This window comes from Polaromonas sp. YR568 (assembly GCF_943369415.1).
Lineage (GTDB): Bacteria > Pseudomonadota > Gammaproteobacteria > Burkholderiales > Burkholderiaceae_C > Polaromonas.
Window position 1 is genome coordinate 1 of the sequence record NZ_CALRNF020000008.1, and the last position, 54,544, is coordinate 54,544.

At 66.2% G+C, this 54,544-nt stretch carries 55 protein-coding genes and 1 pseudogene (1 of these 56 cut by a window edge); 35 read left to right on the forward strand and 21 right to left on the reverse strand.

The window, feature by feature from the left end; genetic code table 11:
• Positions 1-215, forward strand: a pseudogene (locus tag ACLV74_RS07170) (hypothetical protein); the annotation flags it as partial.
• Here ACLV74_RS07170 and ACLV74_RS07175 read toward each other — a convergent pair.
• Together ACLV74_RS07175 and ACLV74_RS07180 are read right to left on the reverse strand one after the other, a co-directional pair.
• Positions 212-820, reverse strand: coding sequence for a hypothetical protein (locus tag ACLV74_RS07175; RefSeq protein ID WP_411878688.1), 609 nt, complete (start codon positions 818-820; stop codon positions 212-214). The pseudogene ACLV74_RS07170 and the gene ACLV74_RS07175 sit on opposite strands and share 4 nt — an antisense overlap.
• Positions 821-1,104: 284 nt before the next feature.
• Positions 1,105-1,674, reverse strand: coding sequence for a hemerythrin domain-containing protein (locus ACLV74_RS07180; protein WP_411878689.1), 570 nt, complete (start codon positions 1,672-1,674; stop codon positions 1,105-1,107).
• A gap of 243 nt (positions 1,675-1,917) precedes the next feature.
• Between ACLV74_RS07180 and ACLV74_RS07185 the strand changes: the two genes are divergently transcribed.
• Positions 1,918-2,355: a universal stress protein gene (locus ACLV74_RS07185; RefSeq protein WP_411878690.1), complete on the forward strand. Its 438-nt coding sequence runs from the start codon at positions 1,918-1,920 to the stop codon at positions 2,353-2,355.
• A 28-nt stretch (positions 2,356-2,383) separates the two neighbouring features.
• Positions 2,384-2,584, forward strand: a complete 201-nt coding sequence (locus ACLV74_RS07190) for a DUF2892 domain-containing protein (RefSeq protein ID WP_411878691.1) — start codon at positions 2,384-2,386, stop codon at positions 2,582-2,584.
• Between the two features lie 21 nt (positions 2,585-2,605).
• Here ACLV74_RS07190 and ylqF read toward each other — a convergent pair whose 3' ends face one another.
• Positions 2,606-3,592 (reverse strand): ribosome biogenesis GTPase YlqF, encoded by a 987-nt coding sequence (gene ylqF, locus ACLV74_RS07195; protein ID WP_411878816.1) that lies wholly within the window; start codon positions 3,590-3,592, stop codon positions 2,606-2,608.
• 313 nt (positions 3,593-3,905) lie between these two features.
• Here ylqF and ACLV74_RS07200 point away from each other — a divergent pair, with 313 nt between their 5' ends.
• Entirely contained in the window at positions 3,906-4,571 is a 666-nt protein-coding gene (locus tag ACLV74_RS07200) for a response regulator transcription factor (RefSeq protein WP_411878692.1), read from the forward strand.
• Entirely contained in the window at positions 4,568-5,998 is a 1,431-nt protein-coding gene (locus ACLV74_RS07205; RefSeq protein WP_411878693.1) for an ATP-binding protein, read from the forward strand. Before ACLV74_RS07200 ends, ACLV74_RS07205 begins: the two co-directional genes overlap by 4 nt.
• A gap of 153 nt (positions 5,999-6,151) precedes the next feature.
• Here ACLV74_RS07205 and ACLV74_RS07210 read toward each other — a convergent pair whose 3' ends face one another.
• Positions 6,152-7,012, reverse strand: a complete 861-nt coding sequence (locus tag ACLV74_RS07210) for a MipA/OmpV family protein (RefSeq protein WP_411878694.1) — start codon at positions 7,010-7,012, stop codon at positions 6,152-6,154.
• Positions 7,013-7,074: 62 nt separating this feature from the next.
• Positions 7,075-8,025, reverse strand: a complete 951-nt coding sequence (locus ACLV74_RS07215) for an alpha/beta hydrolase family esterase (protein WP_411878695.1) — start codon at positions 8,023-8,025, stop codon at positions 7,075-7,077.
• A gap of 351 nt (positions 8,026-8,376) precedes the next feature.
• Between ACLV74_RS07215 and ACLV74_RS07220 the strand changes: the two genes are divergently transcribed.
• Together ACLV74_RS07220 and ACLV74_RS07225 are read left to right on the forward strand one after the other, a co-directional pair.
• A complete protein-coding gene (locus tag ACLV74_RS07220) occupies positions 8,377-8,652 on the forward strand; it encodes a hypothetical protein (RefSeq protein WP_411878696.1) in 276 nt (91 codons plus the stop codon).
• Between the two features lie 21 nt (positions 8,653-8,673).
• A complete protein-coding gene (locus ACLV74_RS07225; protein ID WP_411878697.1) occupies positions 8,674-8,880 on the forward strand; it encodes an oxidoreductase-like domain-containing protein in 207 nt (68 codons plus the stop codon).
• Here ACLV74_RS07225 and ACLV74_RS07230 read toward each other — a convergent pair.
• Positions 8,877-9,458 (reverse strand): chalcone isomerase family protein, encoded by a 582-nt coding sequence (locus tag ACLV74_RS07230; protein WP_411878698.1) that lies wholly within the window; start codon positions 9,456-9,458, stop codon positions 8,877-8,879. The genes ACLV74_RS07225 and ACLV74_RS07230 overlap by 4 nt on opposite strands.
• A gap of 226 nt (positions 9,459-9,684) precedes the next feature.
• Entirely contained in the window at positions 9,685-11,256 is a 1,572-nt protein-coding gene (gene gshA, locus ACLV74_RS07235) for a glutamate--cysteine ligase (RefSeq protein WP_411878699.1), read from the reverse strand.
• A 368-nt stretch (positions 11,257-11,624) separates the two neighbouring features.
• On the opposite strand from gshA, the gene ACLV74_RS07240 reads away from it, so the two are divergent.
• The 8 genes from ACLV74_RS07240 to ACLV74_RS07275 all read left to right on the forward strand — a co-directional run bounded on the left by ACLV74_RS07240 (position 11,625) and on the right by ACLV74_RS07275 (position 17,724).
• A complete protein-coding gene (locus ACLV74_RS07240) occupies positions 11,625-12,479 on the forward strand; it encodes a hypothetical protein (protein WP_411878700.1) in 855 nt (284 codons plus the stop codon).
• Between the two features lie 307 nt (positions 12,480-12,786).
• Positions 12,787-13,425, forward strand: coding sequence for a GspH/FimT family pseudopilin (locus tag ACLV74_RS07245; RefSeq protein ID WP_411878701.1), 639 nt, complete (start codon positions 12,787-12,789; stop codon positions 13,423-13,425).
• Positions 13,426-13,448: 23 nt separating this feature from the next.
• The gene (gene pilV / locus ACLV74_RS07250; RefSeq protein WP_411878702.1) at positions 13,449-13,997 is read left to right on the forward strand and encodes a type IV pilus modification protein PilV; all 549 of its coding nucleotides are present in this window, start codon (positions 13,449-13,451) and stop codon (positions 13,995-13,997) included.
• The gene (locus ACLV74_RS07255; RefSeq protein ID WP_411878703.1) at positions 13,994-14,920 is read left to right on the forward strand and encodes a PilW family protein; all 927 of its coding nucleotides are present in this window, start codon (positions 13,994-13,996) and stop codon (positions 14,918-14,920) included. Before pilV ends, ACLV74_RS07255 begins: the two co-directional genes overlap by 4 nt.
• Positions 14,917-15,438: a hypothetical protein gene (locus tag ACLV74_RS07260; RefSeq protein ID WP_411878704.1), complete on the forward strand. Its 522-nt coding sequence runs from the start codon at positions 14,917-14,919 to the stop codon at positions 15,436-15,438. Before ACLV74_RS07255 ends, ACLV74_RS07260 begins: the two co-directional genes overlap by 4 nt.
• The gene (locus tag ACLV74_RS07265) at positions 15,408-15,824 is read left to right on the forward strand and encodes a hypothetical protein (RefSeq protein WP_411878705.1); all 417 of its coding nucleotides are present in this window, start codon (positions 15,408-15,410) and stop codon (positions 15,822-15,824) included. The genes ACLV74_RS07260 and ACLV74_RS07265 overlap by 31 nt, the downstream gene beginning before the upstream one ends.
• A gap of 37 nt (positions 15,825-15,861) precedes the next feature.
• Entirely contained in the window at positions 15,862-16,344 is a 483-nt protein-coding gene (locus ACLV74_RS07270; protein WP_411878706.1) for a type IV pilin protein, read from the forward strand.
• A 90-nt stretch (positions 16,345-16,434) separates the two neighbouring features.
• The gene (locus tag ACLV74_RS07275) at positions 16,435-17,724 is read left to right on the forward strand and encodes an MFS transporter (protein ID WP_411878707.1); all 1,290 of its coding nucleotides are present in this window, start codon (positions 16,435-16,437) and stop codon (positions 17,722-17,724) included.
• Positions 17,725-17,745: 21 nt separating this feature from the next.
• On the opposite strand, the gene ACLV74_RS07280 is transcribed toward ACLV74_RS07275, so the two are convergent.
• From ACLV74_RS07280 to ACLV74_RS07290, 3 genes are all read right to left on the reverse strand, one after another.
• On the reverse strand, positions 17,746-18,408 hold the full coding sequence (locus ACLV74_RS07280) for an alpha/beta hydrolase (RefSeq protein WP_411878708.1): 663 nt from the start codon (positions 18,406-18,408) through the stop codon (positions 17,746-17,748).
• 108 nt (positions 18,409-18,516) lie between these two features.
• Positions 18,517-19,263, reverse strand: a complete 747-nt coding sequence (locus ACLV74_RS07285) for a GDSL-type esterase/lipase family protein (protein WP_411878709.1) — start codon at positions 19,261-19,263, stop codon at positions 18,517-18,519.
• 6 nt (positions 19,264-19,269) lie between these two features.
• Entirely contained in the window at positions 19,270-19,674 is a 405-nt protein-coding gene (locus ACLV74_RS07290; RefSeq protein ID WP_411878710.1) for a TspO/MBR family protein, read from the reverse strand.
• Positions 19,675-19,798: 124 nt separating this feature from the next.
• On the opposite strand from ACLV74_RS07290, the gene ACLV74_RS07295 reads away from it, so the two are divergent.
• From ACLV74_RS07295 to ACLV74_RS07310, 4 genes are all read left to right on the forward strand, one after another.
• Positions 19,799-20,680 (forward strand): PhzF family phenazine biosynthesis protein, encoded by an 882-nt coding sequence (locus tag ACLV74_RS07295; RefSeq protein ID WP_411878711.1) that lies wholly within the window; start codon positions 19,799-19,801, stop codon positions 20,678-20,680.
• Between the two features lie 35 nt (positions 20,681-20,715).
• Complete coding sequence (locus ACLV74_RS07300; protein WP_411878712.1) at positions 20,716-21,180, forward strand: DUF4864 domain-containing protein; 465 nt, start codon at positions 20,716-20,718, stop codon at positions 21,178-21,180.
• Between the two features lie 245 nt (positions 21,181-21,425).
• Positions 21,426-22,463: a class I SAM-dependent methyltransferase gene (locus ACLV74_RS07305; RefSeq protein ID WP_411878713.1), complete on the forward strand. Its 1,038-nt coding sequence runs from the start codon at positions 21,426-21,428 to the stop codon at positions 22,461-22,463.
• 447 nt (positions 22,464-22,910) lie between these two features.
• Positions 22,911-23,372 (forward strand): hypothetical protein, encoded by a 462-nt coding sequence (locus ACLV74_RS07310; RefSeq protein WP_411878714.1) that lies wholly within the window; start codon positions 22,911-22,913, stop codon positions 23,370-23,372.
• Positions 23,373-23,422: 50 nt separating this feature from the next.
• Here the strand turns inward: ACLV74_RS07310 and ACLV74_RS07315 are convergent, their stop codons facing one another.
• Positions 23,423-23,932: a DUF1993 family protein gene (locus tag ACLV74_RS07315; RefSeq protein WP_411878715.1), complete on the reverse strand. Its 510-nt coding sequence runs from the start codon at positions 23,930-23,932 to the stop codon at positions 23,423-23,425.
• 191 nt (positions 23,933-24,123) lie between these two features.
• Here ACLV74_RS07315 and argE point away from each other — a divergent pair, with 191 nt between their 5' ends.
• Positions 24,124-25,344: an acetylornithine deacetylase gene (argE, locus tag ACLV74_RS07320; RefSeq protein ID WP_411878716.1), complete on the forward strand. Its 1,221-nt coding sequence runs from the start codon at positions 24,124-24,126 to the stop codon at positions 25,342-25,344.
• A gap of 45 nt (positions 25,345-25,389) precedes the next feature.
• Complete coding sequence (locus ACLV74_RS07325) at positions 25,390-26,349, forward strand: tripartite tricarboxylate transporter substrate binding protein (protein WP_411878717.1); 960 nt, start codon at positions 25,390-25,392, stop codon at positions 26,347-26,349.
• A gap of 13 nt (positions 26,350-26,362) precedes the next feature.
• On the opposite strand, the gene ACLV74_RS07330 is transcribed toward ACLV74_RS07325, so the two are convergent.
• Positions 26,363-27,283: a LysR substrate-binding domain-containing protein gene (locus ACLV74_RS07330; RefSeq protein ID WP_411878718.1), complete on the reverse strand. Its 921-nt coding sequence runs from the start codon at positions 27,281-27,283 to the stop codon at positions 26,363-26,365.
• A gap of 183 nt (positions 27,284-27,466) precedes the next feature.
• Here ACLV74_RS07330 and ACLV74_RS07335 point away from each other — a divergent pair, with 183 nt between their 5' ends.
• From ACLV74_RS07335 to ACLV74_RS07375, 9 genes are all read left to right on the forward strand, one after another.
• Entirely contained in the window at positions 27,467-28,222 is a 756-nt protein-coding gene (locus ACLV74_RS07335; protein WP_411878719.1) for an SDR family NAD(P)-dependent oxidoreductase, read from the forward strand.
• A gap of 51 nt (positions 28,223-28,273) precedes the next feature.
• Complete coding sequence (locus ACLV74_RS07340; protein WP_411878720.1) at positions 28,274-28,510, forward strand: 2-hydroxymuconate tautomerase family protein; 237 nt, start codon at positions 28,274-28,276, stop codon at positions 28,508-28,510.
• Positions 28,511-28,729: 219 nt separating this feature from the next.
• A complete protein-coding gene (locus ACLV74_RS07345) occupies positions 28,730-29,449 on the forward strand; it encodes a DUF1028 domain-containing protein (protein WP_411878721.1) in 720 nt (239 codons plus the stop codon).
• Positions 29,446-30,474, forward strand: a complete 1,029-nt coding sequence (locus ACLV74_RS07350) for an ABC transporter ATP-binding protein (RefSeq protein WP_411878722.1) — start codon at positions 29,446-29,448, stop codon at positions 30,472-30,474. The genes ACLV74_RS07345 and ACLV74_RS07350 overlap by 4 nt, the downstream gene beginning before the upstream one ends.
• The gene (locus ACLV74_RS07355; RefSeq protein ID WP_411878723.1) at positions 30,471-31,520 is read left to right on the forward strand and encodes an ABC transporter ATP-binding protein; all 1,050 of its coding nucleotides are present in this window, start codon (positions 30,471-30,473) and stop codon (positions 31,518-31,520) included. Before ACLV74_RS07350 ends, ACLV74_RS07355 begins: the two co-directional genes overlap by 4 nt.
• A 98-nt stretch (positions 31,521-31,618) precedes the next feature.
• On the forward strand, positions 31,619-33,118 hold the full coding sequence (locus tag ACLV74_RS07360) for an ABC transporter substrate-binding protein (RefSeq protein ID WP_411878724.1): 1,500 nt from the start codon (positions 31,619-31,621) through the stop codon (positions 33,116-33,118).
• A 22-nt stretch (positions 33,119-33,140) separates the two neighbouring features.
• Positions 33,141-34,082 (forward strand): ABC transporter permease, encoded by a 942-nt coding sequence (locus ACLV74_RS07365; RefSeq protein WP_411878725.1) that lies wholly within the window; start codon positions 33,141-33,143, stop codon positions 34,080-34,082.
• A gap of 3 nt (positions 34,083-34,085) precedes the next feature.
• The gene (locus ACLV74_RS07370; protein ID WP_411878726.1) at positions 34,086-34,958 is read left to right on the forward strand and encodes an ABC transporter permease; all 873 of its coding nucleotides are present in this window, start codon (positions 34,086-34,088) and stop codon (positions 34,956-34,958) included.
• Positions 34,959-35,030: 72 nt separating this feature from the next.
• Positions 35,031-36,638, forward strand: a complete 1,608-nt coding sequence (locus ACLV74_RS07375; protein ID WP_411878727.1) for a gamma-glutamyltransferase family protein — start codon at positions 35,031-35,033, stop codon at positions 36,636-36,638.
• A gap of 12 nt (positions 36,639-36,650) precedes the next feature.
• Here ACLV74_RS07375 and ACLV74_RS07380 read toward each other — a convergent pair whose 3' ends face one another.
• Positions 36,651-39,074 (reverse strand): cellulase family glycosylhydrolase, encoded by a 2,424-nt coding sequence (locus ACLV74_RS07380; RefSeq protein WP_411878728.1) that lies wholly within the window; start codon positions 39,072-39,074, stop codon positions 36,651-36,653.
• Between the two features lie 263 nt (positions 39,075-39,337).
• On the opposite strand from ACLV74_RS07380, the gene ACLV74_RS07385 reads away from it, so the two are divergent.
• Entirely contained in the window at positions 39,338-40,540 is a 1,203-nt protein-coding gene (locus ACLV74_RS07385) for a multidrug effflux MFS transporter (protein WP_411878729.1), read from the forward strand.
• Here the strand turns inward: ACLV74_RS07385 and ACLV74_RS07390 are convergent.
• The 4 genes from ACLV74_RS07390 to ACLV74_RS07405 all read right to left on the reverse strand — a co-directional run bounded on the left by ACLV74_RS07390 (position 40,537) and on the right by ACLV74_RS07405 (position 44,311).
• A complete protein-coding gene (locus tag ACLV74_RS07390; protein WP_411878730.1) occupies positions 40,537-41,391 on the reverse strand; it encodes a PA4780 family RIO1-like protein kinase in 855 nt (284 codons plus the stop codon). The two genes, ACLV74_RS07385 and ACLV74_RS07390, sit on opposite strands and share 4 nt — an antisense overlap.
• Before the next feature lie 82 nt (positions 41,392-41,473).
• Complete coding sequence (locus ACLV74_RS07395; RefSeq protein WP_411878731.1) at positions 41,474-41,893, reverse strand: RcnB family protein; 420 nt, start codon at positions 41,891-41,893, stop codon at positions 41,474-41,476.
• 120 nt (positions 41,894-42,013) lie between these two features.
• Positions 42,014-43,030, reverse strand: coding sequence for a tRNA dihydrouridine synthase (locus ACLV74_RS07400; protein WP_411878732.1), 1,017 nt, complete (start codon positions 43,028-43,030; stop codon positions 42,014-42,016).
• Between the two features lie 24 nt (positions 43,031-43,054).
• On the reverse strand, positions 43,055-44,311 hold the full coding sequence (locus ACLV74_RS07405) for a methyltransferase (protein WP_411878733.1): 1,257 nt from the start codon (positions 44,309-44,311) through the stop codon (positions 43,055-43,057).
• A 401-nt stretch (positions 44,312-44,712) separates the two neighbouring features.
• Here ACLV74_RS07405 and ACLV74_RS07410 point away from each other — a divergent pair, with 401 nt between their 5' ends.
• Positions 44,713-45,231 (forward strand): hypothetical protein, encoded by a 519-nt coding sequence (locus tag ACLV74_RS07410; RefSeq protein ID WP_411878734.1) that lies wholly within the window; start codon positions 44,713-44,715, stop codon positions 45,229-45,231.
• Positions 45,232-45,258: 27 nt separating this feature from the next.
• On the forward strand, positions 45,259-45,648 hold the full coding sequence (locus ACLV74_RS07415) for a hypothetical protein (protein WP_411878735.1): 390 nt from the start codon (positions 45,259-45,261) through the stop codon (positions 45,646-45,648).
• 148 nt (positions 45,649-45,796) lie between these two features.
• On the opposite strand, the gene ACLV74_RS07420 is transcribed toward ACLV74_RS07415, so the two are convergent.
• The 4 genes from ACLV74_RS07420 to ACLV74_RS07435 form a co-directional block, all read right to left on the reverse strand.
• Positions 45,797-47,206 carry an efflux transporter outer membrane subunit gene (locus ACLV74_RS07420; protein ID WP_411878736.1) on the reverse strand — a complete coding sequence of 470 codons (1,410 nt, stop codon included), beginning with the start codon at positions 47,204-47,206 and terminating at the stop codon, positions 45,797-45,799.
• A gap of 29 nt (positions 47,207-47,235) precedes the next feature.
• Complete coding sequence (locus ACLV74_RS07425; protein ID WP_411878737.1) at positions 47,236-50,469, reverse strand: efflux RND transporter permease subunit; 3,234 nt, start codon at positions 50,467-50,469, stop codon at positions 47,236-47,238.
• A 33-nt stretch (positions 50,470-50,502) separates the two neighbouring features.
• A complete protein-coding gene (locus ACLV74_RS07430) occupies positions 50,503-51,732 on the reverse strand; it encodes an efflux RND transporter periplasmic adaptor subunit (RefSeq protein ID WP_411878738.1) in 1,230 nt (409 codons plus the stop codon).
• 234 nt (positions 51,733-51,966) lie between these two features.
• Positions 51,967-52,839, reverse strand: a complete 873-nt coding sequence (locus ACLV74_RS07435; RefSeq protein ID WP_411878817.1) for an alpha/beta hydrolase — start codon at positions 52,837-52,839, stop codon at positions 51,967-51,969.
• A 490-nt stretch (positions 52,840-53,329) separates the two neighbouring features.
• Here ACLV74_RS07435 and ACLV74_RS07440 point away from each other — a divergent pair, with 490 nt between their 5' ends.
• Positions 53,330-54,301: a LysR substrate-binding domain-containing protein gene (locus ACLV74_RS07440; RefSeq protein ID WP_411878739.1), complete on the forward strand. Its 972-nt coding sequence runs from the start codon at positions 53,330-53,332 to the stop codon at positions 54,299-54,301.
• Between the two features lie 179 nt (positions 54,302-54,480).
• Positions 54,481-54,544: the start of a hypothetical protein gene (locus tag ACLV74_RS07445; protein ID WP_411878740.1), read on the forward strand. Its footprint extends 143 nt past the window's final position; only the first 64 of its 207 coding nucleotides appear in the window; its start codon is at positions 54,481-54,483; the stop codon falls past the right edge of the window.

The window sequence follows — 54,544 nt, forward strand, 5'->3', positions numbered from 1 at the left end:
TTGTTTTTGACCCCGGCTGGACCGAGCACCGCAGGTTGCCCCGGAGCGAAGCGCAGGGGACGCAGCAACCAGGGTCGCCTTTCTTTTGCTTACTTTTCTTTGGCGAAGCAAAGAAAAGTGAGTTGCCGCCGGGCAACCCCGGCCAGCAAGCCTATGCAAAGGCCACAGGCGCGCAAGCCGGAGCAAGACCCGGTGCTGACCGCAACAACCCCTAGCTGCGCGCGCGGCGATCGTTCCGCATCATCCGCTCAACCTGGTCGCGCAAGGAAGCCACTTCCTTGTTCAGCTGCCGGCGCTCCTGCTTGGTCACCACGCCGTCGGACTTGTAGCTGGCCTCATGGCGGTCAATCGTGCGTTGGCGGCTGCGCAGGTTGCGGGCTTCGCGTTCGGTGATGTGCCCGGTGCGGACACCTTCATCGATGCGCTGGCCGATCTTGTATTCCTGGTTGTCGATGCCGGGGGTGCTGCCGGGGCCGCCCGGCTGGCCGGCGACAACGTTGTTGGCGATCGCGCGTTCGACTTCGGCCTTCAGGCCGTCCAGGTCGGCGCGCAGCTGCTGGCGCTCCTGGGGCGTGGCGTTGCCGTCGGCCTTGTAGCGGCTCTCGCGCATGGAAATGTCGCGGTCGCGCGCGTAAAGCGCCTGCGCTTCGGACGGCGTGATGCGGCCGGCCTGCAGGCCTTGCTGGATGCGCGCGCTGATGGCCTGCTGGCTGCTGTCGATGCCGGGGGTGCTGGTGCCCTGCGCCATGGCCGGGGACATGCCGAGGCCCGCAAACAAGGCCGCAGCCAACAAAGAGGTGGTAAAGAGTTTCGATGTCATGGGGGTGCTCCTGCGTTCTGGATGGAATGACCGGCAACCTGGCGGGCTGCTTGCGGCGGCCGAAGTGCCATCCCGGGTCGGGCAAGCGGCCCCTTGGGCTGCTCCGCTGAATCGCGGCCCTTTGAAGGCTGTTGTGAGTCAGTGCATGGAGTGTTCGCCCGCGCGGGAGTTCGCCGTGTAAGGCAATCGAACATTTAACCGGTACGGAACTCGCGTCCGTGAGCCCGTGGGTGTACTGAAGGCGCCGCGCCATGTGCGCTGGCGCACGCAAGCGCCTGCCGGCTTCAGGCGTCGCCCAGCCCGATGGGCGCGGGCGCCTCCATGACGATGCGCGTGAACAGGCGGTCATACACCGGGTCGGCGGCGTGCTTGCCGGTGAGCGGGTCGCGGTTTTGCCGGAAGGCCGCATCCAGCGCCTGCCAGTCGGCATCGGTCAGCACCCTTTCGGCCTCCGGCAGGATGATGGTTTCTTCCAGCCGCATGTGCTCCAGGTAGAACTGGACGTAACGCTGGCACTGCGCCTCGAATTCGGGTTTGCGCTGGTCGCCCAGCAGTTCCCAGGCCAGCAGCAGGTGCTGCAGTTCGCGCACGGCCTTCTCGCCGCTCATGTGGTCGCGCTCGAGTTGCTCTACCGTGGCCATGACCGACGGCGCGGAACGCACGACGCGCGGAAACAGCAGGTCGGACTCCTTCGGGTGGTGCAGGCGTTCGGGGAACTCGTCGATGTAAAACAGCATGGCCCGCAGGACGTCGAAGAACTGCTGCGCGCGGTCGCCGGGGCCGCGCGCCACCATCATCTGCATGGAGCGCAGCATCGCGGAAAGGGAGGCGTGTTCATCGAGGATGATTTGCACGCTGGCATGTTTGTGAATGGCGGCCTCCGGCGGGTGATGGGTACTGCCGCAAGAATGCCAGCAGGCGCGGCCCGCGGCCTTGACGAATGTCAAGGCTTGGCGCATCCGCCCGCGGCTCGGGCGTTTGAGGCGCTGGCTTGACGTACATCAAGCCGCGGGGCGGCCGCAAACCTAGACTGGAAGCACTTCACGGCGAAGGCCGCCGCCCGGCGGCGAACCGCCCGGGACCCCAAGGAGATTTCCATGTTCAAACATATCCTGCTACCCACCGACGGCTCGCCCGCGTCGGAACGCGCGATCGCGCAGGCCGTGGCTTTCGCCAGGGATGCCAAGGCCAGGATCACGGGCCTGCACGTGATGCAGGAGTACCGCCTGCTGACCTACCAGTTGCAGATGCTGGAAGACGCGCGGGAACAATTCGCCAGGGAGTGCCAGGCGCAGGCCGATACCTTCCTGGCCGCGCTGAAAGACGCCGCCGACAAGGCGGGCGTGCCTTGCGAAACCGTTTGCGTCACCGGCGACCAGCCCTACGAGGCCATCGTCCGCATGGCGGAGGGCAAGGTGTGCGACCTCATCGTGATGGCATCCCACGGCCACAAGGGCGTCGCCGGTTTCCTGCTGGGCAGCGAAACGCAGAAGGTGCTGTCGCACAGCAACAAGCCGGTGCTGGTGCTGCACTAGAAACCCATTTTTTCAGAGGAGCATCTTCATGGACAAAAACGCAGGCACCGCCGACCGCGCGGTGCGCATCCTGGCGGGAATCGCCATCCTGGGCCTGTATTTTGTGGCGGAGCCCGCCTACCGCTGGTGGGCGCTGCTGGGGCTTGTGCCGCTGGCGACGGGCTTGATCGGCTGGTGTCCGGCGTACACGTTGCTGGGCATACGCACCTGTAAAACCGGCCTCAAGTAAACCCGCGCACCGGGACGGGTTTCAGGACTCGCCGGGCTCGCCCGGCTTGTCTGATTTGTCCGACCTTGCCGGCCGGGGAATTTTTTTGAACTTGATCAGCCGGTTGGTTTCGATCTTGTCTTTTTTGACCTGGCGCTCGGCGTCCAGCAACTGCCCGGCCGCCAGCCAGCCGGCGAACTCTTCGGGAGTCTCCAGCGTGATGCGGCCCAGCGTGGCGCCGCGGAATTCGTAGATCACGATCTCGGCGGCTTTTTGCAGGTTGACGCGGCCCTTGGTGAGCACCGCGCCGCGCTTGCGGCCAATTTCTTCGAGCAGCTGCTCGTCAGTGATGCCGGGCGTGACCTCGACCTTGTAGCGCGCCTCCAGCATGGCCGGGTAGTGCTGGATCAGGTAGTTCAGCAACTCCAGCGCGACTTCTTCCTCATCAAAGGCGTTGCGGCCTATCGCGCCGCTGGCGGCGAGGTTGTAGCCGCTTTTGGCGACGATGATGCGCGGCCACAGCATGCCGGGCGTGTCCCACAAATAAAAACCGTCGGCCAGCACCAGGCGCTGCTCGACCTTGGTGATGCCGGCCTCGTCGCCGGTCTTGGTGGCGCGCTTGCCGGTCAGGGTGTTGATGAGCGTGGACTTGCCGACGTTGGGGATGCCGCAGATCAGCACGCGCATGGGTTTGACCATGGTGCCGCGCGTGGGCGCCAGCGCGTGGCAGGCGTCGATGAGGCGGCGCGCGGGCATGGCCTCGCTGGCGTCCAGCTCGATGGCGCGGGTGTTGGGCAGGCTGTTGTAGTGGTCCAGCCACAGCGGCGTGCGCGTGGCGTCGGCCAGGTCGCGCTTGTTGAGCACCTTGAGCGCGGGCTTGCCGCTGGTCAGTTCGGCCAGCATGGGGTTGGCGCTGGAGCCGGGCAGGCGCGCGTCCAGCAGCTCGATGACGACATCAATTTCCTTGATGCGCTCGCTGATGGCTTTTTTGGTCAGGTGCATGTGACCGGGAAACCACTGGATGGCCATCTGGATCTTTTCTTTCTTGGGGTTCGGGGGTGGGGGCATGAGCCCCGCGGCAATGGCCATATTGTCGCCGCTGCCGCCGCTATGCCGGAAAATACCCTCCTGCCGGTTTAAGACTTAGGCTGGCAAAATCAGTGGGGGCCGCGGAACCGGCTTTGCCGGGCCGCAGGCGCCGCCCCCTCAAGGGGGGAACAGGCTACACGCAGTGAGCCTGGACGGGGGTGTATCTTGCTTGTTAATAAGCGCTTAATCAGTTCCCGGCACGATCAGTGCCTAGGCGCCCGCCGTTTCCCCGCGACCCGACAGAGGATTTCCCGTGCATTTGCTGCTGGTAGAAGACGACGCGATGCTGGCCGAGGCGGTGTGCGATGCCGCGCGCCAGGTGGCCTGGACGGTGGACCACGTCGGCGACGCCGCTTCCGCCAGGCTGGCGCTGGTCGACCACGTCTACGAAGCCGTGCTGCTGGACCTGGGCCTGCCGGGCGACTCGGGCCTGGCGGTGCTGCGGACCCTGCGCAGCCGCTACGACGTGACGCCGGTGCTGATCCTGACGGCGCGCGGCCAGCTCAGCGAACGCATCCTGGGCCTGGACGCGGGCGCCGACGATTACCTCGTCAAACCCTTCCAGCTCGATGAACTCTGGGCGCGGGTGCGCGCCGTGATACGCCGCAGCCAGGGCAAGGTGGTGCCGGTGCACACCTACGGCGACATCAGCCTGGACCGCAGCAAGCGCGCGGTGACCCGCGCCGGCGCGCGCGTGGCGCTGAGCGCGCACGAATACCGCACGCTGCTGGCGCTGCTGGAGCGGCCCGGCCACGTGGTCACGCGCGACCACCTGGAAGACGTGGTCTACGGCAGCACCTCGGCGATTGAAAGCAACACGATCGCGGTGTTCATCCACCAGCTGCGCCGCAAGCTGGGCGAGCACCTGATCACCACGGTGCACGGCCAGGGCTACATGATCGGCGAGGCCAAGCCGTGAAGTGCCGCTTCGTGAGGTCGCTCAAGGGCCGCGTGCTGGCGGTGCTGGGTGCGACCATTCTGCTGTGCTGGGCCGGCGCTCTCACGGTTCTGGTGGTGTACACCTTGCGCGGCCAGAGCAGCCACTGGGACAGCAAGCTGCAGGCCATAGGCACCAAGATTTTGATGTCGATACCCAGCGGCAGGCACCTGAAGCCCTCCTTCGGCCACAGCCTGCAACTGCGCGACGATTCGATTCCGCGCGACGTGAACCTGACCTTCCAGGTGTGGACGGAGCGAAAAAACCTGATCGTGCGCGCGCCGGATTCACCGCCCACGCCGCTGTTGCCGGCCTTCAACGATGGTTTTACCAGCGCCACCATAGGCGGCGAGCGCTGGCGCGTCTTCGCGGTGTCCGACAGCACCGGCGAGGTCAGCGTGCAGGTGGCCATGCGCCACAGCGTGATCGACGAGGAAATACGGCACAAGACTTTTGGCGCACTGGGCTTTGTGACCGCCTTGCTGGGTGTCGCCGGCCTGCTGATGTGGTTTGCGATGGGCAAGTCGCTGCAGCCCCTGACGGCCATCCAGGCCGCGGTGCGCCGGCGGCGCAAGTTCGACCTCACGCCGCTGCCGGTGGCGCAGCTGCCCAGCGAAATCCGGCCACTGGTCGAGTCCTTCAACCACCTGCTGGACCAGCTGGACCAGGCCATGCAGGGCGAGCGGCGTTTCATCGGCGACGCGGCGCATGAGTTGCGCACGCCGCTGTCGGCACTGCAGGCGCAGGCCCAGGTGGCCTTGCGTGCCACGACGCTGGAGGGCAAGGACGCCGCCCTCGTCAAGCTGCTGGCCGTGGCCGAGCGCAGCACGCGGCTGTCGGACCAGCTGCTGGACCTGGCGCGCATGGATGCGGGTGTGCACGCGCCGCAAAAAAACGCGGCCGACCTCAGCGAGCTCATCATGCACGTGAGCCAGGAGTTCGACATGCAGGCGCAGCAGCAGCGCCGCAGCATCATCCTGGCGCTCACGCCCTGCCCGATTGAATGCGACGTTGACGAGATCGGCATCCTCTTGCGCAACCTGCTGGACAACGCGCTGCGCTACACGCCTGAGGGCGGGCGCGTGAAGATCAGTTGCGCTTACCGGGAAGAAGGGGGCCAGCGCCGCGTCTGCCTGGAGGTGGCCGACGACGGCCCGGGCGTGCCCGAAGCCGAGCAGCAGGCCATCTTCCGCCGCTTTCACCGCATCGCGGGCAACGGCGGGCGCGGCAGCGGCATAGGCCTGTCGCTGGTGGCCGGCATCGCGCAGTTGCATGAGGCCGCCATCCAGACCGGGGCCGGGCTGGATGGCAGGGGCTTCAGCGTTCGCGTCCTGTTCCCGATGCCCGCGGCGACAGGCGCCGGGCCTGCGTCAGATGGGCAGGATGTGACGCCTGCGCAACCAGCTTAAAGAACGTATCCAGCTGCGCCAGATGATTTTTTTGGTCACGTAGGCCAGATCGCTTGCTTCGGTTTGCATCTTCATGACTCCTTCAGATTGCGGGCCGCCAGGGATTGAAATGCAGGACCGCGGCCCGGTGTGGGCCCTGCAGCATCGCGGCTCTTAAAAGCGGTAGAGGTAACCCACGCGCACGCCTGTCTGGCTGGACCGGTCGACCAGCGGGCTGTCCTTGATGCTGGAGCCCAGGCTGGTGGTGCTCACGTCCAGGAAGATGCTTTGCCGCGGTGCCAGCGCATAGCCCACGCGCACCCCGGCCTCCAGGTTGACGGCCGAGCCGCCCTGGTAGAAGGGCCGGCCGGCGCGCACTTCGGCGGCGTTCACGCCGTAGTAGTACGAGACGTATTTGTCGTCCAGCCGCGTGGCGGCCAGGCGCGGCGTGATGTCGAAGCTGCCCGCCTGGAAGCGGCGGTCCAGCGTGAGCTTGAACTTGCTGCCCTTGCTGTTGCCCGAGGCGTCGCCCAGCAGCTCGGCCGACAGGTTGGCGATGTCGTTGCGCCAGACCACCGCGCCGCCCAGCCAGAGGCCGTCCTTGCGCTCGTCCATGCCGGCGAGGAAGTCCGAGTCCGAAGCCTCGTAGCCGTCCAGCGAATAGCGGGCGCGCAGGCGGAAGGACAGCGGGCCGGCCGAGGGGAGCTTCACATCGGCGGAAAGGCCGGCGATGCTGAACCACTGGTTTTCATAGCTGAGCAGCGGAATGCCCACCGTCTTGTTCTTGATGCCGCGGTAAGGCTGGTGCTCCACGCCGACGGCCACGCCCAGGCCCCAGGGGGTGGCCGTCTCGCCCTGCGCGGGCTGCTGCTGCGCAGCGGCCGGCTGCGCGAAGGCCGCCATCAGGAACAGAGAAAACAAGGGCAGCGAGGCTTTGGCGGCGCCTGCGCCGGCACGGCCGGCCGCCTGGGGGGCGGCGGACTTGGGGGCGCGCGAGGCCGGCTTGGCGGCGGGTTGCGAGGTGCGGGATGTCATCTTCAGGTTCTCCAGGTTAAAAAAAGGAATGGCATGGTCTTGAATGGCGGCTTGGCTTGCCCTCAAAGCCCGAAAAATTCGCAGGCCGCCTTGGGGGCGTCCAGCGCGGTGGTCTTGCGCCCCAGCAGCCGCGCACTGCGGCCGTGGGGCTGGGGAATGACATGGCCGCCGCGGCGCACCGAATACAGCACCACGCGAGCCTGGCGGCCTGCCGTCCAGGTCTGCTTGACCACGCGCGTGGGGTCGGCCGGCTCGCCGGGTGCGAGCTCCACGGTCTGCGCCAGGTGGGCGCCGTTGAGCCGCGCAAAGTAGTCGGCCGAGGCGCGCGAGGACTGCACCTCACCGCGGTCGCCGAAACCGAACAGCGTGACGCTCCCGCCGTCATAGGGGTTGATGGGGTCGTCGGTGCCGTTCACGATCATGGCGGGCACGGCTTGGCCCAGGGGCTCGATGATGGAGTTGCCCGGCGTCGGGATGTTGGCGGCGACCACGGCAATGGCCGCGATTTGCCCGGGCATCTCCTGCGCCAGCCGGAAGGCCATATGGCCGCCGCCGGAATAGCCGAAGACAAAGACACGCGAAGTGTCTATGCCCCGCCCGGCCGCCATGTCGTCGATGAGGGCCGCGATGAAGGCCTTGTCGTCTATGCCCTGCGCGCGGGCCGGATGGGAGGCCGTCTTTCGCCCGTCGTTCCAGTTTTTACCGAAGGCATTGGGATAGACCAGCGCGAAGCGCCGCTGGCCCGCCAGGCGCTCAAAGGCGAACCCCGTGCGCTTTTGCATGGCCGCGGCCGTCTGGCCCGAGCCGTGCAGCACGATCACCAGCGGTGATTGCGGCTGCAGGTATTGCGGCGCATGGACCAGGTAGGAGCGCTCATGCCCGCCGACCCGCAGGGTGCGCGTGCTGGTGTCGAACACCGCATCAAGCGGCGCGCCCACAGGCACATACAGCCAGAAAATCGCCAGGCTGCCGGCCAGCAGAAGGAGAAGTGCCATCGACAGGACGGCCAGCATTTGAATTCCCGGCAACATCAGCGCACCGCAGCCGGGAGCAAGCCCGGCGTAAAAACCTGTTCACGATCCAGCATCAACGCCCTCTCAGCGGATTTGCCAACAGCGAAGACGTTTCGCCATGGACTGGAGCGAATGGTGACGATGTGAATTTAAGGACTTGTTAGCGGTATTAAGGAATCGTTAACCGGGGCCTTTCCGCTCCAAGCCACCTGCGGCGGCAGGGCCATGGGCCGGCCCTGCCCCGGCCCGGCGCAATGGAGGACAATCGGGGGATCGCGGCGCCAGACCTGCCGCAACGCCAACAGGGCCGCCACCGGCCGCCCCGCAACCCACCCACACATCGAGCCCTTCATGCCCCTGCCCGCCGCCCCCGACCAAAAACCCGTGATTCCCGCCCGCCGCCTGGCCGCCTCGGCCCTCAAGGCCAACAACGAATTGATGATCAAAGGCATCCTCTGCGTGCTGATAGGCCTGGGCGTGCTGGTCTCGCCCTACTTCATCACCTCGCCCGGCATGCAGGGCATCGTCGCCAAGTCGGCCCTGGTGGGCTGGTTCGCGCTGGTGCTGGGCTGCGCTTTTGTCGGGCTGTATGTGCGCCGGCGCATGGCGACGCCCGTCAAGGCCTGATACCGCACCTTCCGCTGGCCCATGCCGGACAACAGCGACCGTGACGCCGCGCTGGCGATGTTTGCGTCTTTGCAGCAACGCGCGGCCAAGGCCGGCGTCACGCTGCGGCAACCCCCTTCGGAGCCCGACACCTGCTGCGGCCGCGGCTGCAACGGCTGCGTGTGGGAGGGCTGGTATGAGGCGGTGGACTATTGGCGCGAAGAGGCCTTGCTGAAGCTGGGCGACTAAACCGCCCGTCCGAGCAAGGCGTTCTTCAAGGCCCCATCGGCGGGCTGCGGCCCCAGCCACATGCGCAACATCACGTTGAACAGTTCGGGCTGGCTGAAGCGTTCGCCCTGCGGCCGGCCGTTGACGCTGACGGCCGTGCCCAGGCCGGGCTGCCAGTCGATCTGGAAGCTGTCGCCGGCCGCCAGCTTTTTCTGCTCGCCGAACATCTCGCCCAGGCGAAACATTGCGGGCGCCAGGCGCACAAGCTCCTCGTCGCTTGCATTGGCCACCATGGCGGCGGCCAGCAACTCGCCCATCTGGCCGGCGCTCGCTTCGCGCAGCATGACGACCTTCAATTGTTTGGCGCCGGTGTAGCCCAGCACCGCTTCGGGCGTGCCCTGCTTGTGCTCAAGATAGAGGCCGGCCGTGTAGAGCCCATTCGCGCCCTGCATGCGCAGGCCCGCGCCGTTGAGTTGCAAGATGCCCGAGGCGGTTTGCAGCGTGGGCTGCCACGCGCCAGGCGGGTCCGCGGCATGGACGGGCCCGAAAGCGGACAAGGCGCACGACAGGACCAGCGTGGTGAGAGTGGAATTTTTCATACGGGCCTTTGAGATGCAGAGCAGGAGCGCTCTGAAGAAAGGCTAACCGCGGGCACACCCTTAAATTAGGGTGTGCACTCTGTCATCACGGTTTCACGCGAAGGGACGCGTAAGAACGGCGTCAGGCCTTGCACCAATGACACTCGCCGCAGGCCTGTGATGCCGGTAAAAGCGTTGGCCGCGCACCGGCGCCGCGCGCTTTCACGCTGCGGCGCACCGAAAAGAATCAGATCGCCACGGCCTCGCGGCCCGGCATGCCCAGGCGCTCGGCCGAGACATACTGTTGCCGGTACACCTCAAACGGCATGGTGTCCGAGGCTTCGATCTTCTTTTGCTCCTGGATGGAGGTTTGCGTCAAGGCGGCAAAGTGCGCGAGTTCGTCGGCACTCAAGGGCTGGGCTTGCAGGGCGGCCTGTGTTTTCAGGGACTGCGCGCGGGCAAACCTGACGAAGGAGTTGTCATGCTCGCGGGCCATGGCCGCCAGCACGCGGGCCGAAGGCAGGGTCGAGGGATCGAGCAAGGCCGCGCTGGCTGCCGTCAGCGTATCGCTGTACTGCGTGCCGCCGTGGGCTGCGTCCAGCGCGGCGGCGATGGGCGCGCACTGGGCCAGCACCTCGGCACCCCAGCCGGTCAGCGTGACTTCCTGCCCGCCGCGCTTGAGCTTGAGGCCCGGTTCGCGGCCGCGCGCGGCGGTCTGGTGCTGGTTGTGCTTGAGCTCGGCGATTTCCTGCGGCGTGTCGTTCGGGCTGTCGCTGAGCAGGCAGTGCAGCAAAAACACATCGAGGAAACGCATGGTCTGCGCATTGATGCCGACCGGCTCGAAGGGGTCGAGGTCCATCAGGCGCACTTCGATGTATTCGACGCCGCGCTCGCGCAGCGCATGCAGCGGGCGCTCGCCGGGGTAGATGACGCGCTTGGGGCGTATGGTGCCGTAGAACTCGTTTTCAATCTGCAACAGCGTGGTGGCCAGCTGGTTGTAGTCGCCGCCCGGGTTGCGGATGCCGACGGCCTCGTAAGCGGGGTAAGGCCGGGTCAACGCGTCCTGCAGCGAGGCGCCGTAACCGTCCAGGCTGTTGTAGCTGACGGCCAGCGAGGCCTGCGCATCGCTCTGGTAGCCCAGGCGCCCCATGCGCAGCGAAGTGCCGTGCGGCATGTACATGGTGCTGTCGCTGAGCGTCTGCAGCTCGTGCTGGCGGCCGGCGACGAAAGTCGAACACACGGCGGGCGAGGCGCCGAACAGGTAGAGCAGCAAAAACGCCTGGCGGCGGAAGTTGCGGATCAGCGCGAAGTACTGCTCGCTGGTGACTTCGGGCAGCGACCAGTTGTAGTGGATGCCGGAAATCGTCTGCATGCGCCGGCCGTAGCGGTGAGACAGGCCCATGCGGTAGACGCTTTTGGCGCGCCCGACGTTGGACGAGCCGAAACGCGCGATCGGGATGGTTTCGTCGGTCGGCAGGCCGCAGGGCATGCTGGAGACCCAGAGCATCTCGTCGCCCAGGGCCTTCATGGTGCTGTAGGTGAACTGGTGCAGCTGCGTGAGCTCCCGCAGCGCGGCCTCGGGGCTTTTGTGCGCGCCCGTGACCAGTTCCACCTGCGACTCGCTGAAATCGGTGGTGATGGTCGGGTGCGTGAGGGCCGAACCCATGGCGGCGGGATGCGGCGTGAGCGCCAGGCCGCCGCCGGGCTGGGCGCGCAGGCTTTCTTTCTCAATGCCGCGGCGCATGCCCTGGAGCCGGGCCGGGGTAAGCGCTGTCAGGCGGCCCTGTAGCGCGCCCGCAGGCGCCTGCAACTTGGTCATATCGTCATTCCCCCAGATTCTTGAATTGGCGTGGAAGTTATCACAGCCCGCCGCTTTACGCTGGCGCGAGCGGCCTTGCCAGCACAGACCGGGTGGGGTCTGTCGCCCCAGCCGGCACGGCAGCCGGATTTGGGCCAAGGAATGCCCGGTTCCGCCGTTTCAGGCACAAATACACACTTTAGCGATTTCGATGTGGAAAGCGAACGACGTCCGCGAGCCAGCTTGGTGAAACTTCCTTGACTTGTCAGACAAGCTGAACGACGATAAAAAAACATTCAGTAACACCTCAGTTCCTCCTCGCCACCCGCTCGAATCCACCGGTTCGCACCGGGGCCGCAGTCGGGGGCTGGCGACGAGCCCGGACCAAAATGAAAAATTTGATAAGCAGCCTGTTTGGCCGGTCGCATCATGCGGCGGCGCCCAAACGCACGCCCGCTTCCGCACGGGACAACCCGCTCACCATTGAAGACGGCTCGGACAATGCCACGCGCCGCCAGCTGGTGCAGGTGCTGCTGCGCGATGCGCTGCGCAAATACGGCATCCCGCCGCGCTGGATCGACTGCCAGATGCTGCTGGTGGACAGCCGCAGCAAGGGCCCCGGCATGTACGTGCGGCTGGTGGTGCGGCAATGGGATGACCGCCTGATGAACTACGCCTTCGCTTTCCAGAACGCGCTGATGGTGGAGATCACCCGCTTTGAGCCCCAAGCCACCCAGTGGCTGCACGGCATTTCGTGGCAGCTGGACGTGGCCGAGACCTGCCCGCACCGCGAACTGCCCGATAAATCGTTCTGGGCTGAACCCGCCCCCGCCAAGCCGGCGGCCCCCGCGGGCCGGCCGGTGCCGCCGCTGCGCGCCAGCCGGCCCGTCGCCCCTCCAGCCGCTGCAACCGCGGCAACCGATCCACCCGCTGCGCAACCTCTCGCCCAGCCCCTGGCACAGGTCGCAACCGCCCCCATGAGCGCAACCACCGCCGGCGCCCTTGCAGCCCCCATACTCGCCTCGCTGGACAAGCTCCAGCAGCCGCACGCCCCACAGGCCGAGAGCCTCGCACCCGCCGCGCCGGACGCGCCCGCACCCCGCCGTGCATCCACGGGCCCCGACAGCGAAGCGATGAAAGACCTGGAACGCCTGTTCCGCATCCGCGACCAGGAACTCGGCATGCAGGCCGACAGCAATCCGGTGCCGGTCGGTTACGAGCCCACGCGGCCGTCGCCGCTCTAGGCTGCAGTTGACGACCTGAACGGGGCCGCTCGCCGCCCCGTCCGCGCGGCCGGCTCGGCACAGGCCGGCAACTTCCCCTCTCCCGACGCACCGCCAGGCCCGCGCGCAGGCTTGGCGTAGCCTTGGCATAGCTATTGCGCCTGAGCAACGCTCCGCACGGCCCGCCCACTATTTATAGCGATCAAAGTCCGGCTCCGGACAATTGGCCGGCGTAGCCGCGGCTGCCTCCGGTACGGTCGGATGTTCAAAAATAATTCTGGGAGAAGCCATGAATTTGCGATATCCAGCCGGGGCATACGCCGCGGTGATGAGGGGACCCAGACACCGGCAGACAACACCCGCGGCGACAGGAACCCACTCAACCCGCCCACGCGGATTCACGCTGACGGAATTGCTGGTGATCATGGCCATCATCGCCATTTTTGCCAGCTTCGCGATTCCCTCTTTTCGGGGACTGACCGCCAGCACCTCGGTCTCCAGCGCCGTCAACGCATTTGTCTCGGACACCCGCTATGCCCGCGGCGAAGCCATGCGGCGCGGCAAGAGTGTCACGATTTGCAGAAGCGCCAATGCGGCGGCGATTCCGCCCAGATGCTCGGGGGCCAGCGAGCCCACCGTGGGCAGCTGGATGGAAGGCTGGGTGGTTTTTGTGGACGAAAACGGCAACGGCGCGTTCAACGCCACAAGCGATACCGTGCTGCGTGTGCAGCAAGCCCTCCCGGGAATAGGCGGCTTTCTGGCGGTCAACACCGGCGGCACTGCCGCCAATGACCGCAACTACATCGTCTATCAGGCCACCGGCCGCGCCGTCGGCTTGCTGAGCCGGTGGCTGGTACGGCCGCCGGGCGCGGCAAGTGCCGCCAACACCCGCTACACACGCACCTTGTGCATGAACTTTGTCGGCAGGGTCAGAACGCTGTCAGGGGAAGTCCCATGCCCGGCCTGAGTTCAGCCCCCGCGCCCTCGTGCATGCCCCACAGGCAAAGCGGCGCGACGCTGCTGGAAGTGCTGGTCTCGGTGCTGCTCATGTCGTTCGGCGTGCTGGCATTGGCCGGCATGCAGGCCTACGCTGTCGTCGCGCAGAAAAATGCGGCCAACCGCGCCAGCGCCGGTGCGCTGGCCGCCGAACTGGCGGAACTGGTCAGGCTCAACCCGCTTGCACTTGCCCAGGGAAACTATGACGTGGCGCTGATGCCCACCGCGAGCCTGCCCATAGTCCCGGCCCCACTGTGCAACTTTCCCGGCTGCACGCCGGAGTCACTGGCCGCCAGGGACCTTGCAAGCTTCCAGAGCCGCGTCCGCGCGCTGCTGCCCCGGGGTGGGGTCGAACTGGCCCGTCCCCCGGAAAGCAAAGCGCAGGCGGACATCTGGATACTTTGGGAGGAGCCCGCCATGTTTGCCGGCCAGCAAGCCGATGGCACGGCCCGGCTCGCCGAACTCCAGTCCGACAACTGCCCGGCAAACGCAAAAAAACAGCCCTCGCCACCCCGCTGTTTCTACATGGCGGTGCAGTTGTGACGCCGCCCGGCAAGCGTGCCGCCGCGCGACGGCCGCAGGCCGGCTTCAGCCTGGTTGAGTTGCTGGTCTCCATGACGCTGGGGCTGGTGGTCACCGGCGCGCTGACGGTCATGTACCTCTCCGGCGGCCAGGCCGCCCGCAACGTGGAGGCCCACGGCCGGATGAATGACGACGCCCAGATGGCACTGGCCGCCATCACCCATGAACTGCGCCAGGCAGGCTACAACCCTGTGCGCGACGCGTCGGGCAAGAAGAACGACCTGGGGCAAAAAGGCTGGAGCCTGTTCGCCTGCGATACGGGATTTACGGGCACGACCGCTGCGAAGCGTGACATCGACACCTTGCGCTGCGATACAGCCGGCGCAAACCTTTCTGTGGCCGTGGTCTATGAAGCCGATCTCAACACCGGCAGAAACACCGCAACGACCGGCCTGCCCATGGATTGTGTCGGCAACGGCGTGAAGGCCTCGCCTGCGGATGCTCACTTCTACACTCTGCAGGCACGCTTCTATGTGGAAGACAACGCCTTGATGTGCCGCGGCAGCGGCGGCGGCGACAGCGGCAATCTGGGAACGGCACAGGCACTCGCCGAAAACATCGAAAGCATGACGGCGAGCTTCGCGGTCTCCAACCCCGCCGACGCAACCAACCAGGACGTCCGCGGCTACCTGACGGCATCCGGAATCAACAATCCCGCCTATCCCGGCCTTGCGGCCCTCGCCCCGCGTGATCGCTGGAACAAAGTGGTCGCGGTGCACATCTGCGTCGTGGCCAGGAGCGAAAGCCCGGTGCTGCGCGACCTGGGCACGGCGGCGAGCTACCAGGATTGCCATGGCAACGACGTCCGCATCAGCGACGGCAAGCTGCGCCGCGCTTACCGCAGCACCGTGCTGCTGCGCAACCACGGCGTGGGTTATTCATGAGGCTGCGGACCCAGCAAGGCATCGTGCTGGCCGTGGCGCTCGTCATGCTGGCGCTGCTGTCCATCCTGGCCGGGATCTCGATTCGCGGCGCATCGTCCACCGAGCAGGTCGCCAACCAGGGCCGCCTGAAGGCGCTGGCCCGGCAAACGGCGGAAGCGGCACTGCGCTTCTGTGAGCAACAGGTGCAGGCCAACGCCGCAGACCCCGTCCTCGGATTCACGCCTGAGGACGAACCCGCCGCCGCAGCCGGTTACACCTGGGAGCTTATGGACCAGTGGGACAGGCAGCCTTCTTCACACCTGAGGACGGTTCCGGTCAAGGCAGCCGGCGATACGGAGGCAGCCGCGTATTTCATGCGCCCCGCCGAATGCATGTCGCAATACCTGAATTCCGGGCACAAGGTTGTTGTGACCACGGCGCGAGGCTTCGGGCCGGAAGTCCCCGCCAGAAAAGACAAGGACAAAAACCCACCGAAAGGCACTGAAATATGGTTTCAATCCATCGTCACGCTGGAGTGACGCACGGCCTGCGCGCAAAGCAAGGCCTGGCCTCTCTTTTTGTTTTGGGGTGCGCGCTTGCGGGCTGCGCGGCCGCGCTCACTGCCGCGAGCGGCGCCCCGGCGCGGACGGATGAATGCCGCCCCATAGGCGCTCCGGACATCACCACCGGGGGAAATGACGCCGGCGCTGCGATCGTCTGCTCCGACGGCCGCAACACTATTTCCAACGTCTTCGAAACCCCTGCCGGGAATACCGCCCGGGACCACACCGGCGCGAATGCCACAGCGGATACGGGCAGGGCCGTCGAGCCGGGCGGCACCGTCGTGGAGGGCTTGCCCGCAAAGCCGCAGCGCGCGGCCATCCTGAGCAGGTCCTGGCGCCAGATATTCCCGCGCGCCAATTAACCCAAAGCATCCCTTGCAGGAAAAACCACGGATGGCGATGTCCACCCCCACAAAACCGCGCGGCCGCGCGGGCTTCACCCTCATTGAGCTGCTGATCGTGCTCGCCATCCTGGCCCTGCTCGCCGCGATCGCGCTGCCGTCGTATTGGGCCTATGCCGCACGCGCGCACCGTGCCGCCGCGCGGGTGCAGCTTCTGCAGGCGGCGCAGTACATGCAACGCTTCTACGCGGCAAACGACCGTTATGACGCCGACCGCACGGGCACCCAGAGCGTCTGGGCCGTGATGCCGCCCGGCTTGCAAAGGTCGCCCGCCGACGGCACGCAGCTGTATGCCCTGGCCACCACCGGCGCCAACGCCAGCACGGCCGGCACCAGCGCTTTCATGCTGGTCATGCTTCCGCTGGCGGGCCGGGCCATGGACAATGACAGGTGCGGCGGCTTCACGATCACGCAGGCCGGCGCCAAAGGCCTGACCACCGCGTCACCCGGCGCCGCCTTGCTCGCGGAATGCTGGCGTTGAAGCCAAGGCTTTGGACGCCCACCGGGGCATAAGGGAAAGCCCGGCCCGGCCGCACTGCAACACAGCGGTGACTGGTGTACGCTAGCACCGATGAGCCCCCTCCCCGCCTCCACCAATCCCGGCACCGCTTCCTCACAGGACCCCGCCTCCCTCGTCGATTCGCGCTACGCCGTGATGCGCCTCATGGTCACGCTGGCCCTGATGACGGTGGGCGCCTGCGGCATGTATGTGGTGGCCGTGGTGCTGCCGGCGGTGCAGGCCGAGTTCGGCGTTTCGCGGGCCGACGCGTCCATTCCCTACACCTTGCTGATGATCGGCTTCGGCGTGGGCGGCATCATGATGGGCCGGCTGGCCGACCGCTTCGGCGTGATGGTGCCGCTGCTGATAGGCGCGGTGGGACTGGGCCTGGGTTTTGCATTGGCGTCCATGGCCGGCAATGTGTGGATGTTCTCGCTCGCGCACGGCCTGCTGATCGGCTTCATGGGCTCGGCCGCCACCTTTGCGCCGCTGCTGGCCGACACCTCTTTGTGGTTCGCGCGCCGGCGCGGCTTCGCGGTGGCGGTGTGCGCCAGCGGCAATTACCTGGGCGGCGCGATCTGGCCGCCCATCGTGCAGCACTTTGTGGAGACCGTGGGCTGGCGCCAGACTTACCTGGGCCTGGGCATTTTCAGTTTTGTGACGATGACCGCGCTGGCCCTGCTGATGCGCAAGCGCCCGCCGGTGGCCGTTGCTTCCACGGTGGGCAACAGCGGCCTGGCCGCCACCGCCAGCGACAGGCCTTTCGGCCTGACGCCGGGCGCGGCGCAGACACTGCTGTGCGTGGCGAGCGTCGCCTGCTGCGTGGCCATGGCCATGCCGCAGGTGCACATCGTGTCCTACTGCACCGACCTGGGCTACGGCGCGGCGCGCGGCGCCGAAATGCTGTCGCTGATGCTGGCCTGCGGCGTGGTGAGCCGCCTGGTGTCGGGCGTGATCTGCGACCGCATCGGCGGGCTGCGCACGCTGATGCTGGGCTCGGTGCTGCAGGGCATCGCGCTGCTGCTGTTCTTGCCCTTCGACGGGCTGGTGTCGCTTTACGTCATTGCCGCGCTGTTCGGCCTGTTCCAGGGCGGGCTTGTGCCGGCCTACGCCATCATCGTGCGCGAATACTTCGAGCCCGCCGAAGCCGGCGCACGCGTGGGCACGGTCATCATGGCGAGCTTGCTGGGGATGGCGCTGGGCGGCTGGATGTCAGGCAAGGTGTTCGACCTGACCGGTTCCTACCACGCGGCTTTCCTCAACGGCGTGGCCTGGAACCTGCTGAACTTCAGCATCGCGTTCTTCCTGCTGTGGCGCGTGCGGCGCATGACGCGGGATGCGCGGACCGCCCAGCCGGCCTGAGCGTTCGCCTCGTTGCGGTCCTTATGCCAGGACTCGCAGCAGCCACTTCTCGAGATCGACGATTTCCTGCGGGCACACCGAGTGCTCCATCGGATAGTCATGCCATTCGACGGGATAACCCAAGGCGATGAGCGCGTCGCGCGTGGCGGTGGCGCGCGGCAGCACGACCACGCCGTCGCGCGTGCCGTGGGCCAGGAAAATGGGCACGTCCTGGTTGGCGGCGCTGCGCTCGGCGGCGGTCTTGTCGGCCAGCGGCAGGTAGCCCGAGAGCCCCGCGATGCCGGCCAGGCGCTCGCCGTGGCGCAGCCCGGTCATCAGCGCCATGGCGCAGCCTTGCGAGAAGCCCGCGACCACGATGCGATGGGCCGGAATGCCGCGCGCTGTTTCATGGGCGATCAGCGCCTCGATGTCGGCCTGCGACTTGCGCAGCCCGGCTTCGTCCTGCCGGCTCACCAGGTCGGCGCCCAGCAGGTCGTACCAGGCGGGCATGACGTAGCCGCCGTTGATGGTGACGGGAATCGACGGCGCGCTTGGAAACAGGTAGCGCACCGGTCCCACGCTGGAGAGATCGAGCTGTTCGGCGATCGGCACAAAATCGCGCCCGTCCGCCCCCAGGCCGTGCATGATGAGGATGGTGGCGGTGGGGTTGTCGCCCGTCTGGGCTTCAAGGACTTCGAGGGACATGCGTGGGCCTGATGAGGATTGAAAGAGGGAAGTGTCTGGATGGCCGGAAGCGCCGGGCCTTGCAAACCGGGATTCTAGGCCGCCCGGGGAACGAAGGCATCCAAAGACTTAGCGGCGCAATGCGGACAGCCGCCCGGACAAATCCGCCTGCGCATTGAGTTCGGCGTACCAGAGGCGGTAACCCGCATCGCTGGGATGCAACCCGTCTTTCGCATTGAGCTCGCCGGGCCGCTGGGCAAACGGGTCCTCGGCCTTGTCCTTGTAGAGGTTCACGTACAGCGCACTGTTGTCCTGCGCCGCCTCGCGCACAAAGCCGTGCAGGACCTGCGAGCGTTTTGTCATCAGCCACGACACCGGCGCGAAGAAAAACGGCGCGCTGCCGACATTGCCGCTGGGCATGATCACCACCAGGTTGGCATGGGTGCGCGCCAGCGCGGCGGCGCGCGCGACGTCCTGTTCCAGCACCGGGTAGCGCGTGAGCCGGATCACGTCGTTGCCGCCCCCCAGCACCAGGATGGCGTCAAAGCGCTGCTCGCCCACGGCTTCGAGCTGGCGGGCGATATCGGCAAACTTCGCGCCGTCCTGGGCGCGGTTGATGATTTTCAGGCGCGGATGGTCGCGCGCGATCAGGCCGGCGACGCTGTGCGCCGGTGATGATGCGCCCGTGCCCACGGCGGTACTGTCGCCGACCACCAGCAAGGTGGCCGAGGCATCGGCGGGCGTGGCTTCAAAGGGCTCGCTTTGCCGCGCCAGCTCCACCGACTGCCGGATGCGCCAGGCGGCGCAGCCGGAGGTCACGAGTACAGCCGCGGCAGCGAGCAGCGATACGGCCAGTAGCATGGGAGGTCGACGCACGGCGTATTACCGGTTCAGCCAGGTGATGCTGAGCTGCAGCACGGTGGCAAACGCCACCCACAGCAGATAGGGAATATTCACCAGCGCCACCCAGCGCGCGCGGCGCCAGACGGCCGCCAGCGCCCAGGCCAGCGTGCCCAGCACCAGCAGGATGTCGATGCTCGCGAGCGCATTGTTCTTCAGCCCGAACTGGATGGGCGTATAGGCCAGGTTGAACACCAGGTTCAGGATGAAGGGCAGCAGCACGCTGAAGGGAAAGCGGCGTTTGAGGGTTTGCAGCAAGACATAGCCGAAGCTGACGGCAATGATGAGGTAGAGCACCGTCCACACCGGCGCAAAGACGGAGGCCGGCGGGGCAAAAAAAGGCTTGGCGAGTTGCCCGTACCAGGCGGCGCCGCTGGTGCTGTCCATGAGCTTGACCATTCAAAAAAAAAGCGATGGCTTTTTTTTACCACCGCCGCCGGGGCGGGCCCGGCCTGAAGCGCTGATAGCCGGGTAGGACGCCGCCGCGATAATCTCTGGCAGGAGCCTTTTCATGACAACCAGCTTTTCCTTGCCCGGACTCAGCTACTACCAGGTCGACGTCTTTACCCATGAAGCGCTGGCCGGCAACGGCCTGTCGGTCTTCCTGCCGGACAGCCCGCTGCCGGCGCGCGCGATGCAGCGCCTGGCGGTGGAGATGCGGCAGTTCGAAAGCATCTTCCTGACGCCCGCCGGCCCCGGGCGCCGCTTTGAAGCGCGCATCTTCACGATGGAGGAAGAGCTCGATTTCGCCGGCCACCCCCTGCTGGGCGCGGCGGGCCTGCTGCACCACCTGCATGCCGCCAGGCTGCCCTCCGCCGACTGGACCTTGATGCTGGGCACGCGCGCGGTCGCGCTGAGCACCACGCGGCTGGACGGCATGCAAGCCACGTACAACGCCCGCATGAACCAGGGCCGGGCCACCTTCAAGCCCGCGCTGGGCCGCGCCGAGAGCCAGGCCTTCCTGGCCGCGCTCAACCTCGACGCCTCGCAGCTGGACATCCGCTTTCCGCTGCAGGTGGTGTCGACCGGCCTGCCCTACCTGCTGGTGCCGGCCGCGGGCGGCCTGGACCGCGCGCGCATCGTGCACCCGGCTTTCGAGGCGCTGCTGGCCACCGTTGGCGCCAAGTTCGCCTATGTGCTGGACGTGGCCGCGCGCGAGGGCCGCACCTGGGACAACGCCGGGCTGGTGGAAGACATCGCCACGGGCAGCGCAGCGGGACCGGTGGGCGCCTACCTGCTGCAGCACGGCGCGGCGGCGGCCGGCGACGTCATCACGCTGAAGCAGGGCCGCTTCGCCGGCCGGCCCAGCAAGATCACGGTGCAGGCCAATGCGGCCGGCGAAATCATGGTCAGCGGCGGCGTCGTGGTGCTGGCGCGCGGCCAGTTTCTTTAAGAGCCGGCACCTCAAACACACGCCAGGAGGAAATCATGAACATCCGAGCACACCCTGTTTCCATTCACCTGCGCGGCCTGTTCGCCGCCGGGGCCGCCGCGCTGGTATGGCTGTTCGCCGCCGCGCCGGCGCAGGCCGCACCGTTCACCGCGGCGGACGAAAAAAGCGTGCGCAGCGTGGTCGAGCACCAGCTCGCCGCGTTTGCCAAAGACGACGCGGCAAAGGCGTACTCATTTGCCGCGCCGAACGTGCGCGAAGCCGTGGGCAACGCCGCAGGCTTCATGGCAATGGTGCGCAAGGACTACCCGGTGGTGTACCGCCCGGGCTCCGTGGCCTTTCTGAAAGCCGAGGGCAAGGGTGACCAGGCCATCCAGCGCGTGCAGATGACCGATGCCGGCGGCGCCTCCTGGCTGGCGGTCTACAGCCTGGAGCGGCAACGCAACAAAGCGTGGCGCATCACCGGCTGCGCGGTGGTGGAAAACAAGGGGCGCATGGCCTGAGTCGCCGGGCCGTCCCCGGCGGCCTGGCCGGCACCGCGTACGGGGGCACAAGCGCCTTTGCCGGTGGGTGCCTGCGCCTTGCGCGCACAGCGCATTCCCGCCGCGGCGCAGCCGCAAAGGCGCCGCAAAGGGCCGCGCAGGGCCGCAGCACCGATACGTGGCTTACACAGGGTTACCCCAGGCAGGCTCGCCGGGGACTAAGGTGGCTGGCTAGAGCCGCAACCGCGGCATTCCGGACCCACGCCATGAACATGCCCGCCCGATCCTTTGAATTTCCGCGTTTGCCGGATGCGCTCGCGCCAGGCGCGAGGAATGCGCCGGCGGCGCGCCCCGTGCGGCGCCACAGCCTGCTCGCGCAGGAATCGGCCATGAAGGTCCGCCGGCAGTGCCCCGCCTGCCTGGGCGGCTCACTGTCCGTGCTGTATGAAGAGCCCTATCGCGGCGCCGGCATACAGGCCTACCTCACACGGCACTACGAAGGCCATGCCTCCGATGCCGCGGACGCGGGCACATATGCGCTCGCCAAATGCGAGGGCTGCGGCCTGGTGTTCCAGCAGCAGGTGCCGGACGACGCCCTTCTCGGCGAGATCTACAACGCCTGGGTGCCCGGCACGGACCTCGAACGCGAGCACCGCGACTACAGCCTGGATGAGTACCGCTACCTGGCCGAGCAGGTGCAGTTCATCATCCAGCATTTCGGCCTGGCGCCGGGCGAGCTCGACATCCTGGACTTCGGCTTCGGCTGGGCGCACTGGTCGCGCATGGCCATGGCCTACGGCTGCAACGTCTGGGGCGTGGAGCTGTCCGAGGAGCGCGCCCAGCACGGCAAATCCGTGGGCGTGCGCGTCGTCGGCCTGGCCGACCTTCCCGCCAGGCGCTTTCGCTTCATCAACACCGAACAGGTCTTCGAACACCTGACCGAGCCCCGGGCGGTGCTGGAGCAATTGCGCAACGCGCTGTCGGGCGACGGCGTCATCAAGATCAGCGTGCCCGATGCGGCCGCTTCGCTGAAAAAAATCGGGCAGGCGGGAGATTTCGGCGCGCTGTCGGCGCAGCAGCAGATGCCCATCGCGCCGCTGGAGCACATCAACTCTTTCGACCACGATTCGCTGGTCGCCTTCGGCAAGGAATTCGGCCTCAAGCCGCTGCACCCGAGTTTCTACCGGCTGTACAACAGCGCCTCAGGGCTGCTGCAGTTCAAAAACCTGGCGCGTGCCCTGGCCCGCCCGGTCTACCGGCACGTCTTTCCGCGCAGCACTTTCATCTATTTCGTGCGGGCATAGCGCCGCGAGCGCCAAACGCGAAGCGGGCGGTCTGGCATCCAACCCCCTGGACGAAGGCGATGTGCTCGACATATTCCCGCCGGCCGGCGCACTTCATCCGCTTCACGCGCAAACCCTGTATGAGTTACACAAAGAAACAACTAGCAGAGATGGGCATTCCCGCAGCCCAGACAGGTTACGAGTTCTTTGGCCCGGCCGGCGCGCTGGACTGATGCCGCCGGCAAAGGCCGGTTCTCCTCTGTAGCTTCCTGGTTGCTGTTGCGCGGGCTGCCGCATTCAGTCCGCGTTTTCATGACAAAGTTCCGGTTTTAAAAGAGCGGCCACTTGACTATATAAGTGCGGTAACCGACATTGTTAACACCTTGTAACATATGACGTCGACACTGGAGCAAGCGTGAAAAGACGCTTTTGCCAGACGCCGGCGCCGCAAACCGACGCGCGCACACCATGAAAATCAACCAGCTCTTTGGCGTGAAAAGCCAGCCCAAAAGGACTGCGGCAAGCGCCACCCCTCCATCCCCGCCTGAATCGCAAGGCTCGGTTCCCGGTGAAGAGGGTTCCGTCAATGCGGTGCGCCAGCAGCTCATCCAGGTGCTGGTGCGGGACACCGCCCGCCGCGCCGGCATCCCGGCGCAGTGGCTGGACTGCCAGATGCTGCTGACTTCCAGCCGCAACCAGGGCGCGGGCATGTATGTGCGCCTCATCATGAAACACTGGGACCTGCGCCTGCTGACCTACGCGGCGGCTTTCCAGAAATCGCTGATGGCGGACATCATGCGTTTTGAGCCGCGCGCCAACGAATGGCTCTACGGCATTTCATGGCAGCTGGACGGCGGCGACAGCTGCCCCCACCAGGAGCTGCCCGATCCCGCCATCTGGGCGCAGGCCCCGAACCCGGCACATCACTAGCGCGAAACGGCGCTTGCTCTGGGCGCCGGGCTGCGAGCCTCGCTCAAGGCTCAATAGCTGCCGATGTAATCCTTCTTGCCGATTTCCACGCCGTTGTGGCGCAGGATGGCGTATGCCGTGGTGGTGTGGAAGAAGAAGTGCGGCAGGCCGTAGTTCAGCAGGTAAGACTGGCCGGTGAAGCGCTTTTCCTTGGGCGTGCCGGCCTGCGTGACGATCTCGCGCGTGGCGGCGTCGTCAAACTTTTCCGTGCCCAGGCCTTCGATGAAAGCCAGGATGGTGTCTATGCGCGCCTGCAGTTCGGCGAACGTGGTTTCCTTGTCTTCAATCTTGGGCACTTCCACGCCGGCCAGCCGGGCCGACACGCTCTTGGCGAAATCGCTGGCGACCTGCACCTGGCGCAGCAGGGGGAACATGTCGGGGTAGAGGCGTGCCTGCAGCAGCGCGTTGGGGTCGATGTTTTTGGCGGCCGCATGGGCCTCGGCCTTGGCCAGGACGCCCTTCAGGCCGCCCAGCATCTGCTTGAAAACGGGGATGGACGTGGTGTAGATGCTGCTGGTCATGGGATGCTTTCAGTGAGGGATGGGATAGCGGGCCGCACCCTGCGCGCGGCGCCCCGCATTCTCGCCGGATTGCGGCCGGGACGTGCGCAGGCCCGGCAATGGCCTCGCGACGGCGGCGAGGCCCTTCGCAAAATAGTATGCTGTCATACCAATATTCGCCTTCCGAACGCCGTCCTCATAAAGGCCCCGCCATGAACGCCCCTCTCCCCACCGCCGCACGCCAGGCCGTGCAAGCCGCCGACCTCGCCGCCCTGCCCTTCATTGAAAAATGGGTGTCCTTCGCCTCCGTCTCGCGCGACAGCAACCTGCCCCTGCTCGACTGGACCCAGGCCTTGCTCGAAGCCCAGGGCATCGAATGCCGCCGCACTTATGACGACAGCGGCAAGAAGGCCAACCTCTGGGCCACGCTGCCCGCCGAAAACGGCGAAACCAAAATCGGCGGGCTGGTGCTGTCGGGCCACACCGACGTGGTGCCGGTGGACGGCCAGCCCTGGGACACCGACCCGTTCGCGGCGCAAATCATCGGCGACAAGCTTTACGGCCGCGGCGTGACCGACATGAAGAGCTACGGCGCCACCGCACTCATGATGGTGCCCGAGCTGCTCAAGCGCAAACTCAAGCGCCCGGTGCACCTGGCCTTCAGCTACGACGAGGAAGTCGGCTGCATAGGCGTGCGCCGCCTGATCGCCGACATGGTGGACCAGGGCTACAAACCCGCCGGCTGCATCGTGGGCGAGCCCACCGGCATGCAGGTGGTGATCGCGCACAAGGGCAAGCACGCCTACAAGACCTCGGTGCGCGGCTTCGAGGCGCACTCCTCGCTCACGCCGCAGGGCGTCAACGCGGTGGAGATCGCCTGCGAATTCGTCGCCAACCTCAAATCCATGCACCGCCGCCTGGTGGCCGAAGGCCCCTTCGACCCGATTTACGACGTGCCGCACACCACCATACACACCGGCGTGATCGCCGGCGGCACGGCGCTCAACATCATCCCGCGCGACTGCGACGTGACCTGGGAAATACGCCACCACCACATGAATTCGCCGGTCGTGCTGTTCAACGAAGCCAAGGCCTTCGCCGACAGCCTGGTCCCGGCCATGCAGGCCGTGGCGGCCGATACCGGCATCACCCACAAGCTCAACTCGGTGCTGCCCGGCTTTGCGACGGAAGCCGACAGCGAAATCGCCCGGTTGTGCTTCAAGTGCGCCGACGTGGATGCAAGCTCGGGCGCCGGCAAAGTGTCCTTTGGCACGGAAGCTGCATTGTTCCATCAGGTCGGTGTGCCGACCATCGTATGCGGCCCCGGCCACATCGCGCAGGCACACCAGCCCAACGAATGGGTCACACTGGACCAACTCGCCTGGTGCGAGCGCTTCATGCGCCGCCTGGCCGACGAGATCTGCGTGAACTGACCACCTGAACCAACACTGCAACCACTCCTTACCGAAAGAATATTCATGATGCAACGCCGAGATTTCCTGGGCACAAGCCTGGCCCTGGCCGCAGGCGGGGCCCTCGCCCAGTCCAACACCAAGATCGCGCGCATCGTGGTGCCCTTCGCGCCCGGCGGCGTGCAGGACTTGCTGGCGCGCGCCATGTCCACCGAACTCGGCCTGGCGCTGGGCCAGACGGTCATCATTGAAAACAGGCCCGGCGCCGGCGGCACGGTGGGCACGGGCTATGTCGCCAAGTCGGCGCCCGACAGCGGCGCCATGGTGCTGGGCGCGGCCAGCCACAACATCGCCGGCACGCTGTACACCAAGCTCAGCTACGACCCGCAAAAAGACTTCGCCCCCATGGCGCACATCGGCACGGCCGACTACGTGCTGATGATCCACCCCGACGTGCCGGCCAAAACCGCCGCCGAATACATCCGCTACGCCAAGGCCAACCCCGGCAAGCTCAACTACGCGACTGCCGGCGTGGGCAGCGCCACGCACCTTTCGATGGCCTACTTCAACGGCCTGGCGGGCATCGATGTGGTGCATGTGCCGCTCAAGGCCACGGGCGAGGCGATCAACGAAGTGATCTCGGGCCGCGCCCATGCCGTGATCGCCGCCAGCATTGGCGCGCTGGCCTTTGCCAAGGACAGCCGCATACGCCTGATCGGCGTGACCTCGCCCAAGCGCTCCAAATACCTGCCCGACGTGCCCACCATCGCCGAAAGCGGCCTGCCCGGCTACCAGTTCGATTCATGGTTCGGCCTGCTGGGCCCCGCCGCAACGCCGGTGGCCGAGATCAACCGCGTCAACGCGGCCATGGCCAAGGTCCTCAAAGACCCCGTCGTGCTGGAGCGCCTGGACAAACAAGGCATCGAGCCGCTGGCCATGAACAACGCCGACTTCGCCAAGCTGCTGGCGGTTGACTACAAACGCATGGCGGAAGTCGTGAAGGCTTCCGGCGCCAAGGTCGAATAAGCATGCGCCGGGCTCAGCGCCCGGCCGTCGCCAGCTGTTCAACCAGGAAATCCACAAAGGTCCGCACGCGCAATGAGAGATGGCGCGCATGCGGGTACAGCAGGATGAAGGGCCGGGAGCTGCCGCCGAACTGCGGCAGCACCTCCACCAGCTCGCCGCTCTTCAAATCCTTCTCCAGGATGTAGCGGTAGGTCTGCACCAGGCCCGCGCCGCTGCGCGCCAGGGTCGCCACGCCGAGCACGTCTTCCGAGCAGCAATAGCTGCCGGGCGTCGCAACGTCAAGGTCCTTGCCGTCGACCCGGAAAGTCCAGGGAATCCGGCGGCCCGTGCTGGGCAGTTCAAACTGGATGCACTCGTGCTTCTGCAAATCCTCCAGCGTCTTCGGCTTGCCCGCGCGCTTCAAATAGGAGGGCGTAGCCGCCAGCACCAGTTCCGCATCTTCGAGCTTGCGCGCAATCAGGCTGGAGTCGTCGGGCGCGCGCCCGCGTATCGCGAGGTCGTAGCCCTCATCCGCGAAATCGATGTTGCGGTTGCTCAAGTGCACGTCAAGCAGAACCTGCGGGTAGCGTTTGCGAAACAGCGGCAGCAGCGGCAGCACGCGGTAATGCGCATAAGGCGTCGGCATGCTGATGCGCAGCAGGCCGGCCGGCGCGGCCTGCTCGCCCGTCACCAGGCGCTCGGCATCGACCAGCTGCGACAAAGCCTGTCGGCACTGCTCGAAATACACACGACCGCTGTCGGTCAGCCTGATCTGCCGCGTCGTGCGCACGAAGAGGCGCACACCCAGCCGCTCCTCAAGCCGCGACACGGAACGGCTGACCGCCGCCGGCGTCACGCCGGCTGACGCGGCCGCCGCGGTAAAGCTGCTGAGCTCGGCCGCCAGGCAAAACAGCTCGATGCTGCCCAGCAATAAATCGTCGAAGTTTCTCTTCACAAAAGCCTCCTAATCCACCTTATTCATTACGCCATGTATCAAGTAATTTGTGAAAACCCATCTTTATCTTCACTGCACGCATAAATATAGTTCATCTCACCGGGAAGCAACCACACATTCCGGCCGGTGCGGGATTCAAAAAGAAACCGCGCCGCCCAGCCAACCCACTGAAGGAGTATTGAAATGAACACCGTCGACAAAACCAGCAACACAACCGTCGTCATCACCGGCGCATCCAGCGGCATCGGCCTCGCCCTTGCAGAGGCTTACCTGAAACGCGGCTACAACGTGGTCGGCAACGCCCGCACCACAGCGCGCCTGCAGGCCGCCGCCGCCCAACTGGGCAACCCGGCCAACTTCATCGGCGTCGAGGGCGACATCGCCCAGCCGGCCACCGCCAAAGCCCTGTTCGCCAAGGCGATTGCCGCTTTCGGCAAGGTCGACATCCTGATCAACAACGCCGGCATCTTCACCGCCAAGCCTGTGGGCGACTACACCGAGGACGACCTGGAAACCATAGTCGGCACCAACCTCAAGGGCTTTTTCTACCCCTCGCAACAGGCCGCCACGCACATGGCGAAAAACAGGGAGGGCCACATCGTGACCATCACCGCCAGCATCGCGATGCAGCCCAGCATGAAAGTGCCGGCGCTTCTGCCGGTGCTGATCAAGGGCGGCCTCAATGACGCGACCCGCGCGCTGGCGATTGAGCTGGCCTCTTCCAACGTGAAGGTCTCGGCCGTGGCCCCCGGCATCATCTCCACGCCCATGCACAGCCCCGACGAAGGCACGCGGTCCTTCCTCGCGACGCTGTCGCCCGCCGCCCGCATAGGCGCGACCCAGGACGTCGTCGACGCCGTGCTTTACCTGACCGACGCGCAGTTCACCTCCGGTGTCGTGCTGGCGGTGGACGGCGGTGCCTCGGCAGGCACCTGGTAAGCACATTCCCATTCTTCGTTCATCAACGACACAAGCTCAAGGAGTCCCACCATGCCCTATGTCAATATCCGCATCACGCGCGAAGGCGCAACGCCCGAGCAAAAACTGCAGCTGATCGAAGGCACGACCGACCTGCTGGTCCGCGTGCTCAACAAAAACCCGGCCACGACCTTTGTCATCATCGATGAGATCGACACCGACAACTGGGGCGTCGCCCGCGAGAACGTCACGACGGTGCGCAAGCGCGAAGCGGCCGCCAAAGCAGCCTCGAAAGGCGCGGCGAGTTAGCCCTCACTGAGCCTCCCCGGGCAGACCATGAAGGCGCGCGGCGGCAAGATGGAATAGACTCCGCTTGGCGCCTGCCGGCTCCACAGGGATGCGGAAGCGGCAGGTGGCATGATTCATGCGTCATTCGTTGCAAGACGGAAGTCGCAAGCCGGTTTCTGTTTCGGGGAGCACGCCAGACGCCTCACCAAGGGCGCAGCTGCTGACGAAAGTTTTTGATACATGACCTGGTCCCTCATCGCGCGCGATTCATCGGGCGCGTTTGGCGTTGCAGTTGCCAGCAAATTTTTCGCCGTGGGCGCACTGTGCCCGCACGCCCGCAGCGGCGTGGGCGCGCTCGCCACGCAGGCGCTGGTCAACCCGCTGTATGCCACACCGGCGCTGGACGGCCTGGCGCTCGGCCAGTCTCCCGCTGACATCATCAAACGCCTGACCGCCGCCGACGAAGGCCGCGACCACCGCCAGCTTCACCTGATAGGCGCGGACGGCCAGGCCGCCGGCTACACCGGCAGCGCCTGCATAGACTGGTGCGGCCACACGGCGGGCCTTGGCTACTCGGTCGCCGGCAACATGCTGGCCGGCCCGCAGGTGATTGAAGCGACGGCACGGGCTTATGAAGCCAACGCCAGCCTTCCGTTTGCCGAGCGCCTTATTACCGCGCTGGCGGCCGGCGAGGCTGCGGGCGGCGACAAGCGCGGCAAGCAGGCCGCGGCCCTGCTGGTCTTCACCACGGAAGACTATTGCGCCCTGGACATCCGCGTGGACGACCACGCCGAACCCCTCCAGGAACTGCGCCGCCTCTACGACAAAAGCCTGGAGCGCTACCAGCCCTTCAGCACCTGCCTGCCCTCGCGCCGCAGCCCGGCCGGTGTCACCGACCGCGCGGTCATCGAGGCCGAAATCACGCGCTTTCACGCCCGGCGCAACGGAGCCGCCGCATGACGGCTTTGCTGGAGGTGAGCGGCCTGCGCACCAGTTTCAAGATGGAAGGCGGCGGCGAATTCGCCGCGGTGGACGGCATCAGTTTTTCGGTCGACTCCGGCCGCACGCTGGGCATCGTCGGCGAATCGGGCTGCGGCAAAAGCGTGACCTCGCTGTCCATCATGGGCCTGCTGGCCAAGGGCCAGGGCCGCGTCTCGGCCGGGTCCATACGCTTTGAAGGCACAGACCTGGCCACACTGGGACCAGACGCGATGCGCGCGCTGCGCGGCAACCGCATGGCCATGATCTTCCAGGAGCCCATGACCTCGCTGAACCCGGCCTTCACCATAGGCGACCAGCTCATCGAAGGCATACGCTGCCACCGCGACATCAGCGCGGCCGAGGCCAGGGAGCACGCCATCGCCATGCTGCGCCGCGTGCGCATTCCCTCGCCCGAGCAGCGCATCGACGAATACCCGCACAAGCTCTCGGGCGGCATGCGTCAGCGCGTGATGATCGCCATGGCGCTGGCCTGCGAACCGCAGCTGCTGATCGCCGACGAACCCACCACCGCGCTGGACGTCACCATCCAGGCCCAGGTGCTGGACCTGATGCGCACGCTGCGCGAGGAAACCGGCACCGCCATCATCCTGATCACGCACGACCTCGGCGTGATCGCCGAACTGGCCGACGACGTCGCCGTGATGTATTCCGGGAAAATCGTGGAGCGCGCGCCCGTGGCCCGGCTGTTCGACCAGCCACAGCACCCCTACACCATAGGCCTGCTGGGCTCCATCCCCAAGCTGCACCTGGCGCAGGAGCGGCTCAACGCCATTGAAGGCCAGGTGCCCACGCCCATGACGCGCATGGATGGTTGCCGCTTCGCGCCGCGCTGCCCTTTCGCCGTCGACAAATGCCGGCAGGAAGTCCCGCCGCTGATGGACATGGGCGGCGGCCATGAAGCGGCCTGCTGGCGCGCGCCGTTGGATCCCGGCATGGCAACCCGCCGCGCCACCGCCGCTGCAACCAGCGAGGTGACGCTGTGAGCGCGCTGCTGAAAGTCGAAAACCTGGTCAAGCACTTCCCGGTGCGCTCGCACCTGTTCAGCCGCTCCAAAGCGGTCGTGCATGCGGTCGACGGGCTGAGCTTCGAATTGAACGCCGGCGAGACCATGGCGCTGGTCGGTGAATCGGGCTGCGGCAAATCCACCGTGGGCCGCCTCGTGCTGCGGCTGCTGGACGCGACCTCGGGCCAGGTCTGGTTTGACGGCGAGGACCTGATGACGCTGCCGGCCGGCCGCCTGCGCGCCAAGCGCCGCGAGCTGCAGATGATTTTCCAGGACCCGTATTCCTCGCTGAACCCGCGCATGACGGTGGAGCAGGCGCTGACCGAGCCGCTGGCCCTGCACGGCCTGGCGCGCGGCCGGCACCGCGAGCGCGCCGCCGAGCTGCTGGACCTGGTGGGTCTCGCGCCGCAATACCTGCAGCGTTACCCGCATGAGTTTTCAGGCGGCCAGCGCCAGCGCATCGGCATTGCGCGCGCACTCGCGGTGGAGCCGCGGCTCATCGTCTGCGACGAGGCCGTGTCGGCGCTGGACGTCTCCATCCAGGCACAGGTCGTCAACCTGTTGCAGGACTTGCAGCGGCGCCTGGGCCTGGCCTATGTCTTCATCGCGCACGACCTCGCGGTGGTCAAGCACATCGCCTCGCACGTGGCCGTGATGTACCTCGGGCAGATCGTTGAATACGCCGACAAGCAAAGCCTGTTCGCGCAGCCGCGACACCCGTACACGCAGGCCCTGCTGTCGGCGATTCCGGTGCCCGAACCCGGCCTTAAACGCGAGCGCACGCTGCTGCAGGGCGACGTGCCGAATCCCATCACCCCGCCTTCGGGCTGCCGCTTCAGGACGCGTTGCCCCCACGCGCGCGAGCGCTGCGCCGAGGAAGTGCCCGCACTGCGCTCGCAGGGCGGCCATGCTGTGGCCTGCCACTTCTGGGAAGAGATCAAGGCGCCGGCCGGCATCACCGGCGGCGCCGTCGTGAACGAGAGGCTGCTCCGGCTCCAGGCGGCTTTTCATGCGCAAGCGGCCTGATGGAGACCACGATGTTCACCCCTGATTCAACCATCCCCGGCGCCAGGCAGCCATCCAAGCAAACCATCATCGCAACCGACAAACGAGAAGGAAGAACCATGAACAAGAAGTTTTTGCTGGCCCTGACGCTGGCCGCCACCGCCTGCGTCACGCAGGCCCAGACCCTGCGCATAGGCCTGGCCGAAGACCCGGACGTGCTGGACCCGACCCTGGCGCGCAGCTTCGTGAGCCGCATTGTGTTTTCCTCGCTGTGCGACAAACTGGTCGACATCGATGAAAAACTCAACATCGTGCCGCAGCTGGCCACTTCCTACACCTGGTCGGCCGACAACAAGGCGCTGACGATGAAGCTGCGCAGCGGCGTGACCTTCCATGACGGCGAAAAATTCGATGCCGCCGCAGTCAAGTTCAACATCGAGCGCCATAAAAACCTGGCCGGCTCCAACCGGCGCGGCGAGCTGCTGCCCGTCACCACGGTGGACGTCATCGATGACCTCACGGTGAAGATCAATCTGAGTGCCCCCTTCTCGCCGCTGCTCAGCGTGCTGGCCGACCGCGCCGGCATGATGGTCTCGCCCAAGGCCGCACAGGCCGCGCCCACCAACTTCGGCACCAGGCCGGTATGCTCGGGTCCCTTCAAATTCACCGAGCGCGTGGCGCAGGACCGCATCGTGCTGGAACGCTATGCCGGCTACTGGGACAAAGCCAACATCCACTTCGACAAGGTCATCTTCCTGCCCATCGTCGACGCCACCGTGCGCCTGGCCAACCTGCGCTCCGGCCAGCTGGACTTCATCGAGCGCGTGGCGCCGTCCGACATCGCCTCCATCAAGGCCGACAAAAAGCTCGGCTTCTCGCGCATCGTCGAACTGGGCTACCAGGGCATCACCATCAACACCGGCAAGAGCGACCAGGCGCAGAAGAACCCGCTGGGCCGCGACCCGCGCGTGCGCGAGGCTTTTGAGCTCTCGCTGGACCGTGCCGGCATCGTGCAGGTCGCGATGGACGGCGAAGCCACGCCGGGCAACCAGTGGGTGCCACCCGCCAACAGCTTCTACGCGAAGAACGTTCCCATTCCCAAGCGCGACATCGCACGCGCCAAACAGCTGCTGAAAGAAGCCGGCGTTCCCAACCCGACCTTCACACTGATGACGCCCACCACCTCTGATGCCCAGCGCGTGGCCCAGGTGGTGCAGGCCATGGCCAAGGAGGCCGGCTTTGACGTGAAGATCCAGTCCACCGAGTTCGCCACCTCGCTCAACCTGGCCGACAAGGGCCAGTTCGACGCCTATGTGCTGGCCTGGAGCGGCCGCGCCGACCCGGACGGCAACCTGTTCAGCTTCTACGGCTGCAAGCAGCCGCTGAACTACAGCGGTGAATGCCGCCCGCAGTGGGACGATTTGCTGAACCGCTCGCGCAACACGCTGGACACCGCGGGCCGCATCAAGGTGTTTGCCACGCTCGCCGCTGAAGCCGACAAGGTCAAGCCTGTCGTTTACCTGTACCACCGCAACTGGCTTTGGGCCTACAACAAGAAGATCACCGGCATGCGCACTGTGCCTGACGGGCTGATCCGCATCCAGGGTTTGAAGATGTAAAAGCAGGCCGCGCCCGACTCACATGCTCCAGTACTTTCTCAAGCGGCTTGCCGCGATCATCCCGACGGTGTTCTTTGTCACCGTCATCATCTTCGGGCTGCAGCAACTGCTGCCCGGTGATGCCGCGTCGGTCCTGGCCGGCGAAAACCAGGACCCGGAGGTGATCGCCTACCTGCAAAAGAAGATGCACCTGGACGAACCGCTGCCGATGCGCTACGCCTACTGGATTTCCGGCGTGTTCCACGGCGACCTGGGCGAATCGATGCGCATCCAGCAGCCGGTGCTGGACCTGATCAAGGAGAAGCTGCCGGTCACGCTGCAGCTGGCGGCCATGGCCATGGTCATCGCGCTGCTGATCGGCATCCCGGCGGGCATCGTCTCGGCCGTGGGCAAGGACTCGGCCTGGGACTACCTGGCCAATGTGATCGCGCTGTGGGGTTTGTCCACGCCCAACTTCTGGCTGGGCATTTTGATGATCCTGGTGTTTTCGGTGCAGCTGGGCTGGCTGCCGGCCTCGGGCTACGTGAGCCCCTTTGACGACCTCAAGGCCAACCTCGCGGCCATGATCATGCCGGCCTTTGTGCTGGGCAACGCGATTGCCGCCGTGCTGATGCGCCATACGCGCAGCGCCATGCTGCAGGTGCTCAATGCCGACTACGTGCGCACCGCGCGCGCCAAGGGCCTGACGGAGCGCCGCGTGGTGCTCAAGCACGCGCTGCGCAACGCGCTCACGCCCATCATCACCCTGGGCGCGCTGGAGTTCGGCACGCTGCTGTCGGGCGCGGTGCTGACCGAGCAGGTGTTTTCGATTCCCGGTTTCGGCAAGCTGATCGTGGACGCGGTGTTCAACCGCGACTACGCGGTCGTGCAGGGCGTGGTGCTGTTCACCTCCAGCGTCTACATCCTGCTGAACCTGCTGGCCGACCTGGCTTATTTTGTCGTCAACCCACGGTTGAGGGGTTGATTCATGAGCGCTGTTCTTCCTGCCATCGTCCCGCGTGAGGCCACGCCGGCGCGCCGCGCGCTGCGCCGCCTGGTGCGGCGCCGCGGCGCCATGTTGGGCCTGGCGATTGTCGTGATGTTTGTGGTGCTGGCGCTGTTCGCCCCGTGGATCGCGCCTTACGACCCTATCGCCACCAGCTGGAGCGCTGTGCGCAAGGCGCCCAGCATGCAGTACCTGTTCGGCACCGACGAGATAGGCCGCGACGTGCTGTCGCGCGTGGTGTGGGGCGCGCGCGCCTCGCTGCTGGCGGGCCTGGTGTCGGTCTCCATCTCGATGGCGCTGGGCGTGCCCATAGGCCTGCTGGCCGCCTACGTGGGCGGCTGGACCGACAGCCTGATTTCGCGCTTTACCGACGCCATGCTGGCCGTGCCCTTCCTGATCCTGGCCATCGCGCTGGCCGCCTTCCTCGGCCCCAGCCTCAGCAACGCGATGATCGCCATCGGCGTGTCGGCCACGCCCATCTTCATACGCCTGACGCGCGCCCAGGTGCTGGCCATGAAGGTGGAGGATTTCGTCGAAGCGGCGCGCGCCGTGGGCAACCCGCACTGGCGCATCGCGCTGCGCCACATCCTGCCCAATGTGCTGCCGCCGCTGATCGTGCAGGCCTCGCTGGCGATTGCCTCGGCCATCATCGCCGAGGCCAGCCTGTCCTTCCTCGGCCTGGGCCAGCAGCCGCCGGCGCCCAGCTGGGGCAGCATGCTGAACACCGCCAAGAATTACGTCGACAACGCGCCCTGGATGGCGGTCTGGCCGGGCCTCTCCATCTTCCTGCTGGTACTCTCTTTCAACCTGCTGGGCGACGGCCTGCGCGACGCGCTCGATCCCAAGCACAAGTAAGCACACATACAATAAACGGGAGCCTGAACCCGCGCCGGTATGGCGCGCTTTACCTTCATCCCCCCATCCACCATGCCCACCTTCGACGCCCTCCACTACCCCTATGCCTCCCGCCGCAACGTGGTCTATGCCAACAAGGGCATGGTCGCCACCTCGCAGCCGCTGGCCGCGCAAGCGGGCCTGGCGGTGCTGCAGGCCGGCGGCAATGCGATTGACGCGGCGATCGCCACGGCCGCCGCGCTGACGGTGGTCGAGCCCAATGCCAACGGCATAGGCGGCGATGCCTTCGCGCTGGTCTGGCACGGCGGCAAGCTGCACGGCCTGAATGCCAGCGGCCCGGCGCCGCAAAGCATCACCCTCGACAAACTGACCAGCCAGGGCCTGACGGAAGTGCCCAAGTACGGCCCGCTGCCCGTGACCGTGCCGGGCACGCCCGCCGCTTGGGCCGCGCTGGCGCAGCGCTTCGGCAAGCTGCCGCTCACCACCTCAATGGCGCGCGCCGTTGAACTGGCGCGTGAGGGCTTTCCGGTCTCGCCCACGGTGTCGTCCGCCTGGCAGCAGGCCACAGCGCTGTTCCGCGACAAATTCAAGGAACCGTACTTCAAATCCTGGTTCGATACCTTTGCCCCCGAACGCGCGCCGCAGCCAGGCGAACTCTGGCGCTCCGCCGCGCATGCCGACACGCTGCAATCCATTGCAGAGACAAACGCCGAAAGTTTTTACCGCGGCCCGCTGGCCGCGAAGATCGCGGCCTTTGTGCAGTCGGCCGGCGGTTACCTGGCCCAGGAAGACCTCGCCGCCTTCCAGGTCGACTGGTGCGACCCGATCAGCGCCAACTACCGCGGCTACGACGTCTGGGAAATCCCGCCCAACGGCCACGGCCTGGTGGCCCTGATGGCGCTCAACATCCTCAAGGGTTTTGACTTCAGCGAGCGCGACAGCCTGCGCACCCACCACCTGCAGATCGAGGCCATGAAACTGGCTTTTGCCGACGGCCTGGCGCACATCGCCGATCCGGCCCACATGCGCGTATCCGTGGCCGACCTGCTGTCGGACGCGTACGCGGCCGAACGCCGTGCGCTGATAGGCGCGCGCGCCCTGCAGCCCATGCCCGGCGAGCCTTCGCGCGGCGGCACCGTCTACCTGAGCACGGCCGACGGCGAAGGCAATATGGTCTCGCTGATCCAGAGCAACTACATGGGCTTCGGCTCGGGCATGGTGGTGCCGGGCACCGGCATCGCGCTGCACAACCGCGGCAACAATTTTTCGCTGGACGCCAAACACCCCAACTGCCTGGCGCCGGGCAAGCGGCCGTACCACACCATCATCCCGGGCTTCCTGACCAAGGACGGCAAGGCCGTAGGCCCCTTCGGCGTGATGGGCGGTTTCATGCAGCCGCAAGGCCATGTGCAGATGGTGATGAACACCGTGGACTTCGGCCTGAACCCGCAAGCCTCGCTGGACGCGCCGCGCTGGGAATGGGAAAGCGGCAAGCGCGTGAGCATTGAGCGCTCCACGCCCGAGCACATCTTCCACGGCCTCGCGGGCCTGGGCCATGAGGTGGTGTGGTCCGGCAACCGCATAGGCTTCGGCCGCGGGCAGATCATCTGGCGCAATGCCGACGGCGTGCTCTGCGGCGGCACCGAACCGCGCACGGACGGCTCTATCGCCGCCTGGTAAGCGTGCCGGCGCTCACTTGAGCGTTATGCCGGCCGTGCTGCCCAGATATTGCTCCAGCACGGCCAGTTCGGCCGCTGTGGGCGCGCCCTTGCCCGCGATGACGGCATACAGGTTGCCCCGGAAGCCTTCACGCGGGTAGTAGCTGACATAACCGCAGCCCATCAGCATCTGGGTGAAGGCGCTGGGTGCGAAGGTCGCGGCGCTGCTGCCGACCTCGGCGGAATTCAGGCGCAGCTTTTGCGCACCCGCCACGGATACCAGCGCCAGCACTGCCGGCGTGTTGGCCGCGAGCTTGGCCGGCGCCAGCAACTGCACCGTCTGTCCTTTTGAATCCACCCATTTGGCGCGCGGCTGGCCGTTGGTAAAACCCAGTTCCGAGGTCTGCAGGTCTTCCGCCTTGGAGGCCTGGAACACCACGCCGGTGTTGTTCTGCGCGGGGACGCTGAGGGCCGCAATCGCGAAGTGCGCGTCCTCGAGGTTGTAAGGCACGCGGTTGCGCGGGTTGGGCTGCACGCCCGCAATACGGCCGGATTTTTTGCACCAGAAGCCGAAGGACTCGGGCACCGCGTGGTCGGAGTTTTTTTTGCCGTTGGTCACGCGCATCACAGGCACCGACATAGGCCCCGCCGCGCCGTTGTCCTTGTTGATCCAGTTGATCATCTCCATGGCGTTGCCCGGACTGGAGCCGTAGCCGGAGTCCGACACGGCACGCACCCCCTGGCCCGCCGCGGCCGGCGTGCCCAGCAGGTAGTCGGTGTAGCCGTCGGCCAGTTCCCATTTGCAGGCGCCGTATTTGGCGATGATGGCGAGCGCGGCGTCGGGAAGGCTGGTCGCGGCATAGCCTGCCGGGTCGGTGAACGAAAACACCTTGCGCGGCGGCGGCACCTGGCCGCCCAGTTGCCCGTCGCTGGTGTAAATAAGCGTGGCCACCTGGTTGGCCGCGGGCGTGTAGGTAAAACTATCCTGCCCGTTGGCGCCTGCGGGAATGGTCAGGCGCGACTTGCTCAGCGTGCCGCCCTTGTTCGATGCCACTGTCAGTGCCACCGGCTGGGCCAGGTTGCCGCGCGCATAGACCGTGATGGTGAGCGGCGTGCCCGCCGGCGCGTAACCCGGTCCGTCGTCGAACAAGGTCGCCTGCGCAATGCCCACCGCCGCCTTGAGTACGCCCGAGACCGCCGGCTCCAGCGTCTTGTTCTGGTGCCAGCCGGGCACATGGTTGATGGCGTAGTTGCGGATGGGCCAGTGATTGCCGCCCATCCAGGTGTAGACCTCGCAGCCCGACTGCGCGGCATAGACCGCTGCCTGCGTGAACATGGCCTCCCAGCGCGCATCATCAACCGGCATGCCGACTTCAGTGAGCGCCAGCTTCACGCCCTTGGCCTTGGCCCAGTCGACCGCGATCTTCAGGCGGTCCACGCCGGTCGAGACCTTGATGGGGCCCGAACCAAAACCGGCGCTGTAGTTCTTCGCGACTTCGGTGTCGTAATCAAAAAAGGCACCGTTGCTGAAGGCATCGAGGTACATGTGCACTTCATAAATCAGGTTGGTGCCCGCAAGCGGGAAGCCGGGGTTCTTCGTGCCTATGGCCATGGCCGAGTCGTACTGGTTGCCCGCCACGTAGATCGGGTTGACCGTGTCGACGGCGCGTATGGCCTGGATGGCCGCCTGCGCGAAGGCGGGCCAGATCGTCAGGTCTTCGCCGCCTTTCACCGCTTCTTCGTTGGACGCGATCACGCCGCCCGGCTTGGGCATGTCATGCGGCTCGTTCATGAGGCCGTAGCCGCCGAAGCCCGGGTGATTCTTCCACTTGGTGGCCGCGCGCGTCCAGAAGTCGGTGAAGTGCGCGGGCTTGAGCGTCGCGCCGTGCGCCAGTGAAAAGATGCGCGACTGGATCTGCACTGCGTCCGTGGTGTAGGGCCTCAGGGGGCTGGGCGGCACGGTGAGGCCGATCACAGAGCCATCGGGCTGAAACCTGAAATCCTGGTAACGGCCGTAGTTGTGGTTGTCGATGATGCAGCGTGTGCCGGCGGCGGCATGCGCGTCGAGTACGCCGGTGATGAACGCTTCATAGCCCGCATGGAAGGCGCCCGGGTTGCCGATGGCCGCCTTCGCGGCGGCATTGGCCACGGTGTCGTGCAGCATGGGCTGCAGCAGTTCCCACTGGATGGGCAGCCGGTTCTTCATGAAGCCGCAGGCCGCGAGGTAAGCCACGTCGGCTTTGCGCGGCACGGTGAAATGCAGGTTGGGCGCGGAACTGGTATTGGCCCTGAGGCCGGGCTTGGCCCATTCCATGCCCGAGAGGTTGGTGCCCATGGCAGGCATGCCGGCCGCGGCGCGTGCAACGGCGGCCTGCGCCTGGCGGCTCACGGCGAAGGGGCCAAGGGCCGCCAGGGCGCCGGCCGCCAAAGCGGTTTTGGAAAATTCGCGTCTTTGCATCGGAAGGCCTCTCCTGTTTCGCTTCAAAGGAACAGGTTAAGCCCGGTATCGCGCCCTCTTTACAGTTTGAAGCACCGCAGTGCCCCGCTTACATTTAAGTCGCCGGTCTCGCTGACGCGAGCGCAAAAGCGCGAGGTCGGCGACAATGGCGCCAGGTATTTTCTGCCGCCATCGCATGTGCCCTGGCAGCTTTCACAACGCCGGTTTCATGCAGGGCCAAGGCCCGCCATCAGCAGCACGACCGGCCTGATCCACTTCCATTCATGACCAAAAGTTTCTTCCGGGCAGCCCTGGTGCTGGGCTTGCTGTCCGCCATCGGCCCCTTCGCCATCGACATGTACCTGCCCGCCCTGCCCTCCATCGGGCAGAGCCTGGGCGCCTCCATGGGCGCGGTGCAGGCCAGCCTGATGGCCTTCTTCATCTCGCTGGGCATAGGGCAGATCATCTACGGCCCGGTGTCGGACATGATAGGCCGCAAGGCGCCGCTCTACTTCGGCCTGCTGCTGTTTGCCGCCGGCAGCATAGGCTGCGCGCTGGCGCCGGACATCCACACGCTGGTGGTGCTGCGTTTCATCCAGGGCCTGGGCGCCTGCGCCGGCATGGTGGTGCCGCGCGCCATCGTGCGCGACCTGCACACCGGCACCGACGCGGCGCGCCTGATGTCGCTGCTGATGCTGGTCTTCAGCGTCTCGCCCATCCTGGCGCCGCTGGCCGGCAGCATCCTGATCGAATCCTTCGGCTGGCGCAGCGTGTTCTGGGCCGTCACCGTGGCCGCGGCCGCCGGCTTGCTGCTGGTGGGCTTTACCCTGCCCGAAACACGGCCGCCCGAGCAACGCGTGGACAGCAGCTTCGGCAGCGCGATCAAGGCCTACGGCGTGCTGCTGCGCGACCGCCATTTCATGGGCCTGGTCTTCATAGGCGCTTTCGGCATTTCGAGCTTTTTCGCCTACCTGGCCAATTCTTCCTTCGTGCTGATAGACCACTACGGCCTCACGCCGCGCCAGTACAGCATCGCCTTCGCGGTCAACGCGGCGTCCTTCATCGGCGTCTCGCAGTTCACCGGCAAGCTGGCGGCGCGTTTCGGCCTGGTGCCCATCGTGAAGGTGGCGGTGACCGGTTATGCGGCGGTCATGGCCTTGCTGTTGGTCGTCAACCTCGCCGGCATTGAACGGCTGGACGTGATGATCGCCTTGTTGCTGGTGGGTTACGGCTTCCTGGGCCTGGTGGTGCCGACCACCGCGGTGCTGGCGCTGGAAGAGCACGGCGCGATCGCCGGCACGGCCTCGGCGCTGATGGGCACCTTGCAGTTTGTGACCGGCGCGGTGGTGATGGCGACGGTCGGCGTGTTTGCCGACGGAACCGCGCTGCCCATGGTGGCCGGCATCGCGGGCTGCGCGCTGCTGGCGTATGCGATGGCGCGCGGCACGCTCGGTGGCGTGCGCGCCGCACCCACCGCGGCTCGCTAGGCCTGCATCCGGAGCCGCCGCGCTGCTTCTTCAGCGCGCGCATCGTCAATCTCACCCATCACCGCGCCGAGGTTGACGGGGCCGGTCTTGTGCGCGAAGCGGCCCGTCAACGCCGTCTCGGGCTGCAGCACGCCGCGCTGGTACAGGTCCCAGATCTCGCTGCCGTAATCCGTCTGCAGCAACTCGGGCGCGAAGCGGCCGAAAAAGCCCCGCAGGTTGGCCACGTCGCGCAGCAGCATGCGGCCCGCGTGGTTGTTGCCGGCGGCGTCCACCGCCTGCGGCAAATCGATGATGACGGGGCCGGGCCGGCCGTCGGTCACGCCCAGCAGGATGTTGAATTCCGACAAATCGCCGTGCACCACACCGGCGCACAGCATGCGCACCACTTCCGTGAGCAGGGTGGCATGGTGCAGGCGCGCGTCCTCGGGCGTGAATTCGACGTCGTTCAGACGCGGCGCGGCATCGCCGTGCTCGTCGGTCACCAGCTCCATCAGCAGCACGCCGTCGCAAAAATTGTGGGGCTTGGGTACACGCACACCGGCCGCGGCCAGCCGGTAAAGCGCGTCGACCTCCGCGCTCTGCCAAGCCGCTTCGGTCGCCTGCCGGCCGAAGCGCGTGCCCTTGGCCATGGCGCGCGCCTGGCGCGTGTTCTTGACCTTGCGGTTTTCGGTGTAGTCCACCGCCTGGCGGAAACTGCGCTCGGTGGCGTCCTTGTAGACCTTGGCGCAGCGCGTGTCGTCACCGCAACGCACCACATAGACCATGGCCTCCTTGCCGCTCATGAGCTGGCGCACGACGCTGTCGATCAGGCCTTCTTCAAGCAGGGACTGCAATCTCTGGGGTGTTTTCATGGGGTCATTTTGCGCCCGGGCCGAATACCCATAAAAAAGCCCGCTCGTTTGACAGGGCGGGATCTTGTAGGGCGCAGCTTGATCAGTTACTGAGCACCAGCTGCGCGATCAGGCCGGTGGCAACGGCGATCAGCGCATAGTCCGTGCCGACCTGCACCCACTGCTGGCCGCGCGGGGGCGCTTGCAGGTGACGGCCGCGCCAGTCGTTCACCACATACTGCCGGCCGCGGTACTCGTTGGGGATATGGCCGCCGCGGTAGAACTGCCGGCCGTGGCCGTTGAAGTGGCGGTCGTTGCGGTCGTCACGGATATTGCGATGCTCGACGGCGCGGCGGTCCCCGGGGCGGTAAACGGGAGCATGGCCGGGACCGCCGGGGCCGCGCTGCTCGACACGCGGTGGCTCGCCCCGCGGGCCGCGTCCGTCATAGCCTTGCGCAAAAGAGAGCGAGGCAAAGCCCAGCGACGCTGCGGCAATGGCACACACAATGGCTGTTGATTTCATGTCGACTCCTTGGGGTTGGTGAGTCTTCATGGTGTTCCCCCGCCTTGTAGGGGGTGCAAAGCCGCGGGGGTGTTTGTGTAAAGCCTGGTTGCAATGTGTGCGGGCTTGCAGGCTTATGGCTCAGGCCGCTTCAAGCAAGGGCTGATGCACGGCAGGCTGTTCAAGTCCTTCGCTGCGCAGCGCCTGCATCAGCCACGCCTCCACCAGCACCGGATCATTCACCGTCTTGATTGCCTGGTAAGCCGCTTCCGCTTCCGGGAAACGCCGCCGCAAAAAATTGAGCCATTGCTTGAGCCGCCCCGCCCGCGCGCGCGGTTCAATTCGCGAGCACACGATGTGCCAGAAATCGGCGATCAACGGTAGCAGGGCCGGCCAGCCCACGGCCGCCTGCGCGCCCTGCCTGTCGGCCTTGATCGCCAGGCCCAGGCCCGGGTCGCGCACCGCGCCGCGGCCAATCATCAGGGTGTCGCAGCCCGAGAGCTCGCGGCAACGCCGTGCGTCTTCGACCGTCCATATCTCGCCGTTGGCCACCACCGGAATTTTCACCGCCGCGCGTATGTCGGCGATGCGCTCCCAGTAAGCCGGAGGCCGGTAAGCCTGCGCCTTGGTGCGGCCGTGCACGACCAGCTCGCCGGCGCCGCCCGCTTCGATCGCGAGCGCGCATTCGACGGCACGCGCATCGTCGTCATAGCCCAGGCGCATCTTGGCCGACACCGGCATGTGGGCGGGTACGGCGCGGCGCACCGCGCCGACCACCGCCGTCAGGGTTTCGGGCTCCCTGAGCAGCGAAGCCCCGCCGCCATGGCGGTTGACGACCGCCGCCGGGCAGCCGAAGTTGAGGTCTATGCCGTCCGGGCCCAGGCTGGCCAGCCGCGCGGCGTTCTCGGCCATGCAGCCCGGGTCGGAGCCCAGCAGCTGCGCGCGCACCGGCACGCCGGCCAGCGTGCGGCCGCCGTTGTGCAGCTCGGGCACGATGCGGTAAAACACGCGCTCGGGCAGCAGTTGGTCGGTGATGCGGATGAATTCGGAGACGCAGCGGTCTATGCCGCCCACGCGGGTGAGGATGTCGCGCAGCACAAAGTCCAGCAGGCCTTCCATAGGCGCCAGCAGGACGGTGGCGTGTGCTTCAGCCTTCATCGCGGCCTTGATTGCATCCAGGGCTTATTTGGCGGCCAATCGCCACAGGGACGTGACTTCCGCCGCGCGCGCCGTATGCAGCGCATCGCTCGCGTCCGCGGCCTTGGGGTGGTGCGGCTGCGCGTCCAGCCTGTCCACCACCTTGAGCCCGGCCGCATCGATGGCCGCCAGCAGCCAGGCGCGCGAGCGCAGGCCCAGGTGCTCGGCGATGTCCGACAGGATCAGCCAGCCTTCGCCCTTGGGCTCCAGGTGCGCGGCCAGGCCGTTGAGGAAACCCAGCAGCATGCGGCTGTCTTCGTCATACACCGCGTGCTCGACCGGCGAGCCGGGGCGCGCCGGCAGCCAGGGCGGGTTGCAGACGATGATGTGGGCGCGGCCTTCGGGGAACAGGTCGGCCTCGCGCACCTCGATTTGCGGAAAGCCCAGGCGCTTGAGGTTGTCGCGCGCGCAGGCCAGCGCGCGCGGATCCTGGTCGGTCGCGACCACGCGCTGCACGCCGCTGCGCAGCGCCAGCACGGCGGCCAGCACGCCGGTGCCGGTACCGATGTCAAAGCCCAGCAGGTCGGCCGTGCCTTCGGGCACCGGCGCCTGGGCCACCAGGTCTATGTATTCGCCGCGCACCGGCGAGAACACGCCGTAGTGCGGATGGATGCGGTTGTGCGGCCCGTCTTCGCCCAGGGCGGGAATCGGCACGCCTTTGCGGCGCCATTCGTGCGCGCTGATAAAGCCCATGAGCTCACGCAAGGAGGCGACCGAAGAACCGTTAGCCTCCTTCGCGGGGCCCCAGGCTTCGGCGCAGGCCTTTTTGGCGTCGGGTGCGCGGCGCAGCGGGATGCTGTAGTCCGCATCAAACGGGATAAGCACCATGGACAGCACACGCGCGCGCTGCGCCTGGGCCTGGCGGTGCAAGTGGAAAGCTTCGGGGAAAACCGGTGCCGGCGCCTCAACCGGGGCTGCAGCCTCCGCAGCCTCGCCGGCCTTCTGGGCTTTGACACGCTTGTCGCGCTTGGGTTTGGCCGGTTTGTCGACACGGCGCGCCAGGGCCTGCACCAGCATGCGGGCGTTCTGGAAGTCACCGCGCCACAGCAGGCCCGTGCCTTCGCAGGCCAGGCGGTAGGCCGCGTCGGCGCTCAGGCTGTCGTCGGCGATGACCACGCGTTTGGGCGGCGCGGCGCCGCGCTCGGAACGCCAGCGCGCGGAGCGCGCTTCACCGCCCTCCGTCCAGTGGATCAGGGGCGCAAGGCTGGAAGCCTCGGAGGAAATGGGCAGGTTGGTGGGCATCAAGGGCTTCAGGGCAAATCGGGGGGCACCCCGGGAAAGGGAAGGCACGCAAACCCCGGGGCATTCATACCGTTTTAACAGATGTGGGTGCGAGCCCCCGGCCACAGCGGCCCAAGCCCTTTCAAAACACCTCGGCGAGCTGATGCCCGCCCACGCGGGTCTGGGCTCATGGACACATGGGCGTATGACGGTCATGAAAGCGCCCCGGCGGCTCCGCTTCGCGCGCCAATCAGACCGCAATCGCATCTTTTTCCAAAAACCGCATTGCAATTATCTGCCTGCGGACAATTGGCGCGAATGACTGCCGCGAAATCCCCTATGGTGCGGCAGCTGGGATGCAACACAGCACCGCCGGGCGGGAAATCAACGAATGACCGTCGGGCTTTTTTTGGGGAAGCACCATGAAATTTGAGATCAAGCCCATTGATCAGGAAGCCCTTGATTCGATCTATACACCGGAAATCGCAACGCAACTGAAGCCATTTATCTATCCCACCCAGAACTGGTCCGATTTGAGCCGTCGCAGATGGGTGGTGGACAGCATCCAGAACGCCTACTTTTTTGAAGTCAGCCTCGCCGACCGGCTGGACTGGGCTTTCAGCTACGTGTTCATCCAGAACGGCGAGTTTGCACTGGTGCGCACGGCAGGCGAGGGACTCTACGCCTTCGTGTCGATCTCACCCGGCGCGGCCGCCCGGCTTGAGCGGGTCAAGTGCCTGATTGCGGAGGCGTTGCGCGTAGGCGGCGTCTTCCTCGACGGCCAATACGACCTGCCCTCCGAATTCGGCGTGAACCTGCCCAATATCAACGCCGTTCCCAATGCGCAATTTGTGCCTTACCTGCCCGCTCGCCAGCGTGAGCAAGCAGCCATTTCAGCGCCCCTGTCCGACCAGCCTTCAGCGTCAACAATTCCCCGATGAGCAAACTTACTTCCAAGGAGAAACCAGATGGCCAAACCACACACACTGCCAGAAAGCCAGACCGCCCCCGACAACGCCAGCCCCGCTTCCGGCCAGGCCGTTGTGCTCAAGGATTCTTTGGGCCGCGAGTTGAAAATCAAACCGATCGACGTCCTCTACGAAAGCCAGCTGGTACGGATGCTGGGCACCGAAGTGGCGACCAATCCCTCCTACATGATGGGCTTTGTCTATCCCGCCACCTCGGTCTATGAAATCGACGGCGTGCCATGCCCGCGCCCCAACAACCAGCAAGAAGTCGACGAAGCCATCCAGCGCCTGGGCCGCGAAGGCTTTGCCGCCCTCCTCGTGCACATGCAATCCGAACTCGAAAAAATCCAGCAGATGGTTGAAAACAACCCGGAAGCAAAGCCGCAGTAAAAGCGGCATTCTCCAAGGGAGCGCGGCGCCTCCCCTCACCCTCTTCCCGAGTGGGGGTCGCGGAACTGGCTTCGCCAGGCCGCAGGCGCCCGTCCCCTGCAAGGGGAAAAGGCGCTACACGAAGTGAGCGCCGATAGGGGTGTTCAAGTCAAGTGTTCCAGCCCCCACCCAAAGCCCGTATCAAGCCCACCGTCGCCAGGTACTGCGCAGTCTTGACCTGCAGCGCCTGACGCCGGTTGCGCAGTTCGCTGCGCTGCGCGTCCAGCAGCTCCAGCTGGCTGACAAAACCATTGCGGTAGCGCGAATCCGACAGCACCGTGGCGCGCGTCGCCGAGGCCACCGAGCGCGATTGCGCTTCCGATTGCTCGGACAGCAGGCGCAGGGCCGAGAGCTGGTCTTCCACGTCCCTGAAGGCGACGAGGATCTGCTCGCGGTAGTTGGCCAGCGCGATGTCGAGTTCGGCATTCGCGTTCTGCACACCAGCCTGGCGGCGGCCGCCGTCAAAAATCGGCAGCGACAGCAGCGCGCCTATGCCCCAGGCCTGGGTTGACACCTTGAACAGGTCCTTGATCTCGGGCGCGGCGTAACCGCCGTTGCCGGTCAATGAGAAGGTCGGGAACCAGGCGGCCTTGGCCACGCCCACGCGGGCCTGCGCGGCCTGCATGGTGTTCTGCGCGGCCGAGACGTCGGGGCGGCGCTCCAGCACCGTGCTGGGCACGCCGGCCGGAATGACGGGCAGCGCGGTGGCCCACTCGGTGGGCGCGACGGCAAAGCTGGATGCCACCTCGCCGACCAGCACGGCCAGCGCATGCTCAAGTTCCGCACGCCGGCGGTCCAGCGCCAACGCTTCGGATTCCGTGGCAGCAACCTCGGAACGCACACGTGCGACGTCGAGCTCGGCCACGTCGCCCTCACGGAAGCGCACTTCCGTCAGGCGAAGCGTGTTGCCATAGGCTTTCAGGGTGTCGCGCACCAGCGTGCGCTCCGTATCCAGTGCGCGCAGGTTGAGATAAGTCTGCGCCACGTCGGCCTGCACCAGCAACTGCGTGCTGCGCAGCAGGGCTTCGCGGGATTTGGCATCCAGCGATGCGGCGTCCGAGTTCAACGAGAGCTTGCCGATCAGGTCGACTTCATACGAAAAATTGGCGGCTGCCGTGATCGTGGTCTGCGCGACGCGGTTGGTGGTGATGTTGTTCTGGCGCACGGCACCGCCGCTCAGGCCCACCTGGGGCAGGCGGTCGGCATCGGTGTTGCGCAGGATGGCGCGCGCCTGGGCCAGCCGGCCCGCGGCGACCTTCACGCTGTTGTTGTTGTTGCCGGCCTGCTCGACCAGTTGGTCCAGCACGGGGTCGGCAAACACCTTCCACCAGGTGCCCTGCGATTGCGGGGCCGTTGCCACGGCGTTGGCGGCCAGCGTGCCGGCATTCTCTTTGTAAGCCGCAGGCGCGGCGGGAATGCTGGCGGGGTCGACCGACGCGCTGGTGGCGCAGCCGGCCAGCACCAGGGCGGCCAGCAGGGGCAGCAGCGCGGTGCGCAGTTTGGACGTTGTGTGGTTCATGATGAACTCCTTTACTTGCGTGTTTCTTGTTATTCGTGAAGCTTGAGGGGTGCCGCCGGCTGGGCGTGCGCGCCTGCGCCGCCGCTGCCCGCGAAGGCCTCGAGGTGCGGCACTTCGCCGTGCAGCTTGAGCGGGCGGTTGCCCGTGAGGCGGCGCAGGACGACGTAGAACACCGGAGTGAGGAACAGGCCGAAAGCCGTCACGCCGATCATTCCCGAGAACACCGCCACACCCATGGCATGGCGCATTTCGGCGCCGGCGCCGGTCGACAGCACCAGGGGCAGCACGCCCATGATGAAGGCCAGCGAGGTCATCAGGATGGGGCGCAGGCGCAGGCGGCTGGCTTCAATCGCGGCCTGCACGGGCGTGCGCCCGGCAAACTCCAGCTCGCGCGCAAACTCCACGATCAGGATGGCGTTCTTCGCCGACAGCCCCACCAGCACGATCAAGCCGATCTGCGTGAAGATGTTGTTGTCGCCTCCGGTCAGCTTCACGCCCAGCATGGCGGCCAGCAGGCCCATGGGCACGATCAGCACGATAGCGATAGGCAAAGTCAGGCTTTCATACTGCGCGGCCAGCACCAGGAAAACCAGCAGCAGTGCCAGCGGGAACACCCACATGGCCGAGTTGCCGGCGATGATTTCCTGGTAGGTCAGGTCGGTCCACTCGTAGCTGATGCCGGGCGGCAGGGTTTCGGCCGCGATGCGGGCGACCGCATCCTGCGCCTGGCCCGACGAATAGCCGGGGGCGGCGCCGCCGTTCATGTCGGCCGACAGGAAGCCGTTGTAGCGCATGGCGCGTTCCGGGCCGAAGCTCGGCGTGACTTTCATCAGCGCCGACAGCGGCACCATCTCGCCGGTGGTCGAGCGCACCTTGAGCAGGCCGACATCTTCGGCGCGGGCGCGGTAAGGCGCGTCGGCCTGGACCCGCACGGAATAGGTGCGGCCGAACTTGTTGAAGTCGTTGGCGTAGAGGCTGCCCAGGTAGATCTGCATGGTGTCGAAAACGTCGGTCACCGGCACGCCGAGCTGGCGCGCCTTGGTGCGGTCGATGTCGGCGTAAAGCTGCGGCACGTTGACCTGGAAGCTCGAGAACAGGCCCGTCAGTTCCGGCGTCTGGTAAGCCTTGGCCATGAAGGCCTTGGTGGCCCCGTCCAGCGCGGCATAACCGAGCGAGCCGCGGTCTTCCAGCTGCAGCTTGAAGCCGCCGGTGGTGCCCAGGCCCTGCACGGGCGGCGGCGGGAACATGGCGATAAAGGCTTCCTGGATGCCGCCGAACTTTCCGTTGAGCTGGCCGGCGATGGCGCCGGCGCTCAGGTCCGCGCTCTTGCGCTGGTCGAACGGTTTCAACGAGAGAAACACGATGCCCGAATTGGAGCTGTTGGTAAAACCGTTGATCGACAGGCCCGGGAAGGCAATCGCGTGCTCCACGCCGGGCTGCTTCATCGCGATGTCGCTGATGCGGCGGATCACGTCTTCGGTGCGGTCCAGCGTCGCGCCGTCGGGCAACTGCGCAAAACCGATCAGGTACTGCTTGTCCTGGCCGGGCACAAAGCCGCCTGGCACCGCCTTGAACAGGCCCACCGTGGCCAGCACCAGCACGCCATAGACCACCAGCATCACGGCCTTGCGCGAGATCGCGCCCTTGACGCCGCGGCTGTAGTTTTCAGAACCGCGGCCGAAGGCCTTGTTGAAAGCCTTGAAGAAGCGGCCGAAGACCTTGTCCATGCCGCGGGTCAGCGCGTCTTTCGGCGCGTCGTGGCCCTTGAGCAGCAAGGCGGCCAATGCGGGCGACAGGGTCAGCGAGTTGATCGCCGAGATCACGGTCGAGATCGCGATCGTCAGCGCGAACTGCTTGTAGAAAGTGCCCGACAAACCGGTGATGAAGGCCAGCGGCACGAACACGGCGATCAGCACCAGGGCGATCGCGATGATGGGCCCGGACACTTCGCGCATGGCGCGGTAGGTCGCGTCGCGCGGGCTCAGGCCCGCCTCGATGTTGCGCTCCACGTTCTCCACCACCACGATGGCGTCGTCCACCACGATGCCGATGGCCAGCACCAGCCCGAACAGGCTGAGCGCGTTGATCGAAAAGCCGAAGAGGTGCATCACCGCGAAGGTGCCGATGACCGAAATGGGCACGGCCAGCAGCGGGATGACGGAGGCGCGCCAGGTCTGCAGGAAGATGATCACGACCAGCACCACCAGCATCACGGCTTCGAGCAGCGTGTGCACCACGGCCTCGATGGACGAGCGCACGAACTGCGTGGTGTCGTAAACGATTTCATAGTCCACGCCTTCGGGCATGCTCTTTTTCAGCTCCTTCATCACGGCCTGCACGTCGTCGGAAATCTGGATGGCGTTGGAGCCCGGCGCGGCGAACACCGGCACGGCGACCGCCTGCTTGTTGTCCAGCAGCGAGCGCAGCGCGTAGTCCGACGCGCCCAGTTCCAGGCGCGAGATGTCGCGCAGGCGCGTCACGGCGCCGTTCTTGTCGGTCTTGACGATGATGTCGCCGAATTCCTCTTCACTCTGCAGGCGGCCCTGGGCGTTGATGGACAGTTGCATGTCCACGCCTGGGAGGCCGGGCGAAGCGCCCACCACACCGGCGGCGGCCTGGATGTTCTGCTCGCGGATGGAACGCACCACGTCGCCGGCGGACAGGCCCCGTTCGGCCACCTTCTGCGGGTCCAGCCAGACGCGCATCGAGTAGTCGCCCGAACCGAAGAGCTGCACCTGGCCCACGCCGTTGATGCGCGCCAGGCGGTCCTTGACGTTGAGCACCGCGTAATTGCGCAGGTAGGTCATGTCATAGCGGTCGTTGGGCGAGAGCAAGTGCACCACCATAGTCAGGTCGGGTGAGGACTTGATGGTGGTGATGCCCAGGCGGCGCACTTCCTCGGGCAGGCGCGGCTCGGCTTGCGAGACGCGGTTCTGCACCAGCTGCTGCGCCTTGTCGGGGTCGGTGCCGAGCTTGAAGGTGACGTTGAGCGTCATCAGGCCGTCGGTGGTCGCCTGGCTGCTCATGTAGAGCATGCCGTCGACACCGTTGATGGACTCTTCCAGCGGCGTGGCTACCGTCTCGGCGATCACCTTGGGGTTGGCGCCGGGATAGTTGGCGCGCACCACCACGGTGGGCGGCACGACGTCGGGGTACTCGGCAATCGGCATGGCACGCAGCGCGATCAGTCCCGCGATGAATATCAGCAGGGACAGCACGCCGGCAAAGATGGGCCGGTCAATAAAAAATTTCGATAGATTCATGGCAATTCTTCTTGTTCAGGTGTCAAGGCGGGCTCAGGACTTGGCCGCGACCTTTACGGCTTTTTCGGTGAGTTCGGCCTTGGCGGACATTTCCACCACTTGCGGGGCGACCAGCGCGCCGGGGCGTATGCGCTGCAGGCCGTTGACGACGATGCGTTCGTTGGCGGCCAGGCCGCCCTTGACCACGCGCAGGCCGTTGATGTTGGCGCCCAGCGTGACTTCGCGGTAAACCGCCTTGTTGTCGGCACCCACCACCAGCACGAATTTCTTGTTCTGGTCGGTGCCGACGGCGCGTTCGTTGATCAGGATGGCCGTGGCCTTGGTGGCCTGGCCCATGCGGATGCGCGCGAACTGGCCGGGCATCAGCTGGCCGTCCTTGTTGTCGAACACGGCGCGGGCGCGCACGGTGCCGCTTTTGGCATCGACCTGGTTGTCGACCAGCTGCAGCCGGCCTTCAAACGGCGTGTCGGTGCTGGCGGCGGTGCCCATCTGCACCGGGATGCGTTCCAGGTTGCGGCTGGCCGGGCCGCCGTTGCCGCCCACGTCTTTCAGGGCCTTGGTCACGACCTGCTCGTCGGCATCAAAGCTCGCGTAGATCGGGCTCACCGAGACCAGCGTGGTCAGCACCGGCGCGCCGGGGCCGGCGGCCACCAGGTTGCCCACGGTCACTTCGAGCTTGCCGACACGGCCGGCGACCGGCGCGCGCACCTGGGTGTAGCCCAGGCTCAGTTGCGCGGTTTGCAGCGCGGCCTGCGCGGCGCGCAGGTTGGCGTCGGCTTCGCCCTTGCCGTTGGTGCGTTCGTCGAATTCACGCTTGGAGATGGCCTGCTCGCCCCACAGGCGTTGCGAGCGTTCCTGCTCGCCCTTTGCTTGGGTGACACGGGCCTGGGCGGCCGCGACCTGCGCATCGGCGCGTTCCACGTCGGCGGCGTACGGCGCCGGGTCTATCGTCAGCAGCAGGTCGCCCTTCTTGACGAGCGCGCCTTCGCGGAAGTGCACGGACTGGATGGTGCCGGCCACGCGCGAACGGATGTCCACGCGCTCGACCGCCTCCAGCCGGCCCGAGAACTCGTCCCAGGCGGAGACGTCGCTCTGCACGACGGTCGCGACCGACACGGGGGTGGCCTGGGGTTCAGCCGCGCCGGGCTGGGCGCGGGTGCTGGAGACGCCGAACACGGCGGCGGAGATGCCGGTCACGGCCAGCACGGCGAGGACCACGGCCAGAAGGCGGCGTTTGGGGGTATGGAGTTGGATCGATGGCATTTGAATTCTCTCGAAGATGAATGGATGAAACTGGTGAATCTGGAAAAGGGGGAATGAAATGGGCCTCAGGCACACATCGCATGCGAGGGCGCGCAACAACACGCGTCCTGGGATGCCTCAGCGGCTTCAACGCGGCGCGGCCTTGCCGCACGGCGCTTGTCGGTATTCGGGTGAATCAATGTCATGGAAAGCTCCCTCAAAGAAAAAACGTTGGATTTAGTTGAACTCGTGAAATCAGGACACGGCGCTGTGCGCGGCCGTCCGCGCGTCCAGCGCAGTGGCGAAGAAACGGCTGAAGCGCTCATGCAGGATGGGCCGCCAGGCTTCCTTGTAGTCCGCCGGCTGCAGGTAGCTGCAGGGCCAGCCGGTGGGAACAGGCAAGACCGTGTCGTGCGCGACCAGGCCGGCGTCGCGAAGGCGCGCGGCATAGGCCAGCGTCTCGTCGCGCAACGGGTCGTCCTGCGCCGTGATCAGCAAGGTGGGCGGCAGGCCGGCCAGGCGGAAAGCCGAACCGGGCGCGGCATACGGGTGGCTGGCATCCTCCAGGCGCGGCAGGTAGTTGTGCCAGCCGTCGGCCCAGGTGCAGCCCACCGGGCCGGCTTCGGCGTCACGCAGCGAAGCGGTGGCCAGGCAAGGGTCCAGCATGGGCGACAGCAGGATCTGCCCGGCCAGCGCCGGTTCCTGCAGGTCGCGCGCCATCAGGGCCACCGCCGCGGCAATGTTGCCGCCGGCTTCCTCGCCCGCCACAAACACCGGCGCACCGGCGCCGGCCAGCTTGTGCCGGGCCTTGAAAGCCCACTCCAGGGCGGCATAGCCCATTTCAATGGCGCTGGGAAACGGGTGCTCGGGCGCCAGCGGATAGTCCAGCGACATCACCACGGCGCCGGCATCCGCCAGCAGCCCGGCCACGCAGGAGCCGCTTTCCAGCGAGCCTCCCACAAAGGCGCCCGCATGGAAGTGCAGCACCAGCGGCGACACGCCGGTGCCCTTGCGGCGGCCATAGAAACGCACATCCAGCGGTTTTTTCAGCGCAAGCTGGATCTGTTTCTCTACCCACGGCGGGCTGGTTTTAAAGTCGCCGGTGAGGGCGGGCTGCTGGCTTTTCATCGTCGTGGCCACGTAGGGCCTCCGGTTTGTTGCAATGCAGCAGAAGATACGCGCCAGCCATCACTTAATAAATAGCCGTTTTGTTTATTCTTTATTTCACTGGTGCAACAATGAGGGTATGAATACGCTCTGCCCGCAAGGAACGAGGCGATTTGCCTCGCAAGGCCCTGTCTGCCCCGTTTGCCTGTTTGAGGGCATCCGGGCGCGAAGTGTGGGCCTTGCCAAGCCGGCAAGCTCATCAGACCAAGGGAAAACCCGGACGAATGCAAGGGCTATTGGCGAGCAACCGCAGGAAGCGGCCATGATGGTCACAATCGCCCCTCTGCCCCTCCCCCAGTGGACCTCCGCTCGCGGGTATCCCCCGACTTTCCTTTTACTTTTCCGTACCGCCCCGCAGCCATCCGCCGCAGGAAACGAGGCAGCCGGCCTACCCGCCCGGACGCCTGAAGCGCACTGACACTGACAGACCCTTACCAGGACAGGACTTCTCATGGACAAGTTTTCCGCAATGCAGGCCTTTGTACGGGTCGTGGAAGCCGGCACGTTCACCAAAGCCGCCGACTCCATGGGCATGCCCAAGCCGACCGTGACGCGGCTGATCCAGACGCTGGAGCTGTCGCTGGATACCAAGCTGCTCAACCGCACCACACGCAAGGTCACCGTCACGGCCGACGGCGCGGCCTATTACGAACGCGCAGGCCGCCTGCTCGGCGAGATGGAAGAGCTCGAATCGAGCATGTCGCGCGCCAAGGCCAGCCCGCGCGGCCGGCTCAAGGTGGACATCCCTTCTTCCATCGGCATGGCGGTGGTGATTCCCGCCTTGCCCGATTTTTACGCGCGCTATCCCGACATCCAGCTGGAGCTGGGCGTGAGCGACCGGCCCGTCGACATCCTGGCCGAGAACGTGGACTGCGTGATACGCGGCGGCGAGATCACCGACCAGTCGCTGGTGGCGCGCCGCATCGGCGAGTTCTACCTGATGTCCTGCGCCTCGCCGGCCTACCTCAAGCGCCATGGCACGCCCCAGCACCCGAAGGAACTCGTGCACGGGCACAGGCTGATCCGCTATATGTCGCCGCGCGACGGCAAGCTCTACGGCGTGACCTTGCACAAGGACGGCGAAAGCGTGGAAGTCGAGGGCTACCACCAGCTCGCGGTCAACGACTCGAACGCCGGCGTGGCGGCCGCGCTCGCCGGCCTGGGCATCCTGCAGACCGTCACCTTCCTGGTCCAGCAGCACATCAGCAGCGGCGTGCTGGAGCCGCTGTTCAACGGCTGGTGCTCGGAGGCCAAGCCCATCCATGTGGTCTACCCGCCGAACCGCCACCTGAGCAACAAGGTGCGCGTCTTTGTCGACTGGATCGCCGAGCTCTTCGCCAAGCACGACCTGATCCAGCGCAAGAGCACCTTGCCCTCACGCGTCACGCGCGGCCAGGCGGTGGCCGAAGCGATTGCGGATTAAGCGCCGCGCTACCCATGGCCGGCCGGGGCCTTCTCCCGGTCTCTCCTACAGGCGCCGTCATCGACAGCCTACATCGGGTGCAGCGTGTGCGGCTTAAGGTCGGATGTCCGTTGAATGCCGCGATGTCTCGCGTGCATCCGCAACCATCCTGCCAACGCTTTGACTTGCGAAAGACCCTGATGCCAAGATTGAAAGCCCCCGCACCCGATGTCGAAAGCCGCAAGGCACTGGAGCAGCGGGCCC

Bases quoted from the DNA above. Each gene is read 5' to 3' on its own strand.
- ylqF (WP_411878816.1), bottom strand. From the start codon at position 3,592: ATGGCCATCCAGTGGTTTCCCGGTCACATGCACCTGACCAAAAAAGCC.
- ACLV74_RS07345 (WP_411878721.1), top strand. From the start codon at position 28,730: ATGACCTGGTCCCTCATCGCGCGCGATTCATCGGGCGCGTTTGGCGTT.
- ACLV74_RS07300 (WP_411878712.1), top strand. From the start codon at position 20,716: ATGAACATCCGAGCACACCCTGTTTCCATTCACCTGCGCGGCCTGTTC.
- ACLV74_RS07405 (WP_411878733.1), bottom strand. From the start codon at position 44,311: ATGCCCACCAACCTGCCCATTTCCTCCGAGGCTTCCAGCCTTGCGCCC.
- ACLV74_RS07380 (WP_411878728.1), bottom strand. From the start codon at position 39,074: ATGCAAAGACGCGAATTTTCCAAAACCGCTTTGGCGGCCGGCGCCCTG.
- ACLV74_RS07425 (WP_411878737.1), bottom strand. From the start codon at position 50,469: ATGAATCTATCGAAATTTTTTATTGACCGGCCCATCTTTGCCGGCGTG.
- ACLV74_RS07410 (WP_411878734.1), top strand. From the start codon at position 44,713: ATGAAATTTGAGATCAAGCCCATTGATCAGGAAGCCCTTGATTCGATC.
- ACLV74_RS07295 (WP_411878711.1), top strand. From the start codon at position 19,799: ATGACAACCAGCTTTTCCTTGCCCGGACTCAGCTACTACCAGGTCGAC.
- pilV (WP_411878702.1), top strand. From the start codon at position 13,449: ATGCCCCACAGGCAAAGCGGCGCGACGCTGCTGGAAGTGCTGGTCTCG.
- ACLV74_RS07215 (WP_411878695.1), bottom strand. From the start codon at position 8,025: ATGCTGGCCGTCCTGTCGATGGCACTTCTCCTTCTGCTGGCCGGCAGC.
- ACLV74_RS07325 (WP_411878717.1), top strand. From the start codon at position 25,390: ATGATGCAACGCCGAGATTTCCTGGGCACAAGCCTGGCCCTGGCCGCA.
- ACLV74_RS07420 (WP_411878736.1), bottom strand. From the start codon at position 47,206: ATGAACCACACAACGTCCAAACTGCGCACCGCGCTGCTGCCCCTGCTG.
- ACLV74_RS07390 (WP_411878730.1), bottom strand. From the start codon at position 41,391: ATGAAAACACCCCAGAGATTGCAGTCCCTGCTTGAAGAAGGCCTGATC.
- ACLV74_RS07350 (WP_411878722.1), top strand. From the start codon at position 29,446: ATGACGGCTTTGCTGGAGGTGAGCGGCCTGCGCACCAGTTTCAAGATG.
- ACLV74_RS07290 (WP_411878710.1), bottom strand. From the start codon at position 19,674: ATGGACAGCACCAGCGGCGCCGCCTGGTACGGGCAACTCGCCAAGCCT.
- ACLV74_RS07360 (WP_411878724.1), top strand. From the start codon at position 31,619: ATGAACAAGAAGTTTTTGCTGGCCCTGACGCTGGCCGCCACCGCCTGC.
- ACLV74_RS07340 (WP_411878720.1), top strand. From the start codon at position 28,274: ATGCCCTATGTCAATATCCGCATCACGCGCGAAGGCGCAACGCCCGAG.
- ACLV74_RS07335 (WP_411878719.1), top strand. From the start codon at position 27,467: ATGAACACCGTCGACAAAACCAGCAACACAACCGTCGTCATCACCGGC.
- ACLV74_RS07400 (WP_411878732.1), bottom strand. From the start codon at position 43,030: ATGAAGGCTGAAGCACACGCCACCGTCCTGCTGGCGCCTATGGAAGGC.
- ACLV74_RS07365 (WP_411878725.1), top strand. From the start codon at position 33,141: ATGCTCCAGTACTTTCTCAAGCGGCTTGCCGCGATCATCCCGACGGTG.
- ACLV74_RS07370 (WP_411878726.1), top strand. From the start codon at position 34,086: ATGAGCGCTGTTCTTCCTGCCATCGTCCCGCGTGAGGCCACGCCGGCG.
- ACLV74_RS07260 (WP_411878704.1), top strand. From the start codon at position 14,917: ATGAGGCTGCGGACCCAGCAAGGCATCGTGCTGGCCGTGGCGCTCGTC.
- ACLV74_RS07305 (WP_411878713.1), top strand. From the start codon at position 21,426: ATGAACATGCCCGCCCGATCCTTTGAATTTCCGCGTTTGCCGGATGCG.
- ACLV74_RS07175 (WP_411878688.1), bottom strand. From the start codon at position 820: ATGACATCGAAACTCTTTACCACCTCTTTGTTGGCTGCGGCCTTGTTT.
- ACLV74_RS07185 (WP_411878690.1), top strand. From the start codon at position 1,918: ATGTTCAAACATATCCTGCTACCCACCGACGGCTCGCCCGCGTCGGAA.
- ACLV74_RS07435 (WP_411878817.1), bottom strand. From the start codon at position 52,839: ATGAAAAGCCAGCAGCCCGCCCTCACCGGCGACTTTAAAACCAGCCCG.
- ACLV74_RS07230 (WP_411878698.1), bottom strand. From the start codon at position 9,458: ATGAAAAATTCCACTCTCACCACGCTGGTCCTGTCGTGCGCCTTGTCC.
- ACLV74_RS07220 (WP_411878696.1), top strand. From the start codon at position 8,377: ATGCCCCTGCCCGCCGCCCCCGACCAAAAACCCGTGATTCCCGCCCGC.
- ACLV74_RS07280 (WP_411878708.1), bottom strand. From the start codon at position 18,408: ATGTCCCTCGAAGTCCTTGAAGCCCAGACGGGCGACAACCCCACCGCC.
- ACLV74_RS07375 (WP_411878727.1), top strand. From the start codon at position 35,031: ATGCCCACCTTCGACGCCCTCCACTACCCCTATGCCTCCCGCCGCAAC.
- gshA (WP_411878699.1), bottom strand. From the start codon at position 11,256: ATGACCAAGTTGCAGGCGCCTGCGGGCGCGCTACAGGGCCGCCTGACA.
- ACLV74_RS07415 (WP_411878735.1), top strand. From the start codon at position 45,259: ATGGCCAAACCACACACACTGCCAGAAAGCCAGACCGCCCCCGACAAC.
- ACLV74_RS07395 (WP_411878731.1), bottom strand. From the start codon at position 41,893: ATGAAATCAACAGCCATTGTGTGTGCCATTGCCGCAGCGTCGCTGGGC.
- ACLV74_RS07385 (WP_411878729.1), top strand. From the start codon at position 39,338: ATGACCAAAAGTTTCTTCCGGGCAGCCCTGGTGCTGGGCTTGCTGTCC.
- ACLV74_RS07210 (WP_411878694.1), bottom strand. From the start codon at position 7,012: ATGACATCCCGCACCTCGCAACCCGCCGCCAAGCCGGCCTCGCGCGCC.
- ACLV74_RS07310 (WP_411878714.1), top strand. From the start codon at position 22,911: ATGAAAATCAACCAGCTCTTTGGCGTGAAAAGCCAGCCCAAAAGGACT.
- ACLV74_RS07245 (WP_411878701.1), top strand. From the start codon at position 12,787: ATGAGGGGACCCAGACACCGGCAGACAACACCCGCGGCGACAGGAACC.
- ACLV74_RS07315 (WP_411878715.1), bottom strand. From the start codon at position 23,932: ATGACCAGCAGCATCTACACCACGTCCATCCCCGTTTTCAAGCAGATG.
- ACLV74_RS07430 (WP_411878738.1), bottom strand. From the start codon at position 51,732: ATGCCATCGATCCAACTCCATACCCCCAAACGCCGCCTTCTGGCCGTG.
- ACLV74_RS07440 (WP_411878739.1), top strand. From the start codon at position 53,330: ATGGACAAGTTTTCCGCAATGCAGGCCTTTGTACGGGTCGTGGAAGCC.
- ACLV74_RS07270 (WP_411878706.1), top strand. From the start codon at position 15,862: ATGTCCACCCCCACAAAACCGCGCGGCCGCGCGGGCTTCACCCTCATT.
- ACLV74_RS07190 (WP_411878691.1), top strand. From the start codon at position 2,384: ATGGACAAAAACGCAGGCACCGCCGACCGCGCGGTGCGCATCCTGGCG.
- ACLV74_RS07225 (WP_411878697.1), top strand. From the start codon at position 8,674: ATGCCGGACAACAGCGACCGTGACGCCGCGCTGGCGATGTTTGCGTCT.
- ACLV74_RS07265 (WP_411878705.1), top strand. From the start codon at position 15,408: ATGGTTTCAATCCATCGTCACGCTGGAGTGACGCACGGCCTGCGCGCA.
- argE (WP_411878716.1), top strand. From the start codon at position 24,124: ATGAACGCCCCTCTCCCCACCGCCGCACGCCAGGCCGTGCAAGCCGCC.
- ACLV74_RS07240 (WP_411878700.1), top strand. From the start codon at position 11,625: ATGAAAAATTTGATAAGCAGCCTGTTTGGCCGGTCGCATCATGCGGCG.
- ACLV74_RS07275 (WP_411878707.1), top strand. From the start codon at position 16,435: ATGAGCCCCCTCCCCGCCTCCACCAATCCCGGCACCGCTTCCTCACAG.